Origin of the sequence: Flexivirga caeni (assembly GCF_003724155.1) — a bacterium.
GTDB classification, from domain to species: Bacteria; Actinomycetota; Actinomycetes; order Actinomycetales; family Dermatophilaceae; genus Flexivirga; species Flexivirga caeni.
Window position 1 is genome coordinate 1 of sequence record NZ_RJJQ01000025.1, and the last position, 44,891, is coordinate 44,891.

The window sequence follows — 44,891 nt, forward strand, 5'->3', positions numbered from 1 at the left end:
CGGGACCAGAGCCAGCCGCTGCGGCTGTATCCGGAGCACCCGGACCCGGCGCCGCTGGCGCGTCAGACGCAGTCGTCATACCGACCGCGTCGCGGGAAACGTCACCCGCACGTGCCACCAGACCTTCATTCGGCCCGGGCATCGCAGGTCCAGGATCGTTGGTCGTCATACCCGAACCTCCTTACCGTTCAGGGTGTTCGCTGTACCTGCAGTTTACCTGAACGCACCCTGATAGCACAAGAGTTCTATCGGAATAGTTTTCGAATAGCGTGATCCAGGTAGACGACGGGATCTCACTTCACGCCGGCGACGAATGCCGCCAACGCCGAGAGCTATGCCGAATCAGTAACCGCTGCCGGATGTATACGCGGACCCTGGGCCATCGCGTCCCGAAAGCTCGACGGTCGCGACCCCGGGACACCCAACCCCCCAAATCCCGTCCCGAAAGCTCGACGGTCGCGCCTCCGGGACACCAAACGGCGGGTTTCCCGTCCCGAAAGCTCGACGGTCGCGACCCCGGGACACCCAACCCCCCAAATCCCGTCCCGAAAGCTCAACGGTCGCGACTTCGGGACGCCGCGCTGCCCGCCTACTCGCCGTCACTCAGCCCGGCTGCCGCACGCCCGGCGCGCCGCATGACCTCCAGCGGCGCCCGCTGCCCGGTCATCAACTCGACCTGGGCCGCGGCCTGATGGATCAGCATCTCGATGCCCGGCACCACCTTGACCCCGTATGACGCGGCCGCTTCCGCGAGCGGCGTCGGCCAGCCGGCATACACGACATCGAGCAACACGCAGCCCTCCGCACCCCACCCGGCCGCGGGCGCCGGTCCGGCCTCCGACCCTGGCACCGACCGTCCCGCCAACTCCTGCGCCAGCGAATCCGTCGCGCCGGCCGGCACCGCACTGACCACCAGCGGGGCGCCCAGCACAGCGTCGGCGCCGTCGGCCCCCCGCACCACGGAAACCCCGAACCCGTGGTCGCGCGCCTGCGCAAGCGTCGACGCCCGCGTGTCCTTCCGTACCACGAAAACCACCTCGCGCACACCCAGTTCGGCCAGCGCGGCGAGGGCAGAGCGCGCCGTCGCGCCCGAACCAATGACGACCGCGCGACCGGACCGCCCGCCAGACCCGACACCCGCCTCCCGCAGTGCCTCCCGGATGCCCGCCACGTCGGTGTTGTACCCGCGCCATTCTCGGCCTTCGCGAACCAGCGTGTTGACGGCACCGGTCTGCCGGGCGACCTCACTGGAGGAGTCCGCGATCAGCAGCGCCTCCTCCTTCAGCGGCATGGTCAGTGACAGTCCGCGCCACGTCGGACCGAGCCCGGCCACCAAGTCCCGCAGACCTGCCGCGTCGCACTCGCGCCGGTCGTAGCTCCAGTCCGTGAGCCCGAGTGCGGCATACGCAGCTCGGTGCAGGACCGGCGACAGCGAGTGCGCGACCGGCTTGCCGAGCACGGCCGCCCGCGCTCGGGTCAGCATTTCCCGGGGTGCTGGGAGCACCAGTCGTGGAACACCTGCTCGTTGGCCTGCTGCTGCGCGAAGGTGGTCGCGAAGAGCGTCTTGCCCGTCTGCGGGTTCACGGTCACGAAGTAGAGCCACGAACCGGCCGCCGGGTGCAGAGCTGCCTGGATGGCGGCCAGCCCCGGGTTGTCGATCGGGGTCGGCGGCAGGCCCTTGTTCAGGTAGGAGTTGTACGGACCCCGTTTCGCCCGCTCAGCATCGGTGGTGGTGATCGTGCCGCGCTTGCCCTCGGCGTAGTGGATCGTCGAATCCAGTTGCAGCGGCATACCTTCGGCGATGCGGTTGAGGACGACCCGGGCAACCTTGGGCCCGTCGGACGGCACCCGCGACTCGGCCTCCACCAGCGAGGCGATCACCATCACGTCGTGCAGTTTCCCGGCCGGAATTTTCAGCGTCGCGACCTGTGTCCGCCATTCGTTGGCCATCACCTGCAGCTGCTCCTGGGCACTCATGCCTCCGGCGAAGTTGTAGGTCGACGGGAAGAGGTAGCCCTCCAGGTGACCGTTCGCTGCGGCAGGCAGGCCGAGCGAGGCGGCAGTGACCTTCCGGTAGTCGGCCACGGGCACACCGGTCCGTTGCGAGAGCAGCTGGAAGATCTGGCTCGCCCACAGCCCTTCGGGCACGGTCACTCCGGTGCTGGCGAAATTCTTGGGGTCGAGCATCATCGCAAGCGCGGCACTGGCGCTCATCTTCCGGTGCAACGTGTAGCGGCCCGGCTGGATGCTACTGAAATCTCGGCTGTCGTTCGCAACCTGCACGAACGCACCGACCGACTTCACCACCCCCGCCTTGAACAAGGTCTGCGCGATGGCCGCGCCGGTGTCGCCCGAGTGCACGGTGATCTGCACCGTGCCCGTGCCGTTGCCGCTGTAGTCGGGATCGCCCTGGCTGAGGCCGGGCAGATGCAGCTTGCCGACCTTGCTGGCGGCATACCCCGCCCCGCCGAGCACCAGCACCATCACCAGCACGAGCAGCAGGCAGGACCGTCCGGCGCGACGCCGGTGGTGCTTCTTGACCTCTTCGTATGTCGTGTGCTGTCCGTGCTTGCCGCCGTCGCTCTCCGGCGCCCAGCCCGCCAGCTCGGACCACGCGGCGTCGTCGGGATGCACGGCGACGAATTCACGGGTTTCGTCGTCGTCGGAGACGACGACCGGCGCACTCGCGCGTGTGGTCGCGCCGGCCCGAGCCGCACGCGCAGCCGCGCGGATCTGCTCAGTAGCCGCGTGGCTCTGCTCAGCGGCCGCGCCTTCGGTGCTCCGTTCCTGGCTCGCCGCCGCGTCCTCTTTGCGGGCGGCGAGTTCGCGCGCCTCGCGACGGCTGCGCGGCACCGGGTCGCCGGCGTCGGAAAGTGCCATCACCCTGCCGCCCGTGCTGGACGGCAGTGTCCGTTCTCCGTGTGATGGTCGGTCACTCAGGCGCCTTTCGCTGTCGCTCTTTGGTATGCCGCGGCTTGCGCGCGCCGAGCACAACCCCGGCCGGCCGGCCGGAAACGCGCTCGGAGTCTAGCGCGGCTTGCAGGATAAGCACTGCTGCTTGCTGATCGACGATCTCACGCCGATCGCGTGCGCGCAGGCCACTTTCGCGCATTGCCCGGTGCGCGTCGACCGTGGTGAGCCGCTCGTCGACCAGCCGCACGGCCAGTCCCGGACCGAGCCGGCGCAACTCGTTCGCCCAGGCACGGGCCGCCTCGGCGGCCGCCTGTTCCGTCCCGTCCATCGACAACGGGAGCCCGACCACGACCTCGATCGCGGCACGTTCCGCGGCGAGCTCAGCGACTGCCCGTATGTCGGCCGCGTCGCCCGACCGGCGGAAGGTGCCGACCGGTGTGGCGAGCACACCCGCGGGGTCACAGGCGGCGACGCCGACGCGGACACTGCCCACGTCGACGCCGATCCGGACCCCGTGCCTCACCTGGTCCCTGCGAGGTTGTGCAGCTGCGCCTCGATCGCTTCGAGCGCAGCACCCACTGCGGATGCGTCGGTGCCGCCACCCTGCGCGATGTCGGGCTTGCCGCCGCCACCACCGCCGAGCACGCCGGCTGCGGTGCGCACCAGGTCGCCGGCTTTGATGCCGCGCTCGCGCGCCCGCGCATTGGTCGCGACCACCACCAGCGGGCGCCCCTTCGCGGTGCCGGTCACCGCGACGACACTGGGCTCCCCGTCGCCGAGCCGGTCGCGCAGACTCGTCGCGAGCGTGCGCACGTCGTCAGCGCCCGCGTCGCCGGCGTCGTGGGTGAGTACCCGGACGCCGCCGATGCCGGTCGCCGACGCGGCGAGCTGGCCGGCCTGTGCCTGCAACTGCTGCTGGCGCAAGGTCGCGACCTCGCGTTCGGCGTGCTTGAGCCGGGCGAGCAGCGCCTCGATGTGGTCCACCAGTTCGCCGGGCTGCGCCTTGACCAGGCGGGCCGCCTCGGCGACGATCGCGCGCTCGGTCGCCAGGTAGCGCATGGCGTCCATGCCGACGAACGCCTCCACCCGTCGCACCCCGGAACCGACCGACGACTCGCCGGTCACCGTCAGCGCACCGATCTGCGAGGAGTGCGCGACGTGGGTGCCACCACACAGCTCGCGCGACCACGGGCCACCGATCTCAATGACGCGCACCTGCTCGTCATACGTCTCGCCGAAGAGCGCCAGCGCCCCCCACTCGCGCGCCTCGGGCAACGTCATGTACTGCGAAGAGACCGGAAGGTCTTGCCGCAGTGCGAGATTCGCGACTTCTTCAATCTCGGAGCGCGTCTCGGCGGACAGCGCGCTGCTCCACGCGAAGTCGAGCCGCAGGTAGCCAGGCTTGTTGTAGGAGCCGCTCTGCAGCGCGGACGGACCGAGCACCTGCCGCAGCGCAGCGTGCACGACGTGCGTGCCGGAATGCGCCTGGCACGCCGAGATGCGCCAGTCGGGATCGACCTGCGCCTGCACGTCCTCGCCGACCTTCACCTCGCCGGAGGCGACCTCCACGGTGTGCACGACCAGGCCCTTGACGGGGCGCTGCACGTCGATGACGCGCAGTTCGCCGGTGGGCGTGGTGATGATGCCCTCGTCGGCGATCTGCCCACCTGACTCGGCATAGAACGTCGTGCGATCGAGCACCACCTGGCCGGTCGCGCCCTCCCCGAGACCCTCGACCCGCTCACCGTCCGACACCAGGCCGACGACCTTGCCTTCGGTCGAAAGTGCTTGGTATGCCTGCCAATCGGTCGCGCCGAGCGCCCGCAGTTCCTTCCACACCTCGGTGTGTGCGTGGCCGCTCTTCTTCGCCTTGGCGTCGTCCTTCGCCCGCTGGCGCTGCTCGGTCATCAGCCGGCGGAACCCGTCGCGGTCCACCTCGACGCCCTGCTCGGCCGCCATCTCCAGCGTGAGGTCGATCGGGAATCCGTAGGTGTCGTGCAACGCGAACGCCTCCGACCCCGGCAGGGTCGGCGTGCTGCCGCCGCCGAGTGCCGCGGCGGACTGCTTCGCCTTGGTGACGGCGGTGTCCAGGATCGTGGTGCCCTGGTCGAGGGTGCGCCGGAAGGCGTCCTCCTCGCCATACGCGATCTGGCTGATCCGGCCGAAGTCGCTCTCCAGCTCCGGGTATGACGCCTTCATCCGGTCAAGACTGACCGGCAACAGTTCGGGCAGCGCCGTGCCGCCGTAACCGAGCAGCCGCATGGCGCGCACGGCCCGGCGCAGCATCCGACGCAAGACATAGCCGCGGCCCTCATTGCCCGGGGTGACACCGTCGCCGATCAGCATCAGCGAGGAGCGCACGTGATCGGCGACCACGCGCAGGTGGACGTCGTCGGGGTGGCTGGAGGTCGCCGCGTGGCCGGAGTGCTCGCCGTAGCGGCGTCCGGTCATCTCGGCCGCCTTGGCCAGCACCGGGTAGACCTCGTCGATCTCGTAGAGGTTGTCCTTGCCCTGCAGCACACTCGCGATGCGCTCCAGGCCCATCCCGGTGTCGATGTTGCGGCTGGGCAGCGGACCGGCGATGTCGAAGTCGGCCTTGCTGCGCACCTGCGACAGTTCGTCCTGCATGAAGACCAGGTTCCAGATCTCCATGTAGCGGTCCTCGTCCACGGACGGGCCGCCCTCGGCGCCATACTCGCCACCGCGGTCGATGAAGATCTCCGAACTCGGCCCACCGGGGCCCGGGACGCCCATGCTCCAGTAGTTGTCGTTCTCGTCGCGACGGGTGATGCGCTCGGCCGGTATGCCGATGAGGTCGCGCCACAACGCGAACGCCTCGTCGTCGTCCTTGAAGACGGTCGGCCACAGCTTGTCGCCGTCCAGGCCGTAGCCACCCTCGGACTGCGGTGCGGTGAGCAGGCCCCAGGCGAGTTCGATGGCCTCGCGCTTGAAGTAGTCACCGAAGCTGAAGTTGCCGTTCATCTGGAAGAACGTGCCGTGCCGGGAGGTCTTGCCGACCTCCTCGATGTCGCCGGTGCGCAGGCACTTCTGCACGCTGGTCGCACGCTGCCACGGCGGCGTCTGCTGCCCCAGCATGTAGGGCTTCATCGGCACCATGCCGGCGTTGACGAACAGCAGGTTCGGGTCGTCGTAGATCAGCGGCGCGGACGGCACGACCGTGTGGCCGTTGCGTTCGAAGTAATCCAGCCATCGTCGGCGGATCTCCGCGGTTTCCATCATCAATTCCTTTACGTATCAGTCGAACTCGCGCGCATAGCTAGTCATCTCGCGCTGGTTGAGTAGCGCAGGAGCGCATCGAAACCGCGCGATCACGACCGCAGCTGCTGTGCTCGGACAAGGGTCAGAAGCGGGGCCTAGCGGCCCTCGATAGCTCGCGCGTCCGAGACGCTCTCGCCCGGCAGGGTGAGATGGGTGTCGGCGGCGAGCACCTCACGCAACTGTCCCTCGCGCACCGCCATACCGTCGTGCACGTCCCGCCGGAACCGTTCGACCGCGTCGCGCGTGCCCGGCCAGCTGACCACCGCAATGCCTGCGGCCAGCGCCGCTGTGCTGAGCAACCACTTCATGAGCGCCGGCCGACCTTGTTCGATGGCTTCATCCGACGCATCTCAACCGCCGAGCGCACGCCATAGCTGAACGCCGCCACCTTGATCAGCGGGCGCCCGACCGTTGCGGACACCACGGAGGTCAGCGCACTGACGTTGGTGGTCATTGCCGCGACGTTGGAGGAGATCGTGTCCAGCCGCTCCACCTGCTGCCCGGTCGCGGCCACGGTGTCGGTGATCTCCCGCAGCAGCGGCACCGTCTCGTCGGTGATCTCTCGCACCCCGGCACGTGCCTCGTCCAGCACCTTGCCGGCCTTGCCGACCACCGAGCCCATGCGCAGCACGAGAACGACGAACGCCAACGCGGCGATCATCCCGGCGACGTCTCCCAGGGAGACTTTCATGACTGGTCTCGTTCCATGATTGCCCACCAGCCTACCGAAGCCGCGCGCGCGAGCCTGCATCGTTATCGGCCATGCGTCGTCCTCCGGCGACCCAATGGCGAAAGGTCAGTTGTTGTCGTCAGCCCTCGGGTCTCACGACAACAACTGACCTCTCGGTGGGCACTCGGCCAGGTTGCGTTTCCGGTGCCGGCCTACGAAGCTTCCACGTCGGCGACGAGCTCGGTCTTCACCTCGGGGAAATGACACGCGATCGTGTGCTTCGGCTTGTCCTTCGCCGGCTCGAGCGGCGGTTCCTCCGCGGCGCAGATCTCCTGCGCCTTCCAGCACCGCGTGCGGAAGCGGCAGCCGCTGGGCGGGTCGATCGGGCTCGGCACATCGCCGATCAGCCGGATCCGCTCGTTGGGCACCGCACCCCGCACCACATTCAGGTCCGGCGCGGCCGACAGCAGCGCCTGGGTGTAGGGGTGCTGCGGCTTCTCGTAGATGTCCTCGCGGTCGCCGATCTCCATGACCTTCCCGAGGTACATCACCGCGATCCGGTCACAGAAGTGCCGCACAATGCCCAGGTCGTGCGCGATGAAGACGAACGCAATGCCCAGCTCCCGGCGCAGCTTGCTCATCAGGTTCATCACCTGCGCCTGGATGGACACGTCAAGCGCGGACACCGGCTCGTCCGCCACGACCACCTTCGGCTCCACCGCCAGCGCCCGGGCGATGCCGATGCGCTGACGCTGACCGCCGGAGAACTCGTTCGGGTAGCGGTTGACGTGCTCCGGGTTGAGGCCCACCAGCTCCAGCAGTTCCTGGACCCGCGGCTTGACCTGGCTCTTCGGCACCATGTCGTGGATCTCCAGCGCGGCACCGATGATCTTCAGCACCGTGAACCGCGGGTTCAGCGACCCGTAGGGGTCCTGGAAGATCATCTGGATGTCGCGCCGCATCGGGCGCAGATCCTTCTCCTTCATGTGCGCGATGTCGCGCCCACCGAATTCGATGCTGCCCGCGCTCGGCTCGATCAGCCTGGTGATCAGGCGGCCCGTTGTGGTCTTCCCGCAGCCGGACTCCCCCACCAGCCCGAGCGTCTCGCCCTTGGCCAGGTCGAAGCTGACCCCGTCGACGGCGCGCGTCTGCAGCGTCTTGGGGAAGAGACCGGAGTATTCCTTGACCGGGAAATACTTGGCCACGTCGGTCACCGTGAGCAGGATCTCCCGCTCCCGGGACGACTCGTGCACGATCGTCCCACCCGCACTCTTGGAAATGTCCACGACCGGTGGTTCGACGGCATCAGAGGTGTAGTCGGTCATCGCTCACTCCAGCGTCGGGGCGACTTCGTCGGCGAAGATCGCGGCAGGGTCCTCCAGGTGGCACCGGGTCATCCGGCCGGGCTCACCGGGAACTTGACGGAATTCGGGCAGCTCTGCTGCACAGCGGTCACCAGGCACCCGGTCGGAGAAGCCGCACCGCGGCCGGAAGGAGCAGCCCTCCGGCAGGTTGAGCAGGCTCGGCGGATTCCCCGGGATCGGATGCAGTTCAGTGCCGACATCAGCAGTCAGCGACGGCACCGACGAGAGCAGCCCCCAGGTGTAGGGATTGCGCGGGTTGGCCAGCACTTCCTGGGCGGTGCCGTGCTCGACGCTGCGCCCGGCATACATCACCAGCACGAAGTCGGCGATCTCGGCGACCACCGCCAGGTCATGCGTGATCATGATGATCGCCGACCCGAACTCCCGCTGCAGATCGTTCATCAGGTCGAGAATCTGCGCCTGCACCGTCACGTCAAGTGCGGTGGTCGGCTCGTCCGCGATCAGCAGCTTGGGGTCGTTGACCAGTCCGAGCGCAATCATCGCCCGCTGCCGCATGCCGCCGGAGAACTCGAACGGATATTGCTTCGCGCGCCGGTCCGGGTTCGGGACACCGACCCGGTCCAGCATCTCCACGGCCCGCTTCGCAGCCACCTGCTTGGACACCTTGTGGTGCGCCAGGTAGGCCTCGGCGATCTGCGGACCCACCTTCTTGAGCGGGTGCAGTGACGATTGGGGGTCCTGGAAGATCATCGCCGCCGTCGTGCTGCGGATCCGCTGGAATGTCTTCTGCGGTGCTCCGACGAGCTCCTGGCCGTCCAGCAGGATCGAACCGCTGATCCGGCTGCGCTTCGGATCGTGCAAGCCCATGATCGCCATGGACGACACGCTCTTGCCGGACCCGGACTCACCGACGATGGCGAGGGTCTGGCCGGCCCGCAGCTCGTAGGAGACGCCGCTGACGGCGTTCACCAGGCCGTCCTCGGTCGGGAACTGCACCTTGAGGTCCTCGACCGTGAGGATAACGGGAGCGTTCGGGTCGAGCGGAGGGCGCCGGGCCGGTGCCGGGGATCCGCTGCCTGCGAGAGTAGATGTCATGAGAGTTTCACCGTGGGGTCGACGACGACATAGAGCAGGTCAACGATCAGGTTGGCGACCACGATGAAGGCCGCGCCGACCAGCACCGTCGCGGAGATCACCGGCAGGTCACTCTGCCCGAGCGACCTGATGGCCAGCAGACCGAGGCCCTGCACACCGAAGATCTGCTCGGTGAAGATGGCGCCGGACAGGCTGGTGCCGATGTCGAGCCCGATCAGGGTCAGATAGGGCGCGAACGTCGCCCGCAGGGCGTGCACCCAGACGACCCGACGCTCCGAGATGCCCTTCGATCGCGCCGTGCGCACGTAGTCGGCCGAGAGCGTGTTGATCATGAAGGCGCGCACGAACCGGACATAGTAGGTCGAGTTGAACAAGCCGTAGATGATCCAGATGCCGAGGAATCCGATGAACCATTTTCCGGCGTTCTGGGTGAGCGGCACGTATTGCGTGCCGGGCAGGATGTGCCAGTCGAAGATCAGGTAGAGGTTGAAGATCAGCGCCACCGCGTAATAGGGCACGTTGCCGATCACCTGGGAGACGCCGACGATGATGCGGTCGAGCGGCGAACCCCGCGTGCGACCGCTGAGTACGCCGAGGATCAGGCCGCCCGGGATGAAGATCACCGCACTGCCGAAGACGATGGCAAGAGTCACCGGCAGGGCCTGCTTGATCATGGTGGTCGCCGACTCCTGCTGGATGTAGGACCAGCCGAGGCACGGCGCATCGCAGTGTCCGACGAACGACCCGTTGTTCGTGATGTCGCGGCCGACGACGATGCCCTTGACATAGTCGCCGAACTGCTTCACGACCGGCTCGTTGAGCCCGAGCCCCTGGTTGATGGTTTTCACCCGGGCATTGGTGCAGTGGGTGCCGCACAACTGGTAGGCGACGGCATCCTTGGCCGGACCGGTGAAGAACAGGCCGAACACCAGCACGATGGTGGCCAGCAACACCGAGATCGCGAGCAGGATGCGCCTCGCTAGATAGACGATCATTGAAAGGAGTGCCTTTCAAGGAGTGGAAGTTGACCGTGGCGTGAGGTGGTGGCGACCGGGGCCGGCCGCCACCACCTCACGTGCTGCAGATGCGAACGAGCCGCGTCAGCTCACATAGAGAGCCGAGAGCACCGGGATCTCGTTGTTCGGGTTGAGCACGACGTTCTTGATCTGCGTGCCGAAGATCGCCGTCGACAGCGCATAGTAGTCGGGCAAAGCCGGCAGATAGTCGGTCATCAGCTGCTTGTCCAGCGCTGCCCACTTCGGACCTGCAGCTGCGGGTTCCATCGCGGAGTATTCGTTGATCTCCTTGGTGATCTTCGGGTTGCTGAACTCTCCGACCGTCTGGCCATTCGCGATGCCGGCGCCGTTGAACAGCGGCGGATATTCCGCGTCACCGGTCGGCCAGTCGTAACACCAGCCGGGGACGCCCTGGCCCATGTTGACCGGGAGGGTGGTGTTGGCGATCTTGGTCGTGTATTGCTGGCCGCTGACGCCGATCGCCTTGACCTTGAATCCGGCCGCCTCCAGGCCTGCAACCTTCGCGTTGTTGGCCGCAACCCGGGTCGGGGTGTCGTTGCGGTAGTACCAGCTCAGTTGATAGCCCAGCTTGCCCGCCGCCTTCAGCATCGCCTTGGCCTTGGCCGGGTCGCCCGGGCCCTGGCCGGTGGCACCGTTGACCGGCGGGTAGGCCTTGAAGCCCTGCAGGCTTGGCGGCGCGTAGGTGGTTGCCGGCTCGTAGTTGACCGTGGCGAGCTCGGCGGCCTTGCGGATGTTGTTGTAAGGCCACGCAATCGCAATGATCTTGCGGATGTTGAACGGGATCTTCCGGGTGTCCATGTTGACGTAGTACTCGCACGCACCCGGCCCGGAGACGAACTGGTCCTTCTTCGCGCCGGTGACCTGGCTGACCACCGAGGAATCGACCGCGTTGATGTCCACCGAGGTGGTGCCGACGCCGCTGCCGGACAGGATGCGCTGCTGCGACTGCTTCGGGTCGACGTTGAAGTTGATCACGTAGCCGTTGGCGTACTGGTGCCGCACCGGGTCGGTCTTGGCGTCCCAGTAGGGGTTCTTGCTGAGCACCATCTTCTGGCCCTTGGTGTAGGAGTCGACCTTGTAGGGCCCGGTCGTCAGCGGGTGCAACTGGTAGTTTCCCCGGGTGTCCTTGCTCTGCGGGATCGGGCTGAACTGGGTGAAGCTGGCGAAGAAGTTGAATGCCGGCATCTTCTTGACCAGGTGGAAGACCAGGGTGTTGTCACCCTCGGTCGTCACGCCCGGGAAGTTCACGTCCGGCTGCTTGAACGGGCCCTTGTAGGTCGAACCGCCCTTCAGGAACTCCATCTGGTAGTTCGGTCCGTTTGCCGCGACGGTGTCCTGGGCGAACGAGCGCTTGATCGCGTAGACGTAGTCGGCGAGCTTCACCGGCGACCCGTCGGAGTATTTGATGCCGGTCTTCACGTGGAAGGTCCAGGTCAGCCCGTCGGCCGACTCGGTGCCGAGGTTGGTGGCCAGGTCGGGCACCAGCACTGCCTTGCCGTCGACGATCTTGTACTGGGTCAAGGTGCGGAAGAGCAGGCCATTGCCGACCGCGCCGGAGTCGGTGTAGTAGATCCCCGACGGGTCCATCGTGGGCGGCGCGCTGCCGTCGTTGATGTTGATGATGCCGCCCGTCTTGGCCCCTGGCACCGGCGCCGCCGGGCTGGTCGCCGTGGCATCGGTGCCCAGGGCTGCGGCCTTGCTGTTCGCGGCGTTCAGCGTGTTGTTGCCACCTGTGCTGCTGCCCTTGCTGCCGCCGCCGGGTCCGCTGCTGCTGCACGCGGCGAGCGTCAGCGCCAGCACTCCGGACGTCGTCAGCGCCACAAGCTTGGTCCTGCGCATCGTGATTCTCCTTGTTTGTTGCTCCGGCGGTCGCCGGGTGTCTGGATGGGTTGTTTCGGAACGGAATCCGCTGAAGGTCAGCGGCGGGTGTTGGGGTTGAACGCGTCGGAAATGGCATCGCCCAGCAGGCTCAGGCAGAGCACCGCGATCAGCAGGCCGATCAGCGGCACGAGCAGCGGCAGCGGGAACGCCTGCATCTGGTCCTGGGCGAGCGAGATGTCCAGGCCCCAGTCGGCGGTAGGCAGGGTGAGACCGACACCGAGGTAGGACAGACCCGCCTCGGCCCCGATGTAGGCCGGGATCGCGAGGGTGATCGAGACGAGGATGATGCTGGTCAGGTTGGGCAGCACTTCCTTGAAGAGCACCCGCCCAGTGGGCGCGCCGAGTGCGCGCGCCGCCTGGACGAACTCGCGCTGCCGCAGTGCCAGCGTCTCCCCCCGGACCAGCCGGCAAGTGCCGGCCCAGCCGGAGAAGACGAGCACGATCATCAGCACGACGATGCGCACCTGCTGAACTTGCGACTGGGACGGCTCGCTGCCTGCCAGGTATTGGCTCATCACCGGCACTAGCGCGATCGCCATCAGCAGAATCGGCAACGAGAGCGAGAAGTCGGTCAGCCAGCCGATCACCCGATCGACCCAGCCGCCGAGGAATCCGGCGAGCAGGCCGAGGACGACCCCGATGACCGTGGTCACGATCGACGCCGAGATGGCGATCAGGAAGGACGGGCGGATGCCGTAGACGAAGCGGGCGAAGACGTCATACCCGTTGGAGGAGGTGATGCCGAGCCAGTGCTGGCCGTTGGTGTAGAAGCTCGGCAGGTTGTCGTTGCCGATCAGGTCATAGTGTGTCGCAGTCGGCGACTGGCCTTCCAAGCCTGCCAGCAACGGCGCGAAGATGCCCATCAGCACGAAGAGCACCACGATGACCGCGCAGACCATCGCGATCTTGTCGCGGCGCAGCCGCGCAAACGCGATCTGCACCGGCGAGCGGCTCTCCAGCTTCTTGCGGCCGCTGTCACCGGGCGAACCGGTCGCGGCCCGCAGGGAACTGCCCGCTTCGTTCCCGGCTGCGGCCACTTCGTCCAACGTCGAATTGACGTCACCGGGTCCGACGGTCATCGATCCTCCATGCCCTTTCGTAAGGTCAGCGGCAACCACAGCCGTGCCGTGGTGGTCATCTCGGCGTGCACCCCCGCCTGCCGTGACGGGTTAACGATGCCACAGCCGCCTGAGCGTACAACCGTGTCCACATGATGGTCATCCAATCGTTATATTTGGTGACCGATCGGTCAGCCAACCCAGATCTGCGCAAAGTCCGGCAGCCCCTTGTTCGGGTCGTCGACGACATTGTGCACCTTCACGCCGAGCACCGAGCTGGCTTTCGAGTACGACAGGGGGATGCCCATCACCTGCTCGGCCATCTGCTTGTCGAACGCCAGCCACTTCGGTTCGGCCGCAGTCGGATCCAGCGAACTGATCTCGGTCAGCTGCTTGTCGATCGCGGCGTCCTGCAGGTTCGCCACCGACCGTCCGTCCTTGGCCGTGGACGAGCTGAACAGCTGCGGATAGATGGAGTCACCGGACGGCCAGTCGTAGCACCAGGAGCTGATGCCCTGCCCGACGTTCATGCCCGTATTGGTCTGGTTGATCTTGGTCGAATACTCCTGGTCGCTGACCGGCACGGCCTTGACTGTGAATCCGGCCGCTGTCAGGCCGGCCTTGAGGGCGTTGCTCTGCGCGATCAGCTGCGGGTTTCCCTCGTCGTAGTAGTAGGAGAGCGCGAAGTTCTCCTTGCCGGCAGCCTTCAGCATCGCCTTCGCCTTCACCGGGTCGCCGGGGCCTTGGCCCGTCATACCGTTCACCGGTGGGTATTGCTTGATACCTGGGACCTGCGGCGGGGCGTAGGTGGTGGCCGGATCCAGGACGTAGGAGTTCTCGCCGTCCGCCTTGCGGGTCTGGTCGTAGGGGTAGGCGACCGCGATCGCCTTGCGCACCGCGAGCGGGATCTTCTGTGAATCCAGCGGCAGGTAGGCCTCGCACGGCGACGGCCCGAAGAGGATCTGCTTCGGATGGGAGGCGATCTTGCCGGTCAGCGACGCGTCGACGCCGGAGATGTCCACCGTCGTGGCACCGCCGGCCACACCCGCCAGGATCCGCTGCTGCGTGGTCAGCGGATTGACTCCGAGCTTCACGTCGATCTGGTTGGGGTACTGGTGGCGGATCGGGTCCGACTTGGGATCCCATTGCGGGTTCTTCACCAGCACGATGCTCGAACCCTTGATCAGCGACTTGACCATGTATGGACCGGTCGCCAGCGGGTCCTTCTGGTAGTCGCCCCTCTTCTCGGCCGACTGCGGGATGGGCGACGCGGCGGGGAACGCCAGGTAGTAGGGCAGCGTGGGCCACTTGCGCGCGAGGTGGAAGACGACGGTGTCGTCGCCCTGCGCGGTCACGCCCGGGAAGTCGACCTTCGGCTGCTTGAACGGACCCTTGTAGGTGGACCCGCCCTTCAAGTACGACTGCAGGTAGGGAACTGGCCCATTGCCACCGAGGGTGGGATCGAAGGACCGCTTGATCGCGTAGACGAAGTCGGCCGCCTTCACGGTCTCGCCGTTGCTGTATTTCATGCCCGGCTTCAGCTTGAAGGTCCAAGTCAATCCGTCCGCGGACTGCGTGCCGAGGTCCGTGCCGAGGTCGGGCACCAGGGTGGCCACACCCTTGCTGTTGATCTGATAACCCGTCAGGCCACGCGTGACCAGGTCGGACAAGATGCCCATCGAGAACTCGTAGTAGGCACCGGCCGGGTCCCAGGTCGGCGGATTTCCGACGTTGGTGATGGTCAGCGTGCCGCCGGTCTTCGCGCCCGCGACAGCCGGAGCCGGGCCCTTGACGGAGGGGTCCATGGCGGCGGCCGTGACCTTCGCACGGGGCGTCGAGGATGTCTTCGCCGAGGCATTGCTACCACTCGGGCCGCTGTTGCTGCATGCCGCCAACGGCATCGCCAGCATGACCACGGCCACGGCGATCTTGCTCGACCTACGCATGTTGTAACTCCGATTCGATGAAGCGACGGGATGATCTCTCGCACAGTGCCACGACCCCAGCGACTCGCGTGCGGTATTTACGGCACCTGAAACACGATCGTTACTTGTTTACCATCACGTATCGCAGCCGTGGGGAAAACTCACGACCCGCGTATGACGCTCCGCACGGACTGCCACCGGGGACCGAGGCTCTGCTCCCAGCCGCGATCGGTCGGCTGGTAGTAGTCGGCGTCGAGCAGGTCGTCGGGCAGGAACTGTTGCGGGCCGACACCGCCCGGCTCGTCGTGGCTGTAGCGGTAGCCGTCACCGTGGCCCAGCTTCGCGGACCCGGCATACCCCGAGCCACGCAAGTGCGGTGGCACCGCTCCCCCGCGACCCGCACGCACGTCTTCCAGCGCGGCGTTGATCCCTCGGTAGGCCGCGTTCGACTTCGGCGCGATGGCGTTGTGCACAACCGCCTGCGCCAGGATGATCCGGGCCTCCGGCATCCCGATCTGGGCGACCGCATGCATCGCGGCGACCGCGGTCTGCAGCGCGGTCGGGTCCGCCATACCGACGTCCTCGCTCGCGCTGATCACGATCCGCCGGGCAATGAACCGCGGGTCCTCACCCGCTTCCAGCATCCGGGCGAGATAGTGCAGGGCCGCGTCGACGTCGCTGCCGCGCATGGATTTGATCAGAGCGCTCGCGACGTCGTAGTGCTGATCGCCCGCCCGGTCGTAGCGCACCGCGGCCGTGGCGATCGCCTGCTCGACGTGCGCGAGGGTGATCGCGACGGGCGTGGTGCCGGCGTCGGCAGCGTCCAGCGCGACACCGGCTGCTGCCTCCAGCGCCGTCAGCGATCGGCGGGCGTCCCCGCCGGCCATGCGCACCAGATGGTCGCGGGCATCGCCGGCGAGAGTGAATTGCCCTGCCAGACCACGATCTTCGCGGATCGCGTCAGCGAGCAGCCCAGCCACGTCGTCGTCGCCGATGGACTCCAGGCGCACCAGCATCGAGCGGGACAGCAACGGCGCAATGACACTGAAACTCGGGTTCTCCGTCGTCGCCGCGACCAGCACGACCAGCCGGTTCTCGACGCCCGGCAACAGCGCGTCCTGCTGCGCCTTGCTGAACCGGTGGATCTCGTCGAGGAAGAGCACGGTCTGCCGGCCGTAGAGACTGCGTTCCCGGGTCGCCTGCTCCATGACCGCCCGCACGTCCTTGACGCCGGCATTGATGGCGGACAGCTCGACGAAACGGCGTTCGGCGGCGTTCGCCACGAGATGCGCCAGGGTGGTCTTCCCGGTGCCGGGCGGACCCCACAGCACCGCGGACACCGGTCCGGCGGCACCCGTCGCCCCCTCGATCAGCCGGCGCAGCGGACTGCCGGGCCGCAACGCCTCGCGCTGACCGCGCACCTCGTCCAGCGAACGCGGCCGCATGCGCACCGCGAGCGGCGCGGTGCCGGGGCCACCCTCGTCGGCGGTGGCGCTGAACAGGTCATCGGACACGCGTGACACCGTATGCGGCGTGCCGGACATCGTGACTCGTCGCCTCCCCGGAAGTGCTCTGCACCGGTTGTTCGCGGACGATCCGTTCGTGCGCTGGGATGTCGCGCGTCCGCACGAGACACGGATCTGGGTGTGCGGGGATTCCGTGGCGTTTCAGCGGCATTCGCACTCCAGACGCTTCCACGGCATCAGCGTGCTCGGCGCCGCGCAACTTCCTCGGCTGCTCGACGCGGTGTTGGCGGAGCTGCCGCCCGCGATCAACGGCGTCTCGATCGAGCGGGGTTTCCTGCAACTCCTGCAGGAGCGACTCGGCGACCAGCTGACCGGTGGCGGCGACTGGGACTGGATGTGGACGGTCCAGGCCCCGCCGGTGCTGCCTGCCGAATCGGTGCTGGTCCAACTCGATGACACGCGCGACGCCGCCGCCATCGCCGCACTCAACGAGATCGGCAGCCCCACCGCGGAGTCGGAACCTGGCAGCGGGCGCACCGAACTGTGGCTGGGTGCCCGCGACGGCGGTCGGCTGATGGCGGCGGGCGCCATACATCGCACCGACGGGGGTACCCCGCATTTGGCCGGGATCGTCGTGCACCCGTCCGCCCGCGGCCGGGGGCTTGGTGCGGCACTCACCGCCGCCCTGACCCGCCACGCCATCCGGACCGATGGGGTCTGCACCCTCGGGATGTATGCCGACAACGATCCCGCACGAGCCGTCTACGACCGCCTCGGCTTCACCGTCGCGCGCTCCTGGGCCAGCCGCGGACTACGCCGTCTCGACACGGAGGGAATGATTGCCTGATGACCGAACTCACTGATGCCCTCCGACTCGAGGAGTCGGGCACCGGCTGGGCCGGCACCCTGACCAACGACTGGGCGATCGGCGACGCGGTGAACGGCGGACTGCTGATGTCGCTGGCGGCAACCGCGGTGGCGCGGTCGAGCACCGCGGCTGGTGGGCACGCCGATCCGCTGACCTTCTCCGGCGTCTTCCTCTCCCCCGGTGCTGCCGGACCCGTCCGGGTGGAACCGCAGATCCTGCGCTCCGGCCGGTCGATGACGACTGCCCAGGTCAGCGTGAGCCAGCCGGCAGGTGACGGGTCGGTCGAGCGGATGCGCGCCCTGCTGACCCTGGGAGACCTCACCCGGTATGCCGACCCAGTGCAGAAGACCGTTGCGGCTCCAGAAATTCCACCGCCTGAGCACTGTGTGTCAGCCCGAGACGCTCCGCCGTCGACCCTCACCGAGTCCGGGTTCCTCAAGCGGTTCGACGCCCGGATGGATCCGGCCACGATCGGCTGGGCGGCCGGGGAGCCGAGCGGCAACGGCGAACTGCGCGGCTGGCTGCGGCTCGCCGACGGAGCCGACCTGGACGCAATCGGGCTGCTGCTGGTGCTCGACGCGTTCCCGCCGGTGTCCTTCGACCTCGGCTCGGTCGGCTGGGTGCCGACGGTCGAGTTCACCGGGTATGTGCGAGGGGTCCCCGCGCCCGGCTGGTTGCAATTGCGGCTGCACACCGAGCACGCCGCCGGGGGCTTGCTCAACGAGGACTGTCAGGTGTGGGATTCCTCCGGCCGGCTCGTCGCGCATTCGCGCCAACTCGCGTCAGCGCGCTTCCCCGCGTAGGCCCGCTGCCTCCCGATCGAGCGGCACACAAACGCATTGAGCGGCACAGCAATTCACCCGGAATTACTGTGCCGCTCGATGCAGAAGTGTGCCGCTCGATCAGGGGCGCTCGTCCGGCGTGGCGTCGACGCCGGCCTCCTTGCGCTGCGCCGCGGTGATCGGGGCGGGCGCCGCGGTGAGCGGGTCGTAGCCACCGCCGGACTTCGGGAACGCGATCACCTCACGGATCGAGTCGGTGCCGGCGAGCAGCGCGCAGATGCGGTCCCAGCCGAACGCGATGCCGCCGTGCGGCGGGGCGCCGAACTGGAACGCGTCCAGCAGGAAGCCGAACTTCTCCTGCGCCTCGGCTTCCGACAGGCCCATCACCTTGAACACTCGCTCCTGAATGTCCTTGCGGTGAATACGGATCGAGCCGCCGCCGATCTCGTTGCCGTTGCACACCATGTCGTAGGCGTAGGCCAGCGCCGAACCAGGGTCGGTGTCGAAGGTGTCGAGGTATTCCTTCTTCGGCATGGTGAACGCGTGGTGCACCGCGGTCCACGCACCCGCGCCCACCGCAACGTCTCCGGACGCCACCGCGTCCGCGGACGGCTCGAAGAGCGGCGCGTCCAGCACCCACAGGAACGACCACTTCGACTCGTCGATCAGCCCGCAGCGCCGGCCCACCTCCAGCCGGGCGGCACCCAGCAATGCGCGAGACGACTTGACGTCGCCCGCCGCGAAGAAGATGCAGTCACCCGGCTTGGCGCCGACATGGCCTGGCAGTGCTGCGATTTCGGCCTCGGTGAGGTTCTTGGCCACCGGGCCGGTGAGCGTACCGTCCTCCTGTACGAGGATGTAGGCGAGGCCGCGGGCACCGCGTTGCTTGGCCCACTCCTGCCAGGCGTCGAGCTGACGCCGCGGCTGCGAGGCACCGCCGGGCATGACGACCGCACCGACATACGGCGCCTGGAAAACCCGGAACGTGGTGTCCTTGAAAAGCTCTGTGCACTCGACGATTTCGAGGTCGAAGCGCAGGTCTGGCTTGTCAGAACCGTACTTCGCCATGGAGTCGGCATACGTCATCCGCGGGAACGGCGTGGGTAGGTCGACGCCGATGACCGCCCACAGCGCCTTGGCGATCGCCTCGCCCAGCTCGATGATGTCGTCCTGCTCGATGAAGCTCATCTCGATGTCGAGCTGGGTGAACTCCGGCTGCCGGTCGGCGCGGAAGTCCTCGTCGCGGTAGCAGCGGGCGATCTGATAGTAGCGCTCCATCCCGGCGACCATCAGCAACTGCTTGAACAGCTGCGGGCTCTGCGGCAGGGCGTACCAGCTGCCCGGCTGCAGCCGGGCCGGCACCAGGAAGTCGCGAGCTCCCTCGGGCGTCGAGCGCGTCAGCGTCGGCGTCTCGATCTCCACGAAGTCGCGCTCGCCGAGCACCGAGCGCGCGGCCGCGCTCACCTTCGAGCGCAACCGGATCGCGCCGCCTTGCGCCGGGCGGCGCAGGTCGAGGTAACGGTACTTCAGTCGGGCCTCCTCGCCGACGTTGATCCGCTCGTCGATCTGGAACGGCAGCGGTGCCGACTCGCTGAGCACCTCGATTTCGTCTGCCACCACGTCGATTTCGCCGGTCGGCAGGTCGGGGTTGACGTCCTTGGCGTCACGCGGCGTCACCGTGCCGGTCACCGCAATGCAGTATTCGTTGCGCAGCCCGTGCGCGGCGCCGGTGAGCACCTCGTCGCGAGCCACCACCTGGACGACGCCGCTCGCGTCGCGCAGGTCGAGGAAGGCAACTCCGCCGTGGTCGCGGCGACGGGCCACCCACCCGGCGAGGGTCACGGTGGTGCCGGCGTCCGCTGCGCGCAGCGTTCCGGCGTCATGTGTTCGAAGCATGTGCGTTCCTTTCGGGTCGGTTCCTGAAAGGTCGCGCTGGGCCACCTGCCAGGAAGGCAGCCCGGGAGGTGTGGGCGGGGGCTAGATCGCGGTGCCACCACACCTTCGCCGGGGAAACCCCGGCCTCTCGTCGGTCCGCCGCACGCGCGGCCCGCGGCCGGCGCTCGGGTGTATGGCGGGACAGTCCCGTCATACACGCTCGGGCGCCCGGTGGGTCGTCACTCCGCCACCGCAGGCGTCACCATCGTACGACGCGCCACCCGCCGCCCGGAAATCAATATCGGGCTGTCGCGGAAGTCGATGAGCCGTACCTGACCGGCGACGACCTCTACGACGAAAACGGCCTGCCCAAGTGATCGTGGACACGTCGGCGATCATCAATGGCGACGACTTCACACACACCGACATTCGGTCGGCTCTCGCCTGACTCGCCACGGTTACCCTGCAGGGCATGGACGCCGACGAGATCCTGCGGGTCGCTACTTCGAGCTACTGGGTGCCACCGGACAGCGAACGGGTCGTCGGCGATGGCTACGCCGTCGTGCGCTACGACAACGGATTTGCTTATGACACAGGCGTTTACGAGATCGAATCGGACCTGCCGGCCGCGCAGATCGTCGCCGAGGTCGAGCAACTCGCGGTCGGCTGGGGCCGGCCCGCGATCTACTGGAACGGCCTGACCGAACACACCCGCCCGGCCGACCTGGTGCACCTCCTGCTGGACCGCGGCGGCGAGGAGCTGGAGCGGCTGGCGATCCTCGCAATCGACCTGGCCGGCCGTCCGGCCATCGACGTGCCGGAGGACGTGACGGTCGAGGTGCCGCTGGACCGCGCCGGCTGCACGGCCTCCGCGATCGTGGCGGCCGAAGGGTTCGAGCGGCAGCCCGCCGCCGTGACCGCCGAGCAGATCGCCGGGCAGCGCCATACTGTCGAGTCGGGAGCCGGCGTCTCGTTCGTCGCCTATCTCGACGGCCGGCCCGCCGCCACCGGCGGCACGACATACGTCGCCGACGGACGGGTCGCCAAACTGTGGGGCGGGGCGAGTGCCGGCTGGGCACGAGGCCGCGGCGCCTACCGAGCAGTGCTGGAAGCCCGGCTCGCCGCCGCCTGCGACCGAGGCTGCGAGATCGCCGTGGTCGGCGGCCGGCTGGGCACGTCGGCGCCTATCCTGCGCCGCGCCGGGTTCCGGCAGTATGGCGAGGAGTTCATGCTGCGAGTGCCGGTCGGTGACGACGCGCGGTAGCGCCATACGGCACGCGCGGCACTGACGGCACCCGGCGCTGCGACCCGTGTACGCCACGTGAAGACCGCGTGAACGCCTGTTACAAACTTCTGTTTCTGTTGCACGCTTGGTTCAATCCGGCGCTACGCTACGTCTCGATGTCCACGACAACGAGTTCACTTCCCGTGCTCCTCCTCGACTTCGACGGCACCATCTGCCTCGGGGACGAGCCCGTCCTCGCGTATGCCGACGCCGCGGCCCGGGGGCTGGCGCCCGCCGATGCCCAGCGCATCCGCAGCACGGTGCAGGAGTTCGTCGACGGCAAGCTGGGCGGCCGCTGGCCGGACGGCTATCTGGCCGTGCAGGACCTCACCCGCGAGCAGCTCGACGAGACGGCACTGAACACCGCGTATGCCGCCTCTCGGAAGCGCCTGCAGGCCGGAGAACTGGCGGTCTACGCGCCGGACGGGCTCGCGGACTTCCTGAACGGGCTGGACGGTGTCGCTGAGCGCGTGCTCGTCACCAACGCGCCCGCCGAGGGCGTCACCGAGGTGCTGCTGCAACTCGGCGTGACGTCCCTGCTGGACCGGGTGGTCTCCTCGGCCGCCAAGCCGGACGGCTGGGACGCCCTCCTCCCCCAGATCCTCGGAGACCGGCCCGCCTCGGCGGCCGTCTCCGTGGGCGATGTCTACCGCAACGACATCGCGCCGCTGATCGCCCACGGCGCCGCGACGGCCTTCATCGACCGTTTCGGAGTCGCCGATCTGCCCGCATCCCCCACCTGGACCGCGCGGTCGTTCCCCGACCTCTACTCCACTCTCGCGGAGTGGCTCGACTCCGCTCACCCCGAAGGAAACTGACATGGTCACTCCCCGTCGTCGACTCATCGGCGCCGCCACCGTCGCAGCAGCGTCAGCCCTCGCGCTGGCCGGCTGCGGCGCCTCCAGCTCCGGAGGTAACGCCGCCGCCTCTGGCACCGGCACCCACTCCGGCTCCGGCGGCGCGCAAGGCGCGTGCACCGGCTCCTCGAACGCCAAGGCCGCTGCACCGAAGTCGCTCACGCTCGCCCTCGTCCCGTCCGGCAACGCCAACCAGCTGGTGCAGACGGTCAAACCGCTCACCGAGGCGCTGACCAAGAGCCTCGGGATCCCGGTCAAGGGCGTCATCACCACGGACTACCAGGCAGCAGTAGAAGCGATCGGCGCCAATCAGGCGCAGATCGGGATGCTGCCCTCGCTGCAGATGTCCCAGGCCTGCGAGCGGTATGGCGCCGTGCCCTCCCTGCAGTCCGTCCGCGCCGGAAAGTCGAGCTACGCCGCCCAGTTCTTCACCGACGACCCGAGCAAGTACTGCTCCGACAAGCCGGTCAAGGGTGCGAACGGAATGCTCTACTGCAACGGCACCCAATCGGGCAACGGTCCCGCTGGGCTCAGCTCGCTGAGCAAGCTGAAGGGCGCGAAAGTCACTCTGCTGCAACCGGCTTCGCCGGCCGGATACATCTTCCCGGTGGCCGCACTGAAGGCCGCGGGCATCACGATCAAGGACCTCAAGGTCACCCAGGTCACCGCCAACGACGCCGCCGTCCAGTCGGTCTACAACGGTGACTCGCAGGTCGGTGCTTCCTACTGGGACGCCCGGAGCGTGGTCACCAAGAGCGACCCCGACGTCGGTACGAAGGTCGTCGTCTTCGCCCTGACCAAGGAGATCCCGAACGACGGCGTCTCCATCTCCAGCAAGCTGAGTCCCGCCTGGCAGGCCAAGATCAAGAAGGCTCTGCTCGACTACGCGGCGACCTCCGCCGGCAAGAACGCGCTCAACGCGATCTACCAGATCACCGGCCTGGCCCCCGCGAACCCGACCGCGCTGGCGGAGACCCAGAAGGTCGCCAACTCGATCGGCGTGAGCTGACGTGACCGATCGACGACCCGGCACCGCAGGTGACCCGCAGATCGTCTTCGACGGCGTGGGGGTCACCTACCCGAACGGCTATCGAGGCCTGTCCGACATCTCCCTGACCATCCCCGCGGGGCAGATGGTCGGTGTCGTCGGGCTCTCCGGTGCCGGGAAGTCGACGTTCGTCCGCACGATCAACGGTCTGGTGACGGCCACCGAGGGAAGCCTGACCGTCAACGGTCGGGACGTGACCACGGCGCGCGGCAAGCAGCTGCGCGCGGTGCGCTCCGACATCGGGATGGTCTTCCAGGGCTTCAACCTCACCGGGCGCACGACGGTCCTGAACAACGTGCTGATGGGCCGGCTCTACTCAGCGCCCTGGTGGCGCACCCTGCTCGGCGCGTGGAAGTCCGACGACGTCGAGCTCGCCATGGATGCACTGACCCGCGTGGAGATCGTGCAAAAGGCTTACACGCGAGCGTCCGAGCTGTCCGGCGGGCAGCAGCAGCGGGTCGGCATCGCCCGGGCACTCGCCCAGCAGCCCTCGATCATCCTGGCCGACGAGCCGGTCGCGTCGCTGGACCCGCCGACCTCGCATGTGGTGATGGAGCACCTGCGCCGGATCAACGGCGAGCTCGGCGTCACCGTCATCACCAACCTGCACTTCCTGGACCTGGCCCGGAAGTATTCCGATCGCCTGCTCGGTCTGCGTGGCGGACACGTCGTCTTCGACGGCACCGGGGCCGACGCGGACGAGACGGTGTTCGAGTCGATCTACGGCCGATCGCTCACCGGCGAGGACGTGCTCGACGCGACCCCGAACCTGGAGACGTCGTGAGCGAGCGCAGCGAGCGACCCATGAGACTCAGGGCGAACGACAGCACCCGACGAAGGAGGGGGCTGTCGTGAGCGACGTACCGGCGCAGCCGGCCCAGCCACGGGCAGCGCGGCCGCCGCGGCCGCGCCGAGGGGCCACGCCCTGGGTCATCGGCATCGTCCTCGCTGCGATCACGGTCTGGGCCGCTCGGGGTGTGCAGATCGACATCCCAGCCATCTGGCAGAACTTCTCCAACGCCTCCGGCACCCTCATGCAGTTGTTCCAGCCCGACTACGGCTTTTTCCCGCAGACACTGAGCGCCATCGAGGAAACGCTGATGATGGCGGTCATCGCCACCGCCATCGGCTCGCTCGGCTCGGTGCCACTGGCCTTCCTGGCGTCGCGCGCGACCAACCCGTCACGGGCACTTCTCGCGGCAATTCGCTTCCTGAACAACGTGATCCGTGCCGTCCCCGATCTGCTGTATGCCGCGGTGTTCGTGGCCGTCGTAGGCACCGGAGCACTGTCCGGCGTCCTCGCGCTGTTCTTCTTCAACATCGGGATCCTGGTGAAGCTGGTCTCCGAATCCCTCGACGGCCTGGACCGCGGACCGCAGGAAGCAGCGCTGGCAGCCGGCGGCACCTGGTTCGCCGCCGACCGGGTCAGCATGCTGCCGTCGGTCGCGCCGAGCTTCGCCTCCCAGGTGCTCTACACCTTCGAGGTGAACATCCGCGCCTCCACGGTGATCGGTCTGGTCGGTGCTGGCGGCCTCGGGGTGCTGATCGACAACGTCCGCACCTTCTACCACTACCACTACCTTTCGCTGATCATCCTGGAGATCCTCGTGCTCGTGCTGGTCGTGGAGACCGCGTCGTCCATGCTCCGAAAGCAGCTGGCTCGATGACCACGCCGACCGCCATACCGGCCGGGAAGGCAGTGCCGCCGCCGCGACCCAGCCGCTTGTGGGTGCGGGCCGGCTGGACGGCCGTGCTGCTGGTGGTGCTCGCCGCGTTCTGGCGGGTGAACATCGACTGGTCGCAGCTGTCCGACTTCGTCCCCAGCCTGTTCCATTACCTGCGGCTGATGTTCTGCCCGCCGGCGTGGTCGCAGACCTCGGCGGCCTTCTCCGCGACGATCCTCAGCGTGCAGATGGCCTGGATCGGCTCGATCCTGGGCATCCTCATCTCCTTCCCGCTCTCCTTCCTGGCTGCTCGCAACGTCGTGCCGGTCTGGGTGCGGCTGCCCGTGCGGCTGGTCCTCGCCATCCTGCGCGCCGTGCCGGAAGTCGTCATCGCGATCCTGATCCTGTCGGTCACCGGACTGACGGCCTGGACCGGCGCCCTCGCGCTGGGCATCGGGTCGATCGGCACGCTGGGCAAGTGGGGCTACGAGTCGTTCGAGTCGGTGAGCGGCGGGCCGCTGGAGGCGGCGCGAGCGACCGGTGGCTCCCGCCTCGCCGTGATCCGCTGGGGGCTGTGGCCGCAGGCGCAGCCCGAAGTGCTCGCCTTCTGGCTCTACCGCTTCGAGATCTCGGTGCGGTCCTCCGCCATACTCGGCCTGATCGGTGCCGGCGGCATCGGCAAGATGCTCAGCGACAACACGCAATACCAGAACTGGAACGTCGTCGGCATCCTGCTCATCGTGGTCGTCGTCGTGACCATGATCATCGACCAGATCTCGGCGGTGCTGCGTCAGCGCCTGATCACCGGCCGCTGGGCCCTGGTGGGGTATGGCGCCCGCCGCAAGGCACTGACCCCGACGGGCCTCGCGTGACAGACAACCTGCTGGCCCGGGTCCGCGCTCAGGCGCCTTCGCTGGGTGGCGCGGAGCGAGCCGTCGCCCAGGTGATCCTTGACCGTGCCGACGACATCATCGAGCTGTCCAGCGCCCAGGTAGCAGCACTCGCGGGCGTGTCCCGGCCGACCGTGGTGCGCACCTGCCAGTCGCTGGGCCTGACCGGATATCAGCAACTGCGGGTGCTGCTGGCCCGCGAAGGCGTCGCGACCGCCGCCCGCCGGCCGCCTGCCGAGCCGGCGGACGGTCCGCGCGCAGCGATCGTGGCCACCTTCCGGCACGTCGCGGCGTCCGTGGACGCGATGGTCGCGCTGCTGACCGACGAGGCTGCGTCGGACGCCACCGAACTCCTCGCCACGGCACGGCGACTGATCGTCGTCGGGCACGGTATGTCGGCACCGCTCGCCCTGGACGCGGCCGCCCGGCTGAATGCACTCGGCCGCGTCACCGAGCACTATCAGGACCTCATCGGCGAGCACATCGCCGTGTCCGGGCTGGGCGCGCAGGACGCCGTGTTCCTCGTGTCCGGCTCCGGGAGCAACCGCCTGTCACTGGCCGCCGCCCGCGCTGCGCGCGACACCGGCACCCGGGTGCTCGCACTCACCGCCTTCAGCCACGCGCCCTTGGTCGAACTGGCGGACGTGACCCTCGTGACCGGCATGCCGGAACCGTCCTTCCGTGACGAGATCGAGGTGACCAGCCGCATCCCGCAGACGATTCTGCTGGAAGGTCTGCTCGCCGCCGTGTCCGACCGGCTCGGCGACACAGGCCGCGCTGCCAAGGCACGGTCGGTGCACGTCGTGTCGGGCTACCTCGAGGAGTAGCTCCGCGCGTGCGGCCGCCGATCAGCCCTGCTCGTCGAGGTAGAACCAGCGCCCGCCCCGCCGCTCGAAACGACTGCGTTCGTGCAGCCGGCCCGTGCTGTCGTATGACGCCACGAACTCGACGACACCGGTGTCATCATCCGGACCACCGTCGCGAATATCGAGGATTTGCAGGCCTGTCCAGCGCATCCCCGGCTCCAGCGCAACCTCCGCCGGCCGCGTCTTCGGGTGCCAGGTGCGCCAGAGGTGTTCGCGGTTGCCATAGACGTATGCCGTGTAGCGCGACCGCATCAGCTCCTCCGCGATGGCAGCCAGCCGCTCGCTGGAGAGCAGCGGGCCGCAGCAGTCGTCATACGACCGGCCGGAGCCGCACGGGCAGGGATCTTCGGTGCTCACCGTCCACACGGTAGACCTGACGCCACGAGACACCGCGGTCGTCGTAGGCTGCTGTGCCGTGTCGAAAGTGTTGAACTCCATACCCGTCGGCGAACGCGTCGGCATCGCCTTCTCCGGAGGCCTGGACACCTCGGTGGCCGTCGCCTGGATGCGCGACAAGGGCGCCATACCGTGCACCTACACCGCGGATCTCGGGCAGTATGACGAGCCGGACATCGACTCGGTCCCCGGCCGCGCCGGCCAGTACGGCGCCGAGCTGTCCCGCCTGGTCGACTGCAAGCGTCAGCTCGTCGAGGAAGGACTGGCGGCGATCGCCTGCGGTGCCTTCCATATCCGCAGCGGCGGGCGCATCTACTTCAACACCACTCCCCTCGGCCGCGCGGTGACCGGCACCCTGCTGGTCCGCGCCATGCGCGAGGACGACGTGTCGATCTGGGGCGACGGGTCGACCTTCAAGGGCAACGACATCGAGCGGTTCTACCGCTACGGCCTGCTCGCCAACCCTGGGCTGCGCATCTACAAGCCGTGGCTGGACGCGCAGTTCGTCGACGAGCTCGGCGGCCGGCACGAAATGTCCGAGTGGCTCGCCGCGAAGGGTCTTCCCTACCGCGACTCCACCGAGAAGGCGTATTCGACCGACGCAAACATCCTCGGCGCCACCCACGAGGCCAAGAAGCTCGAACTGCTGGACACCTCGATGGAGATCGTCGAGCCGATCATGGGTGTCGCCTCCTGGGACCCGGATGTCCGCATCGAAACCGAGGACGTCACAGTGCGATTCGAGCGCGGCCGGCCGGTGTCGATCAACGGGCAGACGTTCGACGACGTGGTCGACCTCTTCATGCTGGCCAACGAGGTCGGGGGCCGTCACGGCCTGGGCATGTCCGACCAGATCGAGAACCGCATCATCGAGGCCAAGTCGCGCGGCATCTACGAGGCTCCTGGCATGGCGTTGCTGTTCGCGGCATACGAGCGGCTCGTCAACGCGGTGCACAACGAGGACACGGTCGCGCAGTATCACAACGACGGGCGTCGCCTGGGTCGCCTACTCTACGAGGGCCGTTGGTTCGACCCGCAGTCGCTGATGATCCGCGAGGGGCTGCTGCGCTGGGTCGCGTCGGCGGTGACCGGTGAGGTCACCCTGCGGCTGCGTCGGGGCGAGGACTACTCGATCATCGACACGCGAGGCGAAGGGTTCAGCTACCACCCGGACAAGCTGTCGATGGAACGCACCGAGGACGCCGCGTTTGGCCCGACCGACCGCATCGGCCAGCTCACCATGCGCAACCTGGACATCGCCGACACCCGCGCCAAGCTCGAGTTGTATGCCGGCCTCGGCGCGCTGCCGGCCCGGGAGACCGACCTGGTCGGCGAGCTGAAACCCGGTGGGGCTGCGGCGATTTCGGCCAACCCTGCCGTCGACACCGACGAGGACGACGCGCTCGACAACGCGGCGATGGACTTCGGTGCCGACTGAGCCCGTGCCGGTCACCGACACCGCTCTGGTCATCGAGGGCGGTGCGATGCGGGGCAGCCACTCCGCGGGTCTGGTCGTGGCGCTCATCCAAGCCGGCATCGACGTGCAGTGGACCGTCGGGATCTCCTCAGGCGCGACCAACGCGTCCAACTACGTGACGCGGGACGTATGGCGGGCGCACGCGTCGTTCACGACGTTCGCGCAGGACCGCCGCTTCGGCGGGTTGCGCAGCCTCGCACGTGGCAACGGCATCTTCAATGCCGAATTCATCTACCAGCAATCAGGATTGCCGCTGGAGTCACTGCCGTTCGACTGGGATGGGTTCGCCGGCAGCAACCGGGAGTGGAAGATCGGCGCGTTCGACGCCGACAGCGGCGAGACCGTCTACTGGGGCCGCAAGGACTCCCCCACGCTCGGCGACCTGCTCAACCGCGTGCAGGCGTCGGCGGCCATGCCGGTGCTGATGCCAATGGTGCGCTTCGACGGGCACACCTACGTCGACGGCGCGATCGGCAGCTCCGGAGGCATCGCGCTGGACGCTGCGCAGGCCGACGGATTCGAGAAGTTCTTCGTCGTGCTCACGCAGCAGCGGTCGTTCGTCAAAGCACCGGAGGGCCACGACCGGTTCCTGCGGCGCTACTTCCGCAAGTATCCGGCCGTCTACGAAGCGCTGCGCACCCGGCACGAACGCTACAACCGCACCCGTGACGAGGTCCTCGAGCTCGAAAAGGCCGGCCGCGCCTACGTTTTCGCCCCTGAGATCAAACCGGTCAGCAACGGGGAACGCCGACTCGCCGTGCTCGAAGCGAGCTACCGCGCCGGGTACGAGCAGGCGCAGCGGGAGCTTCCCGCCATCCGGGAGTTCCTCGGGCTGGCCTGACGGTTTCGGGACCGCGCCCAGTTTCGAGTATGCCCAGCGCGCGCGACACCGCGCGATCGGCATACTGGCGACGCTGCAACACTCTCAGGCGATGGCCCTGGCCAGCTCCGAGGCACCCGGCGGGTAGAGCGGGTGCGACTGGCCGGTGTCGTCGACGGGTCGCCACCGCACCGGCATCGGGTCGCCGTCGTCCTGGAAGACCTTGCCTTCCGCGGGTATGACGGCAGGGTCGTCGAGGCGCACGGCATACACGAAGACGACTTCGTGGCCGAGCCGCCCGTTGATGCGGTAGATGTTCTCCAGCACGTCCAGCAGGCGCGCCTCGGCGACGCCGGTGCCAAGTTCTTCGAGCACCTCGCGGTCCAGCGCTTCCCGCGCGGTCTCACCCGGCTCAATGTGCCCACCGATCAATCGGTCGTATCCATGAGGGTTTTCGGCGGTCGGTCGCAGCCGGGCCACAGCGTGGGTCTTGCCGTCCGCGCTCACCACGACCGCCATCGCCTTGACCCTGATGTGTGCCTTGTCCGCCATGACCAGACCTTCCCGCTGAGTCGGTGTCAGCGCAAAGGTAGCGACCGCGTGCGCATCCGGTCGAATGCCGTCCGCGCCGGCCACTCCTGCACGAGTGCCGTGACGGCCCGCGCAGCCGCCACGCTGCTCGTGCCGGTCGTGTCGATCGCCAGGTCGCAATCACCGTGTGCGAAGACGACATCGAGCTGTGCGCGTGCTGTGCCGACCTCCCGGTCGCCACGCTCCCTCTCCCGTCGCTCCAGCTCCTCCAGCGACGCGGTCGCGTGCACCAGCAGCACCGGTATGCCGTCGAGGACGTCCAGCAGGTCCGCGATGCGCCATGGCTCGTTCAGCACGTGATCGCCAACCACGTCGTTTCCGGCTCGCGCCATAGCGGCGAGCATCCGGTGGTATCCGGCGCGGCTGCGCCGGAAGGTGTCCAGCCACGGTGGCGCGTCCCAGGCAAGTGGGACATCTCAGCCGGACGCGACCGGCTCGAGTGCACCAGATCAACCGGGAGGTTGTGCCACGGAGTGGGTTGTATGGCGGCGAATGCCGCTGCCAATGAAGACTTTCCCGCACTCGACGGCCCGTTGAGCAGGACGACACGACCTGGGCGCGCGCTCATCGCTGGACTCCCTCAGACGATCGCGACCAGGCGGTCGATCGCCTCGTCGAGGTCGTCCGTCGTGCCGCAGAAACTGAGCCGGACGAAGCGGTTTCCGTGAACGGGGTCGAAGTCGACGCCGGGCGCGATCGCGACACCGGTGCGGTCCAGCACTTCGGCGCACCACTGCTTCGAGTCGTCGGTCAGGTATGAGACGTCGCAGTAGGCATAGAACGCACCGTCCGGTGGTGCGAAGGAGTCGATGCCCAACTCGGGCAACCGCCGCAGCAGCAGTTCGCGATTGACGGCGTAGCGGTCGACGTGCCGCCTGAGCTCATCGGTCGACTCGGGTGAAAACGCAGCAACCGCAGCGTATTGCGAAACGGCGGGCGCGCAGATCGCCAGGTTGCCCTGGAGCACGTCGACCGGGCGGCGCAGACCGCGCGGCAACAGATTCCAGCCCACCCGCCAGCCGGTCATCGACCAGAACTTGCTCAGCGAGCCCAGCACGACGGCGTCCTCGCTCACCGCCCGCGCGGTCTGTGCCGCAGCGCCGAACGTGATGCCGTGGTAAATCTCGTCCGACAGCAACAGCACCCGCTGGCTCGTGCACCAGCTCGCGATGGCCGCGAATTCGCCGGGCGCGATGAGGGTCCCCGTCGGATTCGCCGGGCTCGCCACGATCACACCGTCCAGGGGTGCCTCGGCGTGCGCCCGCTCCAGCAGCTCGACCGTCAGCTGGAAGCGCGTCGCCGGCCCGCAATCGATCTCGACGGGCTGAATCCCCAGGGCACGCAACGTGTTCCGGTATGCCGGATAGCCGGGCCGCGCCATCGCGACCCGGGCGCCAGGATCGAACGCTGCGAGCAGCACCGTGCTGAACCCGCCGGACGAGCCGGTGCTCACGAGCACCTCGTCCATGGTGACGGGCACGTCATACGTCGAGCGATAGTGCGCGGCGATAGCTTCCCGCAGCGCCGGAATGCCGTCGCCCACGGTGTAACCCAGCGCGTCGGATTCCAGCACGGCGTGCACCGCGTCCAGCACCGGCCGCGGTGCCGGTGTCGACGGCTGCCCGACGCACAGCAGGATCATGTCCCCGTGGGTCTGCTGCCGTGCGGCGGCCGCTCGCATGACCTCCATGACATGGAACGGCTCGACGGCGCTGCGCAGCGACGGCTGCCATTCGCTCATGAACGACCCCCTCGTTCCTCGGGGCTCGTCATTCGCCTGGATCCCTATTGGTCGCGCGCTCCGCTCGCTCATCGGTATGCCGGATGCTCCGGCCATGGGGCCGAAGCAGATCGTAGCGTCGCCCAATTCCGTTGCCGCGCAATGCTTGTCGCAAGAAGCGCCGAGATGGTGATGCTGTTGTGCAACCGGCCCGCCAGCGCCGCGTCGACGGCGTCATCGAGCGGAACCCACCCGGTCGGCATGCCCACCTCCTCGCCCTCACGGACGAAGCCTTCAGCGACCGCGGAGTGCACGTCGCGGGCGAGGAAGACGCGCAGGTTTTCCGACGACGAACCGGGCGAGGTGAACAAGTCGACGAGCGTGTGCCACGTGGTGGCGTCGAAGTCGGCCTCCTCGCGCAGCTCGCGCGCGGCCGCCGCACGCGGGTCCTCCCCCGCCTTGTCGAGCAGGCCCGCCGGGACCTCCCAGTCGAAAGTGCCCACCGGGTGGCGGTATTGCTGGATCAGCAACACCTCCTCGGCGCCGGGCTCTCCGCGCAGGGCCGCCACCGCCACGGCGCCGGTATGCCGCAGGAAGTCACGCGTCACGGAGCCGGCCACGCCGAGTTGCACATCCTCGGTGACGACGTCCCAGACCCGCCCGTGGTAGGCGACCCGCGACGAGGTCACCGGCTGCGGATCCAGCCGGTCAGCCAGCGGGGTTGTCAGCCGGTCGTGTTCAGCACTCATCGCGTCCTCTCGCGAAACCTACGAAGCTGCAACGGGATCCGCGCTCTTCGGGCGCTCCACCTCGACCAGTCGCGCGGCGCGCTGCTGGTCGATGGCCGCACCGACGAGCCCGGCGAAGAGCGGGTGCGCGCGACCCGGCCGGGAGAGGAACTCCGGGTGCGCCTGGGTCGCCACGTAGTAGGGGTGAGCGCTCCGGGGCAGCTCCACGAACTCCACCAGCTCACGATCGGGAGACAGACCACTGAAGACGAGTCCGGCGACCTCCAGCTCACCGCGGTAGGCGTTGTTGACCTCGTAGCGGTGCCGGTGGCGCTCGGACACGCTGGTGGCGCCATACGCCTGCGCGGCGACGCTCTCACCGAGCAGCTGCGCCGGGTAGGCGCCCAGCCGCATGGTGCCGCCCAGGTCGCCGGCGCCCTCGACATACGCCTTCTGTTCTTCCATCGTCGCGATGACGGGCGCCGTTGTCTCCGGGTCGAATTCGGTGGACGAAGCGCCCTCGATGCCGGCGACGTTGCGGGCGTATTCGATGACCATGCACTGCAGGCCGAGGCAGATGCCGAGGGTCGGCACCTGCTGCTCACGTGCCCACCGCAACGCACCGAGCTTGCCCTCGATGCCACGCACGCCGAAGCCGCCGGGCACCAGCACCGCGTCCACTCCCCCGAGCGCCTTGGCCGCACCGGCGGGCGTGGTGCAGTCATCGCTCTTGACCCAGCGGATCACAACCTTCGCGTCGTGGTGAAAGCCGCCCGAACGCAGCGCTTCGGTCACCGAGAGGTAGGCGTCGGGCAGATCGATGTACTTGCCGACCAGCGCCACCTCGACCCGGTGCTCCGGGTGGTGCACACGCTCCAGCAGCCGGTCCCAGTCGTGCCAGTCGACGTCGCGGAACGGCATGCCCAGCCGCCGCACCACGTAGGCGTCGATGCCCTCGGCGTGCAGCACCTTCGGAATGTCGTAGATGCTGGGCGCGTCGACACACGCGGCGACCGCTTCCAGATCGACGTCGCACATCGAGGCGATCTTGTGCTTGATGCCGTCCGGAAGGTCCCGATCTGCCCGCAGCACAAGGGCATCCGGCTGGATGCCGACCTGGCGCAGAGCCGCGACCGAGTGCTGGGTCGGCTTGGTCTTCAGCTCGCCGCTCGGGGCGAGGTAGGGCACCAGCGACACGTGCAGGAAGAAGACGTTGTCACGTCCGACGTCCTGCCGGACCTGGCGCGCCGCCTCCAGGAACGGCAGCGACTCGATGTCACCGACCGTGCCGCCGATCTCGGTGATGATCAGGTCGACGTCCGGGGCGGCCTGCGCGCGCATCTGGGACTTGATCTCGTTGGTGATGTGCGGGATGACCTGCACTGTGTCACCGAGGTATTCGCCGCGCCGTTCCTTGGCGATGACCTCGCTGTAGACCTTGCCGGTGGTCACGTTGGCGTCACCGGCCAGGTTGACGTCCAGGAAGCGCTCGTAGTGACCGATGTCGAGGTCGGTCTCGGCGCCGTCCTCGGTCACGAAGACCTCACCGTGCTGGAAGGGGTTCATCGTGCCGGGATCGACGTTGATGTAGGGGTCGAGCTTCTGCATCGTCACCCGGAGTCCGCGAGCGCGGAGCAGATGTCCGAGGCTGGAGGCGGTGAGCCCCTTGCCGAGCGAAGAGGCAACGCCTCCGGTCACGAAAATGTGTTTTGTCTGCTCCACCACGGGCTCTCAGTCTACGTCATGGCGAGCGCCGTCGAGCAACTCCTGAGCGTGCTGGCGCGCCGAGGTGCTGTCGCTGACGCCGCCGAGCATCCGGGCGAGTTCGGCGAGCCGGTCCTCGCCGTCGACGGCGGTGACGTCGCTCGCGGTCACGTGACCGTCGCTGGATTTGTGCACCACCAGCTGCCGGTCGGCGTATGCCGCGACCTGCGCGAGGTGCGTGACCACGATGACCTGGGCGCCCTGCGCGAGCCGGGCGAGCCGGGCACCGATGTCGAGCGCGGCGGCTCCGCCCACGCCCGCGTCCACCTCGTCGAACACGAAGGTCGGCACGCTGCCGCTGGCGGTCACGACCTCCAGCGCGAGCATCACCCGGGACAGCTCACCGCCGGATGCGGCCTTGGCGACGCTGCGTGGCGGGGCGCCCGGGTTGGCGGCGAGCAGGATCTCCACCTCGTCCACGCCGTGCGGACCCCGCCGCTCCGGGTCGGTCTGCACGTCGACAGTGAGCGTGGCCGAGCCCATCGCGAGGTGTGCGAGTTCCTCGGTCACCGCTTGCTGCAACTTCCGGGCGGCCTTGCGCCGGCCTGCGGTGAGCCGGGTTGCCGCCGCGGTCAACTGTGGCTCGAGCCCCGCCAGGTGGGTCCGTAGCTCCTCGATGCGGTCGTCGGACCCGGCGAGCTCGGCCGCCTCGAGCGCCGCAGCCTTGCTCCAGACCAGGACGTCGTCGATGCTCTCGCCATACTTGCGCAGGAGCGCGGTCAGGTCGGCGCGCCGCACCTGCACCTGCTCCAGGCGTGCCGGGTCCACCTCGAGGTCGGCGAGGTATGACGCGAGGTCACCCGCCACGTCAGCGGCCAGCACCGCGAGTTCGCGCAGTCGCTCGTCCAGCCCGGCGAGCGCCGCATCGTGGTCGACCGATCCCGCGAGCGCCTGCCGCGCCTGCGCCACCAGGGCGAGCACGTTCGGAGCATCGTCGGAGTCCTCGTTCCCGGCGAGCGAGTCGTGGGCCGTGCCGGCCGCTTCGCGCAGCGCATCGGCATGGGCGAGGCGGTCGGACTCGGCGGCGAGCTCGAGATCTTCGCCGGCGACCGGGTCCACCCGCTCGATGTCCTCCAGTGCCGCGGTCAGCAGGTCGAGCCGCTGGGCGCGGTCACGCGCGCGATCGGTCAGTTCGGCCAGTTCGGCGCGCGTCGCCTGCCAGGTGGCGTGCAGCGCGCGGTATGCCGCGAGCGCCGCCGCCACTGGTTTGCCCCCGAAGTCGTCCAGCATGATGCGGTGCTGCTCGGGCCGCTGCAGCCGCCACTGATCGGCCTGTCCGTGCACCGCCACAAGAAGTTCGCCCAGCTCGGCGAGCACCGCGACCGGCGCCGTGCGCCCACCGACGTGCGCGCGCGAACGCCCTTGTCCTGAAACGGTTCTCGCCAGGATCAGCTCATCCTCGACGGTCGCTCCGGCATCGGCGGCACGCTCCAGCGCCGGATGGTCCGCCGGCACCTCGACGATGCCCTCGACATACGCACGCTCGGCATCGCCGCGCACGAGACCGGCGTCGCTGCGCCCACCCAGCAGCAGCCCGAGGCCCTGCACCACCATGGTCTTGCCGGCGCCGGTCTCGCCGGTCACCACATTGAAACCGGGCGACAGCTCGAGCAGTGCGTCGTCGATGACCCCGAGGCCCTGGATCCGCAGTTCGCGCAGCACGTCGGGCAGCCTACGCTCGGGGCGCGGCCCGGCCGGTGCCCCGCCAGCCGGACACGGATAAATCAAACTTCGCGACCAGCCGATCGGTGAAGGGAGCATCTGTCAGCCGCGCGAGCCGCACCGGGTGGGCGCTGCGACGGACCTCGATGCGAGCTCCCTTCGGCAGGTCGAACGAACGCCGGCCGTCGCACCACAGCACCGCCTCGGCGTCTGTGGTGTCGTGCAGGTCGACGGCGATGTGGACGTCGTGGCTCAGCACGAGCGGCCGCGCGAACAGAGCGTGCGCGGAGATGGGCACCAGCAGGATCGCCTCGACACCAGGCCAGACGATGGGCCCGCCGGCCGAGAACGCATACGCCGTCGAACCGGTCGGGGTCGCCATCACGACCCCGTCGCAACCCCAGGTGGACAGCGGGCGGCCGTCGATCTCGACGGTCACCTCCAGCATGCGTTCGCGCGCCGCCTTCTCCACCGACGCTTCGTTGAGCGCCCAGTTCGTCCAGAGCGACCGGCCGTCGACGGAGGCCTCCACCTCGAGCGTCTCGCGTTCCTCGACCCGCCAGTCGCGCCCGGCGATCTTGCGCACGGTGTGGTGGATGTCGTCGGGTTCCGCCTCGGCAAGGAATCCGACATGCCCGAGGTTGATGCCCAGCAGCGGCACACCGCTCTCGCGCACCAGCTCGGCGCCGCGCAGGATGGTGCCGTCGCCACCCAGGACGACTGCGAGCTCGGCGCCGTCCGGTTGCGGGCTGTCGTAGCCGGTCACGCCCTCCTCGCCGAGCACCCCGAACGCCGTGAGCTCCTCGGTCTGCCCGATGACCTCGATGCCGTTCGCGGTCAGGCCGTGCACGAGTTCGGCGGCCACGTCAAGGGCCTCGCTGCGGCGGGGATGGCCGACCAGCAGGACATGTCTCGTCATACGGTCCGCGCCTCCTTCTCCTGCACCAGCAGTCGCTCGAGCACCGCCTGCACCTCCATGTCCGACATCCTGCCTGCCGGCTCGTGGCGCGCCCACAGCAGGTATTCCAGATTGCCGGTGCCGCCCTCGATCGGGCTCACGGTCAGACCGTGCACGGTCAGCCCGGTTGTGCCGGCTGCTGCGAGCACATCGCGCAGCACGCGGTGGCGTTCGTGCGGTGAGGTCACCACCCCGGTGCGTGCCAGGCGCTCCCGGCCGACCTCGAACTGCGGCTTGACCAGCGTGATCAGATCGCCGGACGGTGCGGTCAGGGCAGCGAGCCGGTCGATCACGAGCGTCAGGGAGATGAAGCTCAGGTCCGCGACCACCAGGTCGAAGGGTCCGCCGAACTCGTCGGCATCGACGTCGCGCACGTTCACCCCCGACCGCTCCACGACGCGAGCATCGGCGCGGACGGCCGGCGCGAGCTGTCCGTGCCCGACGTCGAGCGCGATGACCTCGCGCGCGTCCCGGCTCAGCAGCACCTGGGTGAAGCCGCCGGTGGAGGCGCCGACGTCGAGACAGCGGCGGCCGGCGGGGTCGACCGAGAATGCGTCGAGCGCCCCGAGCAGTTTGTATGCCGCCCGGCCGACCCATTGCTCGGTGTCACCGCTGACCTGCAGGTCGTCCGGGTTCACTGCAGCGGACGCCTTCGTGATCGGTATGCCGGCCGCTGTCACCCGACCGTCGGCGATGAGTTCCTTGGCGACCGCGCGGGAGCGGGCCAGGCCGCGTTCCACCAGCGCCGCGTCCACCCGCACGGCTCAGCCCGACAGGTCGGAGAGTCGCTGCTGCAACTGGCGGTGCACGGCGGTGACGTCCGCGATGTGCTGGTCGAGGAGCGCTGGGTCGGGCAGCCTGCCGCCGATGGCTGGCGCACTTTCCTCTTCCGGCGCGAATCCATCTGTGCCGGAGGGAGATTCGCGGTCAGCTGCTTCACGTTCGTGCGCGCTCGGGTCCGGCAGTGCTGCAAGAGCCTGGTCGACTCGCTCGTCGCCGGTCGCCGCGAATCTGGAGTCGGTGCCCTGTGTCCCGACTGGCTGCGGGGAACGGGCCGGCTGGGCGTCCGACGCGTGGGCTGCATGCGGTGACGTCGGCCGGGCGAACAGGTGCGGAGACGGCACTGCCCCGCCGGGAGTCGGATTATGGTCGGTCACGGCTCCATTATGGCCGCCCGATCAGCCCTTCGTGGTCGCCGATCGTGCTTGCCTTCTTCGCCGTGGTCTTCGTGGCGGTCGTCTTCTTCGCGGTGGTTCTCTTCGTGGCAGCCTTCTTGGCTGCTGTCTTCGTGGCGGGAGCCTGCTTCATTGCCGCCGGCGCCGGCTGTTTCGCCTGCTCGGCAGCTGTTCGCAGCGCGGCTACTTCCGCCTCCAGCGCCTCGATCCGGCGCTGCGCTGCTTCCAGGTCGGTGCCCCGCACCAGTCCCCATCGGGTCAATTGACGTTCGAGCTCGGTCGCCACCAGATCGCGGACGAGCTGCCGGTTCGCGGTCGCTGCGTCGATGAGTTCCTCGGCAAGCTGGCTTGCTCGCGCCGACGTGTCGCCGACACCGGGAACCTCCAGCAGCAACGCGGCGGCCTCCATCGCTCGCGCCCGGGTCATGTCACCGGCGCCGGTCAGCAGTTGCAACGCCGTCCGAACGGAGTTGATCGCCTTGTCACTTGTCCCAGCCATGTTCGACGCTCCTTCCGCTGGATGAACTTTCGAGACTAGCGGCGTTCCGGCAGCGCCGCCACAGCCTCGTCGCCGGACAGCTTCCCGGCGTCCTGGGCTTCCCACAGGATGCACAGCGCGAGCCGGAGCCGCACGATCCAGTCATCGGCAGCGGCGCCGCCGTCGAACCGGACCGCGAACTCTGCGCCGCTCCCCCGGCCCGTCGCCACCTGGTCGCCCACCATCCAGCTCCCGTCGAGCCGCCGGCTCGGCTCGATGTATGGCGCGCCGAGCGCACGCAGGTCCGCCGCGACGAACCGCGGCCGCAGCGCGGGCTCGGCACGGACCAGCTCTGCGGGGCCGTGGACACCGGTCAGCACATGCAGGGCGCTCATCCCGGCCGCGTGCGCGCCAGCGATATCAGTTTCGAGCCGGTCGCCGATGCCGAGCGTGTGTTCGGGGTCGGTGCCAAGCGTCTCGGCGGCGAGTTCGTAGAGCAGCGGGCCGGGTTTGCCGACGACCACCGGGTCGACACCGACGGCTACTCGCACGGCGCCGACGAGTGAGCCGTTCCCCGGGGCCACCCCACGATCGGTGGGCAGGGTCAGGTCGTCGTTGGTCACCACCCAAGTAGCGCCGCCCTGGATCGCGTATGCGGCCTCCGCCAGATCTGCTGCGGTCACCTCCGGACCGTAGCCCTGCAACACAGCACCGACCGGTGCGTCCTCGCTCGTGCGCGCGTCGTCTTCGGCGCCGGCCAGCGCCCGCACCTCGGTGGGCCGGACGACGCGCAGGCCGGCTGCAGTCAAGGCATCCGCCACGCCGGCGCCACCGATCGCCAGCACCGTCGCGCCGGCCGACAGCCGCGCGGCCACCGTGCGAGCACCGGCGATCGAACTGGTGAGCACGTCGTCTGCTCCAGCGGCCAGCCCGAGACCACGCAGCGTGTCGGCGACAACAGCGGGTGGCCGCGACGCGTTGTTTGTCGCGTAGACCACCCGGGCACCGGCCGCGATGGCCGCATCCAGGGAGTCGACGGCGTGCGGAACGGCCTGCGCCCCGCGGTAGACCACACCGTCCAGATCACAGACCAGACCGGGAAACCGCTCCGCGAGACTCGCCGACGGATCAGCACGACCCGATCGCGAACCTGGTGCCGCCGGGCTATTCGGCGACACGGATGCTGACTGGACCTGAGCTGATTCGGACACGGGCACCATCTTGCCCAGCGGCGCGCACCGCGCCATACCCGAGGTGCTCTTGGCGTGGCGCACGTATGTCGCGTTCGTCGTGAACGACGCCCACGGCTGTATTCACCGGCGTAACGTGCACCGCAGGGCGGGAAAGCGGCACAGCTCTCTCTCTTTTCCTTGGTTCGTACCAGCGAGAGGAAGCAGTTGTGTGGCGTCTGGCCGGATTTTCGCGCCGCTCCCGGCGGGCTCAATCGGTGCTGTTCGCCGTGGCTGTCGGCCTGTTGGTCGCCGTGGTCGCCGTTGATCCCTTGCTGACACGGTCGTTCCGCTTCGCCTTGGTGCGGTTTCATGTGGCCTCGTTGGACGTGTCCAGTCAACAGGTCCAGCTCCTAACAGCTGGCGGCGAACCACAGGTAGCCGCCCATCTCGAGCGGGCGGTGGATCCGCGGGTGCGCGCGGTGACCGGGCCACCGGCCGTGTTGCGCCTGGTCCAGGTGACGTGGCCGCAACGATCGATCGGGGCCACCTTGCTGGGGACGGCCGACGGGTGTGCCCACGTTCATCTCGTGGCAGGTCGTTGCCCGACTGCACGCAATGAGGTGATCCTGCCCGAGGGGCAAGTCGAGGCGCTGATGCGACCGAAGTTGCGGCTGGGCGCCGAGCTGACGGTCAAGGGCGCCGACTACGACTTCCTGAGTCCTGACCTGACCCCGCAGAAGAAGCTGAAGTTTGTTGGTGTCTATACCGCACCGGACAATGCCCGCTTCTGGGGCGGCCTGAGTGTCGGCAGCTACTCCCAGACGACGCCCACCTACTGGCTGACCGCACCCGCGACTTTCCACGGGCACCCACCCACCAGCACTGTCCCGCAGGGCGATATGACGTCCCCGGACGTGAGCTGGAGCGGCATCTCCACCGCGCTGTACTACCAGTTGGCCCCCCACCGCATCACTCCGAGCACGTTGGCTCATGCGGTCGCCGGGATGCATGCCAGCGAGATGCGCCTGGGCTCCGGTGTTTCGGTGACCGAGGCATTGTCGTCCGTGTATGCCGAGACGAATACCGATGTGCGGCAGGCGGGGCAGATCCTGCCGTTCCTGCTCCTGCAACTGGGTGCGGTCCTGCTGATCCTGCTGGCGCAGGTGACCAGCTACCTGGCGACAGTGCGCCGCAGCGAGGCAGCAGTGTTGAAGATGCGCGGAAACGGTGCTGCGGGCGTGCTGCAGTTGGGTGCCCGCGAGCTGCTGCCGGCCGGTGTGGCCGGCCTGCTCGGCGGCGTCGCGCTCGCCTACGCTGTGGACCAGCTGGTGCGGGTGTGGTGGCTGCCCGGCCACGTCGGGCCGGCCTGGCTCTGGTCCACTCTGGTTGCCGCGGGCGCGACAGGGCTCGTGCTCGCCGGGATGTGGTGGATCATCTGGTGGTCCATGGCTCACGAGCCGATCAGCGCGCTGCTGCGCGAGCGACCGTCCCGGCGCCGCGGGGTTTGGCTGTCCGCCCCGACCGCCGCGCTGGGCGCGGCGTGCCTGGCCGGAGTGGTGCTGACCGCCACCAAGAGCCTGACGGGCGCGCCGGCTCAGCTCACGCCCGTGCTGCTGGCTGGGCTGGTGGCGATCATGATCGGCGCTCTGCTCGCCCCCGTGGCAGCCCGGCTGGTCACGCGGTTGCTGCGGCGGCGCAGGCCCGCAGGCGCCCTGGCCATCGCACAGCTGGGCCGGCGCGCTGGGATCGTCACTGCCCTGGGGACATTGATCATCACCTCCGCACTGCTGACGTTGAGCGTCAGCGTGTTCGCTCGCGGCGCGGACAACCGAGCTGCTCGATCAGCCGCTGATCTCGGTGCGAACGCCGTGCTGCACGTGACGGCGGGCGTCGTCACCGTGCACCCGGGCGACCTGATCGCGGCGATCGATGCGGTCGACCCGCACCACCGGTACTTCACGCCTGCAGTGCAGATCTATTCGTCAACCTCCTTCGGCAGCACCGTCCTCGGCGTCATCCCGGCCGACATGCAGCGCCTCGGCTCGCGCATCGGCGTATCCCAGCCGGTGCCCTGGTCGAAGCTGGAAGGACACCAGGATCCGTCGGAACCTGCCGCATTGGCAGCGACCTGGACCACCAACGCCGCCGTGGGGTCGACCGTCACCGCGCCGACCATGGGTGACGTCAACGGCCCGTTCCGGATCACCGGAACCGCGCCATACATTCCCGGCGCCGGCGCCACCACGATCGTGGCCAACCTGGCCGTCATGAACCAGGCCGGCGACCGGGTCGACCGGTTGTCCTATCAGGTCTTCTCGGCCACCCAGAACCCTCGGCTGCTGCACCGGCTCGATGTCGCGCTGCTCCGGGCCGGGTTCGCCAGCACCACCACGCAAACCATGGATCAAGCGCGTGCCGGGTATGCCGCCACCGCCACGGCCTGGGCGATGGACCTGAGCATTGTGGTGTGTGCCTTATCGGTGCTGGCCGCGCTGGTCAGCGTGATGCTGGTCGCGGTGGCCTCCCGCGCGGACCGTGCACGGGATCTTCGCGCGTTGCGCACCGGCGGACTGTCGGCTCGGGTCCTGCGCCGGGCAACGATCGGAGAATTCCTGCTGCTGAGCCTGGCCGGCGGCGTTGTCGGCAGCGTGACCGCACCATTGGCTGCCTGGCTGACCGGACGCGCCATGCTGTGGTGGTCCACCCCGCCGGCCCAGCCGGTCACGCGCACTGGTTTCCAATGGCCGTTCGGAACGTCGGCAGCGGCGGGCCTGATCGTGCTGCTGCTCTTGGCCGCCACGGTGTTCGGCACCTGGATCGTGCGCTCTGCCGAACTCTCCGAGAGTGGGCGCAGCACATGAGAGGCGAGCGAAGCGAGCGACCAAGGGCCGCGAGCAAAGCGAGTGACTGGCCAAGGGCTCAGCGAATGACGGCCTCCCGACGCAGGAGGAGCGTCCATGAACCCGGACGAACGTCATACCTTGCCGTGGCTGCGCTCGGCATCACGGCTTGAGCTTCCGCAACTTCATCGCCTCGACCTCGTAGCGGCTGGCGACACCGGCGGGGCTGCGCCAGAACCGGCGTCGCAGTGAGCCGTTGACCTCGACCGCCTCCGTGCCGGCGAAGCTCATGGCGCGCCGACGAACGTCCGCGCGCCAGCACGCGATATCGATCGTGTCCACGGTCGGCGCCTTGCGACCCTCTTCTGCGGCTCGCCGGCCAGCATCGGCCGGCCGGTCCACGACCACTCGCAACTGCACGACCTGCGTGCCACTCGGCAAGAGCTTCACCGACGGCGGCGCACTGAGCCGGCCGATCAGGTGCACCTCGTTCACCGTGGCCGGACCCTCGCGTGGTTCCGCGCGCCCGCTGGGTGCGGGTGTTGGTTCTGCCCTGACAGTCATCCCATCCTCCTTTACTTGCGAACATTTGTTCGTAAGAAAAAGATGACCGCTCACCACCGCACATGTCAGCGCACGACGACGCACCTGTGCACCACCGAGGCAGCTCCGTGGGATGGGGACAACTGCCGCAACCGGTTACCGGGGATCCCCGTCGTCCTGCACCGTCGCGGTGTCGTCGGCGACACTTGGCGCCGAACCGTCATCCGCGGCCGGATCCTCGTCGGTGCTGAACTCCGGGTCCTCGGCATCGCCGAGCAGGTCGGTCAGCACGACTCCGTCGATCTCGTCCAGCCGGTCGGTTGCGTCGGTTTCACCGTCGGCGTCCGCATTCGCGGCCTTGACGAACCACTCCCGCGCTCCCGCTTCGTCGCCGGCCGCGAGCAGCGCCTCGGCATACGCGTAGAAGAGCCGGGCAGCCCACGGCTGGCTTCCGCCGCGCTCCAGCGCGGGGATACGCAGCACCATCTGCGCGGCCTCAGGCTGGCCGAGGTCCCGGCGCACCCCGGACACCACGATCGCCAGCTCAATGTTGTCCGCTTCCCCGAGCGACCTCGCCTCCGGTGAAGCGGCCAGGTCAAGGGCACGTTCATACCGGCCGAGTCCCCGCTCACAATCGACGAGGTACGGCAACAGGTGATTCGAGCCGGAAAGCCGCTTCGCCGTGCGAAATTCGCGTATGGCGTCGCCATACTCGCCGCGGCGGTAATGCACGAGGCCGAGCGCCTCCCGCACTGCGGCCACCCGACCGGCACGTCGCGCAGCATGCTCGGCGTGCGCCAGCGCCAGATCCGGATCCTCCTCGAGCACCGTCGCGGCCGCGACCAGGTGCTTGGCAACACCTTCGGCGTTCTCCTTGGTCAGGGTCCGCAGCTCCCGCCAGACCGAGCGGTCCAGCTCCTTGCCGGTGATGTCCTCCGGCAGCGGTGGCTCAACCCGCGTGTCCCGCGTGGACTTCGCCGACGGTGACGAACGATCCCAGGCACGCGGGCCTCGAATCCCGCGATCGCCGGGTCGATCGTCCCGCTCGGCGCCCCGCTCGAAACTGTCCCGGGGGCTGCGCGCTCCCGCGCCACCGCGGTCATTACGCGAACCAGCGCGCCGCTCTCGGCCCGCCCCGCCACGCGAATCGTCCCTGCGCCCGCGGCTGCCCGCACGATCGGGTCGACCACCTCCCGAGGCGTCACGGCCGGCCCGGTCCCCACCGGAACGCGACGAGCCGCCACCACGTCCCTGATAGCCGCCTGCCCGACCGTCTCGCGAACGTGCCCACCCCTCGCCAACGGACTTCGGTCGATAACCGTCCGCCCGGCGCACCGGCTGCTGCTGATCTGCCGGCCGGTCAGCACGTCCTTGACCACCGGGTTGCTCAGCACCGGCGCCGTCAACATTGCCGGCGCGCGACCAGCGCCCGGCCCTGCGGGACTGCGAGTCCTCCGCCGGCGCAGCGTCGTCATCATTCGGCACCTACCACACCAACTCTCTGTCACATCGTCTATCGGCTCGGCCGGGGCGGTGCGGCGTATTCCGCACAGCGCCCGGACCTATTGCGCGAGTTTCAGGGTACGCTGCGCGGCACACCACAGGGTCCGTCACGCGCAAACCCGTCATGACAAATGGCCGGTCGTGAGCACCTTCAACAGTGCCCACGACCGGCCATTTGCATCAAAAATTGTTCGGCGGTGTCCTACTCTCCCACACCCTACCGAGTGCAGTACCATCGGCGCTGAAGGGCTTAGCTTCCGGGTTCGGGATGTGACCGGGC

42 protein-coding genes and 1 rRNA gene are annotated in these 44,891 nt (G+C 68.5%); 13 read left to right on the forward strand and 30 right to left on the reverse strand.

Features of this window, described 5'->3' with window-relative positions; translation table 11 throughout:
* Nucleotides 1-589: 589 nt before the first annotated feature.
* The 12 genes from EFY87_RS18480 to EFY87_RS18535 form a co-directional block, all read right to left on the reverse strand.
* The gene (locus tag EFY87_RS18480; RefSeq protein WP_123272965.1) at nt 590-1,483 is read right to left on the reverse strand and encodes a shikimate dehydrogenase; all 894 of its coding nucleotides are present in this window, start codon (nt 1,481-1,483) and stop codon (nt 590-592) included.
* A complete protein-coding gene (gene mltG / locus EFY87_RS18485; RefSeq protein WP_123272966.1) occupies nt 1,477-2,880 on the reverse strand; it encodes an endolytic transglycosylase MltG in 1,404 nt (467 codons plus the stop codon). Before mltG ends, EFY87_RS18480 begins: the two co-directional genes overlap by 7 nt.
* Before the next feature lie 52 nt (nt 2,881-2,932).
* Nucleotides 2,933-3,436 carry a Holliday junction resolvase RuvX gene (ruvX, locus tag EFY87_RS18490; protein WP_123272967.1) on the reverse strand — a complete coding sequence of 168 codons (504 nt, stop codon included), beginning with the start codon at nt 3,434-3,436 and terminating at the stop codon, nt 2,933-2,935.
* Nucleotides 3,433-6,150: an alanine--tRNA ligase gene (alaS, locus tag EFY87_RS18495; RefSeq protein WP_123272968.1), complete on the reverse strand. Its 2,718-nt coding sequence runs from the start codon at nt 6,148-6,150 to the stop codon at nt 3,433-3,435. The genes ruvX and alaS overlap by 4 nt, the downstream gene beginning before the upstream one ends.
* A gap of 137 nt (nt 6,151-6,287) precedes the next feature.
* Nucleotides 6,288-6,500: a hypothetical protein gene (locus EFY87_RS18500; RefSeq protein WP_123272969.1), complete on the reverse strand. Its 213-nt coding sequence runs from the start codon at nt 6,498-6,500 to the stop codon at nt 6,288-6,290.
* On the reverse strand, nt 6,497-6,883 hold the full coding sequence (locus EFY87_RS18505; RefSeq protein WP_123272970.1) for a DUF948 domain-containing protein: 387 nt from the start codon (nt 6,881-6,883) through the stop codon (nt 6,497-6,499). Before EFY87_RS18505 ends, EFY87_RS18500 begins: the two co-directional genes overlap by 4 nt.
* Nucleotides 6,884-7,074: 191 nt before the next feature.
* Nucleotides 7,075-8,187, reverse strand: a complete 1,113-nt coding sequence (locus tag EFY87_RS21030) for an ABC transporter ATP-binding protein (RefSeq protein ID WP_123272971.1) — start codon at nt 8,185-8,187, stop codon at nt 7,075-7,077.
* 3 nt (nt 8,188-8,190) lie between these two features.
* Entirely contained in the window at nt 8,191-9,282 is a 1,092-nt protein-coding gene (locus EFY87_RS21035; RefSeq protein WP_123272972.1) for an ABC transporter ATP-binding protein, read from the reverse strand.
* Entirely contained in the window at nt 9,279-10,277 is a 999-nt protein-coding gene (locus EFY87_RS18520; RefSeq protein WP_123272973.1) for an ABC transporter permease, read from the reverse strand. The genes EFY87_RS21035 and EFY87_RS18520 overlap by 4 nt, the downstream gene beginning before the upstream one ends.
* Nucleotides 10,278-10,382: 105 nt before the next feature.
* Entirely contained in the window at nt 10,383-12,158 is a 1,776-nt protein-coding gene (locus tag EFY87_RS18525) for an ABC transporter substrate-binding protein (protein ID WP_123272974.1), read from the reverse strand.
* 77 nt (nt 12,159-12,235) lie between these two features.
* Entirely contained in the window at nt 12,236-13,279 is a 1,044-nt protein-coding gene (locus EFY87_RS18530) for an ABC transporter permease (protein ID WP_123272975.1), read from the reverse strand.
* Between the two features lie 170 nt (nt 13,280-13,449).
* Nucleotides 13,450-15,063: an ABC transporter substrate-binding protein gene (locus EFY87_RS18535; protein WP_158607712.1), complete on the reverse strand. Its 1,614-nt coding sequence runs from the start codon at nt 15,061-15,063 to the stop codon at nt 13,450-13,452.
* Between the two features lie 10 nt (nt 15,064-15,073).
* On the opposite strand from EFY87_RS18535, the gene EFY87_RS20430 reads away from it, so the two are divergent.
* Nucleotides 15,074-15,211 carry a hypothetical protein gene (locus tag EFY87_RS20430; RefSeq protein WP_158607713.1) on the forward strand — a complete coding sequence of 46 codons (138 nt, stop codon included), beginning with the start codon at nt 15,074-15,076 and terminating at the stop codon, nt 15,209-15,211.
* 133 nt (nt 15,212-15,344) lie between these two features.
* Here the strand turns inward: EFY87_RS20430 and EFY87_RS18540 are convergent, their stop codons facing one another.
* The gene (locus EFY87_RS18540) at nt 15,345-16,727 is read right to left on the reverse strand and encodes a replication-associated recombination protein A (protein WP_123272977.1); all 1,383 of its coding nucleotides are present in this window, start codon (nt 16,725-16,727) and stop codon (nt 15,345-15,347) included.
* On the opposite strand from EFY87_RS18540, the gene EFY87_RS18545 reads away from it, so the two are divergent.
* On the forward strand, nt 16,717-17,496 hold the full coding sequence (locus EFY87_RS18545) for a GNAT family N-acetyltransferase (RefSeq protein ID WP_158607714.1): 780 nt from the start codon (nt 16,717-16,719) through the stop codon (nt 17,494-17,496). The two genes, EFY87_RS18540 and EFY87_RS18545, sit on opposite strands and share 11 nt — an antisense overlap.
* Nucleotides 17,496-18,320: a thioesterase family protein gene (locus tag EFY87_RS18550; protein ID WP_123272978.1), complete on the forward strand. Its 825-nt coding sequence runs from the start codon at nt 17,496-17,498 to the stop codon at nt 18,318-18,320. Before EFY87_RS18545 ends, EFY87_RS18550 begins: the two co-directional genes overlap by 1 nt.
* A 99-nt stretch (nt 18,321-18,419) precedes the next feature.
* Here EFY87_RS18550 and aspS read toward each other — a convergent pair whose 3' ends face one another.
* Entirely contained in the window at nt 18,420-20,195 is a 1,776-nt protein-coding gene (gene aspS / locus EFY87_RS18555) for an aspartate--tRNA ligase (RefSeq protein WP_123272979.1), read from the reverse strand.
* Nucleotides 20,196-20,646: 451 nt separating this feature from the next.
* Between aspS and EFY87_RS18560 the strand changes: the two genes are divergently transcribed.
* The 7 genes from EFY87_RS18560 to EFY87_RS18590 all read left to right on the forward strand — a co-directional run bounded on the left by EFY87_RS18560 (nt 20,647) and on the right by EFY87_RS18590 (nt 26,745).
* Nucleotides 20,647-21,438, forward strand: coding sequence for a GNAT family N-acetyltransferase (locus tag EFY87_RS18560; protein WP_123272980.1), 792 nt, complete (start codon nt 20,647-20,649; stop codon nt 21,436-21,438).
* A gap of 137 nt (nt 21,439-21,575) precedes the next feature.
* Complete coding sequence (locus EFY87_RS18565; RefSeq protein WP_148043400.1) at nt 21,576-22,277, forward strand: HAD family hydrolase; 702 nt, start codon at nt 21,576-21,578, stop codon at nt 22,275-22,277.
* A gap of 1 nt (nt 22,278) precedes the next feature.
* Complete coding sequence (gene phnD, locus EFY87_RS18570; protein ID WP_123272982.1) at nt 22,279-23,325, forward strand: phosphate/phosphite/phosphonate ABC transporter substrate-binding protein; 1,047 nt, start codon at nt 22,279-22,281, stop codon at nt 23,323-23,325.
* Between the two features lies 1 nt (nt 23,326).
* Nucleotides 23,327-24,148 carry a phosphonate ABC transporter ATP-binding protein gene (gene phnC, locus EFY87_RS18575; RefSeq protein ID WP_123272983.1) on the forward strand — a complete coding sequence of 274 codons (822 nt, stop codon included), beginning with the start codon at nt 23,327-23,329 and terminating at the stop codon, nt 24,146-24,148.
* 67 nt (nt 24,149-24,215) lie between these two features.
* On the forward strand, nt 24,216-25,031 hold the full coding sequence (phnE, locus tag EFY87_RS18580; RefSeq protein WP_123272984.1) for a phosphonate ABC transporter, permease protein PhnE: 816 nt from the start codon (nt 24,216-24,218) through the stop codon (nt 25,029-25,031).
* Entirely contained in the window at nt 25,028-25,900 is an 873-nt protein-coding gene (gene phnE, locus EFY87_RS18585; protein WP_123272985.1) for a phosphonate ABC transporter, permease protein PhnE, read from the forward strand. The genes phnE (EFY87_RS18580) and phnE (EFY87_RS18585) overlap by 4 nt, the downstream gene beginning before the upstream one ends.
* A complete protein-coding gene (locus EFY87_RS18590; RefSeq protein ID WP_158607715.1) occupies nt 25,897-26,745 on the forward strand; it encodes a MurR/RpiR family transcriptional regulator in 849 nt (282 codons plus the stop codon). Before phnE (EFY87_RS18585) ends, EFY87_RS18590 begins: the two co-directional genes overlap by 4 nt.
* Nucleotides 26,746-26,766: 21 nt before the next feature.
* Here the strand turns inward: EFY87_RS18590 and EFY87_RS18595 are convergent, their stop codons facing one another.
* Nucleotides 26,767-27,141: a YchJ family protein gene (locus tag EFY87_RS18595; protein ID WP_123273000.1), complete on the reverse strand. Its 375-nt coding sequence runs from the start codon at nt 27,139-27,141 to the stop codon at nt 26,767-26,769.
* Nucleotides 27,142-27,199: 58 nt separating this feature from the next.
* On the opposite strand from EFY87_RS18595, the gene argG reads away from it, so the two are divergent.
* Nucleotides 27,200-28,618 carry an argininosuccinate synthase gene (gene argG, locus EFY87_RS18600; RefSeq protein WP_123272987.1) on the forward strand — a complete coding sequence of 473 codons (1,419 nt, stop codon included), beginning with the start codon at nt 27,200-27,202 and terminating at the stop codon, nt 28,616-28,618.
* Nucleotides 28,608-29,498 (forward strand): patatin-like phospholipase family protein, encoded by an 891-nt coding sequence (locus EFY87_RS18605; RefSeq protein WP_245988749.1) that lies wholly within the window; start codon nt 28,608-28,610, stop codon nt 29,496-29,498. The genes argG and EFY87_RS18605 overlap by 11 nt, the downstream gene beginning before the upstream one ends.
* Before the next feature lie 84 nt (nt 29,499-29,582).
* On the opposite strand, the gene EFY87_RS18610 is transcribed toward EFY87_RS18605, so the two are convergent.
* From EFY87_RS18610 to EFY87_RS18660, 12 genes are all read right to left on the reverse strand, one after another.
* Nucleotides 29,583-30,029, reverse strand: coding sequence for an NUDIX hydrolase (locus EFY87_RS18610; RefSeq protein ID WP_123272988.1), 447 nt, complete (start codon nt 30,027-30,029; stop codon nt 29,583-29,585).
* Between the two features lie 26 nt (nt 30,030-30,055).
* Nucleotides 30,056-30,451, reverse strand: coding sequence for a phosphotransferase-like protein (locus EFY87_RS21040; RefSeq protein WP_281276225.1), 396 nt, complete (start codon nt 30,449-30,451; stop codon nt 30,056-30,058).
* Nucleotides 30,358-30,636, reverse strand: a complete 279-nt coding sequence (locus EFY87_RS21405) for a chloramphenicol phosphotransferase CPT family protein (protein ID WP_220093707.1) — start codon at nt 30,634-30,636, stop codon at nt 30,358-30,360. Before EFY87_RS21405 ends, EFY87_RS21040 begins: the two co-directional genes overlap by 94 nt.
* Before the next feature lie 12 nt (nt 30,637-30,648).
* On the reverse strand, nt 30,649-31,809 hold the full coding sequence (locus EFY87_RS18620) for a pyridoxal phosphate-dependent aminotransferase (protein ID WP_123272989.1): 1,161 nt from the start codon (nt 31,807-31,809) through the stop codon (nt 30,649-30,651).
* A gap of 68 nt (nt 31,810-31,877) precedes the next feature.
* Entirely contained in the window at nt 31,878-32,537 is a 660-nt protein-coding gene (locus tag EFY87_RS18625; RefSeq protein WP_123272990.1) for an NUDIX domain-containing protein, read from the reverse strand.
* Nucleotides 32,538-32,555: 18 nt separating this feature from the next.
* A complete protein-coding gene (locus EFY87_RS18630; protein WP_123272991.1) occupies nt 32,556-34,241 on the reverse strand; it encodes a CTP synthase in 1,686 nt (561 codons plus the stop codon).
* Between the two features lie 6 nt (nt 34,242-34,247).
* Nucleotides 34,248-35,942 (reverse strand): DNA repair protein RecN, encoded by a 1,695-nt coding sequence (gene recN / locus EFY87_RS18635; RefSeq protein ID WP_220093708.1) that lies wholly within the window; start codon nt 35,940-35,942, stop codon nt 34,248-34,250.
* A gap of 10 nt (nt 35,943-35,952) precedes the next feature.
* Nucleotides 35,953-36,861 (reverse strand): NAD kinase, encoded by a 909-nt coding sequence (locus tag EFY87_RS18640; protein ID WP_123272993.1) that lies wholly within the window; start codon nt 36,859-36,861, stop codon nt 35,953-35,955.
* A complete protein-coding gene (locus tag EFY87_RS18645) occupies nt 36,858-37,661 on the reverse strand; it encodes a TlyA family RNA methyltransferase (protein WP_123272994.1) in 804 nt (267 codons plus the stop codon). The genes EFY87_RS18640 and EFY87_RS18645 overlap by 4 nt, the downstream gene beginning before the upstream one ends.
* Nucleotides 37,662-37,664: 3 nt before the next feature.
* Entirely contained in the window at nt 37,665-38,057 is a 393-nt protein-coding gene (locus EFY87_RS21045) for a hypothetical protein (RefSeq protein WP_148043401.1), read from the reverse strand.
* 7 nt (nt 38,058-38,064) lie between these two features.
* Nucleotides 38,065-38,574, reverse strand: coding sequence for a hypothetical protein (locus tag EFY87_RS18655; protein ID WP_123272996.1), 510 nt, complete (start codon nt 38,572-38,574; stop codon nt 38,065-38,067).
* A 35-nt stretch (nt 38,575-38,609) separates the two neighbouring features.
* Nucleotides 38,610-39,764 carry an HAD-IIA family hydrolase gene (locus EFY87_RS18660; protein ID WP_245988750.1) on the reverse strand — a complete coding sequence of 385 codons (1,155 nt, stop codon included), beginning with the start codon at nt 39,762-39,764 and terminating at the stop codon, nt 38,610-38,612.
* 188 nt (nt 39,765-39,952) lie between these two features.
* Between EFY87_RS18660 and EFY87_RS18665 the strand changes: the two genes are divergently transcribed.
* Nucleotides 39,953-42,586: an FtsX-like permease family protein gene (locus tag EFY87_RS18665; RefSeq protein ID WP_148043402.1), complete on the forward strand. Its 2,634-nt coding sequence runs from the start codon at nt 39,953-39,955 to the stop codon at nt 42,584-42,586.
* Nucleotides 42,587-42,727: 141 nt separating this feature from the next.
* Here the strand turns inward: EFY87_RS18665 and EFY87_RS18670 are convergent, their stop codons facing one another.
* The 3 genes from EFY87_RS18670 to rrf form a co-directional block, all read right to left on the reverse strand.
* Entirely contained in the window at nt 42,728-43,129 is a 402-nt protein-coding gene (locus tag EFY87_RS18670; protein ID WP_123272998.1) for a single-stranded DNA-binding protein, read from the reverse strand.
* Between the two features lie 135 nt (nt 43,130-43,264).
* A complete protein-coding gene (locus EFY87_RS21050; RefSeq protein WP_181445523.1) occupies nt 43,265-44,593 on the reverse strand; it encodes a hypothetical protein in 1,329 nt (442 codons plus the stop codon).
* A 207-nt stretch (nt 44,594-44,800) separates the two neighbouring features.
* Nucleotides 44,801-44,891 (reverse strand): 5S ribosomal RNA (rrf, locus tag EFY87_RS18680); the annotation flags it as partial.

Bases quoted from the DNA above. Each gene is read 5' to 3' on its own strand.
- EFY87_RS18535 (WP_158607712.1), bottom strand. From the start codon at position 15,063: ATGGACCCCTCCGTCAAGGGCCCGGCTCCGGCTGTCGCGGGCGCGAAG.
- EFY87_RS18525 (WP_123272974.1), bottom strand. From the start codon at position 12,158: ATGCGCAGGACCAAGCTTGTGGCGCTGACGACGTCCGGAGTGCTGGCG.
- EFY87_RS18620 (WP_123272989.1), bottom strand. From the start codon at position 31,809: ATGAGCGAATGGCAGCCGTCGCTGCGCAGCGCCGTCGAGCCGTTCCAT.
- EFY87_RS21035 (WP_123272972.1), bottom strand. From the start codon at position 9,282: ATGACATCTACTCTCGCAGGCAGCGGATCCCCGGCACCGGCCCGGCGC.
- EFY87_RS18625 (WP_123272990.1), bottom strand. From the start codon at position 32,537: ATGAGTGCTGAACACGACCGGCTGACAACCCCGCTGGCTGACCGGCTG.
- EFY87_RS18500 (WP_123272969.1), bottom strand. From the start codon at position 6,500: ATGAAGTGGTTGCTCAGCACAGCGGCGCTGGCCGCAGGCATTGCGGTG.
- EFY87_RS18520 (WP_123272973.1), bottom strand. From the start codon at position 10,277: ATGATCGTCTATCTAGCGAGGCGCATCCTGCTCGCGATCTCGGTGTTG.
- EFY87_RS18480 (WP_123272965.1), bottom strand. From the start codon at position 1,483: ATGCTGACCCGAGCGCGGGCGGCCGTGCTCGGCAAGCCGGTCGCGCAC.
- EFY87_RS21405 (WP_220093707.1), bottom strand. From the start codon at position 30,636: ATGAGCGCGCGCCCAGGTCGTGTCGTCCTGCTCAACGGGCCGTCGAGT.
- EFY87_RS18550 (WP_123272978.1), top strand. From the start codon at position 17,496: ATGACCGAACTCACTGATGCCCTCCGACTCGAGGAGTCGGGCACCGGC.
- EFY87_RS18530 (WP_123272975.1), bottom strand. From the start codon at position 13,279: ATGACCGTCGGACCCGGTGACGTCAATTCGACGTTGGACGAAGTGGCC.
- EFY87_RS18610 (WP_123272988.1), bottom strand. From the start codon at position 30,029: ATGGCGGACAAGGCACACATCAGGGTCAAGGCGATGGCGGTCGTGGTG.
- EFY87_RS18565 (WP_148043400.1), top strand. From the start codon at position 21,576: ATGTCCACGACAACGAGTTCACTTCCCGTGCTCCTCCTCGACTTCGAC.
- mltG (WP_123272966.1), bottom strand. From the start codon at position 2,880: ATGGCACTTTCCGACGCCGGCGACCCGGTGCCGCGCAGCCGTCGCGAG.
- alaS (WP_123272968.1), bottom strand. From the start codon at position 6,150: ATGGAAACCGCGGAGATCCGCCGACGATGGCTGGATTACTTCGAACGC.
- EFY87_RS18540 (WP_123272977.1), bottom strand. From the start codon at position 16,727: ATGTCCGGCACGCCGCATACGGTGTCACGCGTGTCCGATGACCTGTTC.
- EFY87_RS21030 (WP_123272971.1), bottom strand. From the start codon at position 8,187: ATGACCGACTACACCTCTGATGCCGTCGAACCACCGGTCGTGGACATT.
- aspS (WP_123272979.1), bottom strand. From the start codon at position 20,195: ATGCTTCGAACACATGACGCCGGAACGCTGCGCGCAGCGGACGCCGGC.
- phnE (WP_123272985.1), top strand. From the start codon at position 25,028: ATGACCACGCCGACCGCCATACCGGCCGGGAAGGCAGTGCCGCCGCCG.
- EFY87_RS18560 (WP_123272980.1), top strand. From the start codon at position 20,647: ATGGACGCCGACGAGATCCTGCGGGTCGCTACTTCGAGCTACTGGGTG.
- EFY87_RS18505 (WP_123272970.1), bottom strand. From the start codon at position 6,883: ATGAAAGTCTCCCTGGGAGACGTCGCCGGGATGATCGCCGCGTTGGCG.
- EFY87_RS18670 (WP_123272998.1), bottom strand. From the start codon at position 43,129: ATGACTGTCAGGGCAGAACCAACACCCGCACCCAGCGGGCGCGCGGAA.
- EFY87_RS18655 (WP_123272996.1), bottom strand. From the start codon at position 38,574: ATGGCTGGGACAAGTGACAAGGCGATCAACTCCGTTCGGACGGCGTTG.
- phnD (WP_123272982.1), top strand. From the start codon at position 22,279: ATGGTCACTCCCCGTCGTCGACTCATCGGCGCCGCCACCGTCGCAGCA.
- EFY87_RS18640 (WP_123272993.1), bottom strand. From the start codon at position 36,861: ATGACGAGACATGTCCTGCTGGTCGGCCATCCCCGCCGCAGCGAGGCC.